Origin of the sequence: Actinoallomurus vinaceus, from assembly GCF_039542055.1 — a bacterium.
Classification (GTDB): Bacteria; Actinomycetota; Actinomycetes; order Streptosporangiales; family Streptosporangiaceae; genus Actinoallomurus; species Actinoallomurus vinaceus.
The window spans coordinates 844420-900734 of the sequence record NZ_BAABHK010000002.1 but is presented as its reverse complement, the minus strand read 5'-3'; the positions used below and the strand labels follow the sequence as shown (position 1 = coordinate 900734).

Sequence of the window (56315 nt, the reverse complement as noted above, 5' to 3'; positions counted from 1 at the left end):
GAGCAGGTCCGCGCGGAGATGGTCCAGCCCGACGACGTCGCCCGGGCCGTCCTGCTGGCCGCGTCGCTGCCGCCGCGCACGGTGATCGAAGAGCTGGTCATCGCGCCGACGAAGCTGCGGGACACGTCGGAGGACATCGAGATCAGCCGCTGGACCGGTGCGCCGGAAGAAGATCTGCCGAACGGATCTTGACGCTACGCGATGACCGGCCGGCGCGTCGGCTATCTCGCCGGACCGCCGGGACTGGCGGCGCTGTAGCGACGACTGGGGACTGGGGAGAAGAAGCGGGCAATGCGCAGCGACACCGAACGCAATCGCAGACAGCTCATCCGGGCGGCGGCAGAGTTGTTCGCGTCCTCACCGGGCCCGGTGAAGATGTCGGACATAGCCAAGGCGGCCGAGGTGTCAACGGCCACCGCTTACCGGCAGTTCGCGTCCATGGAGGAGATTCTCGACGCGTTCCGCCTCGACGTCGGCCGCAAGCTGCAGGATTTCAGCAAGGAACAGACCACGCACGGCATGGCCAAGGTCGAGGCGGTCTCGCGGCACTGGGTGTCGCTCGTACTCGAACACGGCGGTGCGATGGTCGGGCAGCGGTCCCGCCGCGGATACCTCGACCGGTTGTGGGACGGCACCGAGTACCTCATTCCCCAGGCCGACGCGGTCCGGGGGCCGCTCAGCGAGACCGCGCAGGAACTCGGACTGCCGGATCTGGGCGACGAGTCGGTGTTCCTGTGGAACCTGCTGTTCGACCCGCGCGAAATCCTCGATCTGGTCAACACGGTCGGCCTCACCGAGCAGGAGGTCGGCACCCAACTCGTGTCCGCGCTGCGCGGCGCCCTCATCGGCTGGGCCGAGACGCGCGGCCTCGAGGGCGGGAAGAAGCGGAGCAGGGAATGAACCAGCGCGTGCTCAGCACTCGCGCGACCCTGCCCGGCCGCGGGCTGGAACGGCTGGCGGCACAGGCCGACCTGGTCCGCTGGCCCGGCACGGGCCGGCCCGAACCGGCCGAACTGCACCGGCTGGCGGCCGGCGCCGGCGCGATCGTGTGCCTCGGCAACGAGCGGGTGGACGCGGCGCCGCTGGACGCGGCCGGTCCGGACCTGCGGGTGGTCGGCCTCGCGAGCATGGGCTTCGACGGCGTGGACCAGCAGGCGGCGCGGGACCGGGGCGTCGTGGTGACCCACACGCCGGGCGTGCTCGCCGAGACCACCGCGGACCTCGCCTTCGCCTGATCCTCGCCGCCCGGCGCCGGCTCGGTGCCGCCCGCGACTCGCTGCACGCGGGCGAATGGGGTCTTTTCCGGATGGGCGACCATCTCGGGCTCGACGTCCACGATGCGACCCTCGGCCTCGTCGGCTGTGAGTCACACCTTTCCGCTGGCCGAGGCGAGGGCCGCGTTCGAGCCGGCCGGACTGGTCATCACTCGCTGTGCAGTACCTCCGCGATGGTCAGCCGTGCGGCCGCCCCTGCCGGGACGAGCGCCCCGAGCGCGGCGATGACGACACCGGCGAGAGCGAGCAGCCCTAGCATCGGCGTACTCCAGACGTCGATGATGGAACCGGGGAGGTCGAACCGGGCCGCGCGCCCTGTGATCGGAATGATCAACCGGTGCGCGGCGACCCCGAGTGGCACGCCGAGAACCCCGCCGATCGCCCCCAGCGCGGCCATGGACGTCACCACCATCGCCGTCACCTGACGGGGCGTCATCCCGATGGACTTGAGCATGCCCAGATCCCGGCGCCGCTCGCGGGTGTTGAGGACGACGGTGTTGACGACCCCCAGCACCGACACCGCGCCCAGCATCAACGTGATGAGCGAGGAAAAGCTGATGATGACCAACGCGGTGGTGGAGGCGCTGGGCGGCTGTCCCCGGGACAGGCCCGGATCTGCCGCCAGGGCCTTGGCGAGGTAGGCATTGGCGTCGGTGCCGGGCGCGAGTTGGACGTCGTAACTCCGGGCCGCGGCCCGCGGCGAGAGCCGCTCGAGCGTCGTCCAGTCGGCGAAGGAGTCACCCGGGCCGGCCAGGACCTCACCGACGATCGTCAGATGGGTCTGCCGGCCGCCCAGCGCCAGGGTGAGACCGTCCCCTACCGCGAGACCGCTTTGGTACAGCTGTCCCGACGACAGCACGATCTCGCCCGGCCCGCGGTACCAGCGTCCGTCAACGACCTTGAACCCGAAGTTCGAGGTGCTACCCCGGTAGAAGACGGTGTCGATGCGCCGCGCGGAACCCGCGATGGCGAGGGCGGCATGTGTCTCGGCGGTCACGTTGACCGCGCCCGGCAGCGAGCGCAGCCGCGCCTGCGTCCCCGCGTCACCGAGCTTCGTCGCGGCCCGGCCCGTCTCGGGACCCGTCCGGCCTCCCGCCAGCAGCACGGCCTGGATGCCCGCGCTGTTGTGGCCGGGGTCGTCGTTCTGGAGCCTGGTCAACGAGGCCGAAACGCCGATCGCGAACGTCACGCTGGCGACGCCGAGCACCACGGTCACCATCGTCAGGGCGCTGCGGGCCGGCCGTGCGAACGGCAGGCCGAGGCCGAGGCTGACCGAGCGCGGCAGCCGCGTGCCGCTGAGCCGGCGCTGGACGCGCAGACCGCGCCCGGCCTGCTGCCTGCTGCCCGCGCTGATCGCCTCCACGGCGGACACCCGGTGCGCGCGGAGCGCCGGAACGAGCGCGGCCAGCCCGGCCAGGACGGGCACCCCCAGCAGACAGGCGGCGTCCACCCAGGGGCTCACTCTCGCGGGAAGGATGACACCCGCCGAGATGAACGACTCGAAGGCCTTCTTCAGCAGCGGCTTGGCGAGGAGGTCGCCGAGGGCGGTGCCGACCACGCAGCCGAGGATCGCCGGGACGCACACCATCAGCAGGTAGACCGCGACCACCTGGTTCGGGGTGAACCCCATGGCCTTGAGCACTCCGATGTGCCGGAACCCGGCCACCACCGCGCCGCTGACCACATTGATGATGATCACGATGGCAACGGTGAGCCCGAGGACACCGAAGACCAGCAGGAAGGGAACGAGGGTACCGGGCCCGGAGTCGACCCGGTCCTTGACGCTGAGGTACGACGTCGAGTTGAGCAGCGCTCCCCGCGGCAGGCCGTCGGTGACGGGGGCGAGGTCGGTACGGATCTCGGCGCTCGTCGCGGCAGAGGTGAAGCGGTAGTCCATCTGGGTGCCGGTCGGGTGCAGGGCCGCGATCTGGCTGGGCGCGACCCAGGCGTCGGCGGTGCGGGTGATGCTGGAGGCCATGCCGACGACGGTGAGCGTCGGGCCGGACGAGATCGCGATCTTCGCGCCGACGGACGAGTTCCCCGCAAGAGGGGGCGCTTCCAGGACGATCTGGCCAGGGCGGGTGGCCCAGTGGCCCGCCCAGAGGTTCAGCCGGTCCACCGGACCGGCCGGATCGGCCCGGCCGACCACGGTGATGCGATTGCCGGCCCTGACGATGTCGGCGGTGGCCGGGACGTTGAGAACGGCCTGGCCGAAGGGGCCCGCAAAGGCCTCGACACCGGCGCTGTGGGCGGTTCGGGCGAGTTGAGCGTCGGTGACCTTGCCGGCGTCGAAGGCCGCGGTGACGTGCGCGCCACTCTGCCTGCTGAAGGCCTGGTCGAAGGGGCCCGAGGAGACGGCCAGCAGCCCCAGCGCGACCACCAGGGTCGCGGTCGAGAGCAGGACGGTGACACCGATCACGAGCGTCTGGAGTCTGCGCCGCCGCACCGCGGCACGGGCAGCGCGCCACACCGCGCTCATGCGGTGCGCTCCAGGCTGCTCTGGCGGGCTATCCGGCCGTCCGTGACCTCGACCAGACGGGTGGCGCACCGGGTCGCCAGCCGTGGGTCGTGGGTGACCATCAGCAGCGTTTGCCCGATCTGGTTCAGGTCGAGCAGCAGGTCCATCACCTGCTCGCCCGAGCGGCTGTCCAGCGCGCCGGTGGGCTCGTCCGCGAGCAGCAGCGCGGGCCGGTTCATCAGGGCCCGGGCGACCGCGACCCGTTGCCGCTCGCCGCCGCTCAGCGCCGCCGGATAGGTGTTCCTCCGGTCGGCGATCCCGAGTTCGTCGAGCAGCTCAAGCGCTCGCTTGCGCGCGTGCCGGGCCGGTGTGCCGGTCAGCTGCGCTGCCAGCGCCACGTTGTCCAGCGCCGGCAGATCGTCGAGGAGGTTGAAGAACTGGAAGATCATCCCGATGTGATGCCGCCGGAACAGCGCCAGCCCTGTCTCTCTCAGGGCCCCGAGATCCTCGCCGTGCACGACCACGGAGCCGGCGGTGGGCCGGTCGAGACCTGCGACCATGTTCAGCAGCGTCGACTTGCCGCACCCCGACGGCCCCATCACCGCGACCGCTTCCCCGGCCCGGATCTCCAGCGACACCCCGTCCAGCGCGGTGGTGTCGCCGAACTCCTTGCGCACGCCGTCCAGCCGCACGACGACCTGTCTCGTGCCGTTGTCTTGTTCCGTGTCGTCTTCGCTCGTCATGGCAGGAAGCTAAGCGCGGCCACAAGCGCTGATCGTCAGACCCCGGAGGTAACCTCCCGGCCGGGTCATACCGGGGATGTACGCGGCTGGACCTGGGGCATGACGCGGACCACGGCGAGCGCTGCGAGGATTGTCCGGTGTGGAGTTCCTGGACGGCCTGGCTGGCAGCCGCTCTGGCGGCGGCGTGCGCTGCCGCCGGGTGGCTGGCCATGGCGCTCGTCCGGGCCCGGCGCCTGCACCGCAAGGCCCTGGAGGAGCGCGGATGGCTCCTCGAACGGGAGCGGGAGAGCGCCGCCCGGGCCGCCGTCGACGCCGAGCACGCGCGGATCGCTCGAGAGCTGCACGACATCGTCAGCCACAACGTGAGCGTCATGGTGATCCAGGCCGCAGCCGCCCGGGACGTGCTGGGCGCCATGCCCGACGCGGCCGCGGCGGCGCTGCTCGCCGTCGAGACCGCCGGCCGCGACACGATGACGGAGCTGCGGCACTTGCTCGGTCTGCTCGCGCCCTCACAAAGCGGCGAGGACGAGGAAGACGAGATGGACCTGTCGCCGCAGCCCAGCCTCAGCCGCCTCAGCCCGCTGATCGACCGGATCGCGTTCGCCGGGCTACCCGTGGAGGTACGGATCTCGGGGGAACCCCGGCCGCTTCCCGCCGGGATCGACGCGACGGCCTACCGGATTGTTCAGGAGGCGCTGACCAATGCGCTCAAACACGGCGACGGGATCAAGGCCGAGGTGAGCGTGCGCTACGCGAACCACTACCTGCGCGTGGAGGTGCTCAACAGCGGACCCAGCGTGCTCACCGGCGGCACACCGTCGGCGAACAAGCCCGGGACCGGCGACGGGAAGACCGGAGCCGGGCGCGGGCTGCTCGGGCTCAAGGAGCGAGTGGCCGTCTACGGCGGGGACCTGGACGCCAGGCGGCGCCTCGGCGGTGGATACCGGGTCCGCGCACGCATCCCGTTGGACCGGCCATGACCGGCGCCGAGCCCGCGCCGCGCGTCCTCATCGCCGACGATCAGGCCCTGGTGCGCACCGGCTTCCGGCTGATCCTCACCTCCCGCGGCATCGACGTGGTCGGCGAAGCGTCCGACGGTGCCGAGGCCGTGACCGCGGCCCGCGAACTGAAGCCGGACGTGGTGCTCATGGACATCCGCATGCCGACCATGGACGGCCTGCGCGCAACGCGATGGATCCTTGATCAGGCCCCGCACTGCCGGGTGCTCATCCTCACCACCTTCGATCTCGACCGCTACGTCTACGACGCCCTTGCCGCCGGAGCCAGCGGCTTCCTCCTCAAGGACGTCACCCCCGCCCACCTGGCCGCCTCCGTCCGCCTCGTCAACACCGGCGACGCCCTCCTCGCACCGTCGATCACCCGCCGCCTCGTCGAACGCTTCGCGCACGGCGCCCCCAGCGAACGCGATCACGGGCACACCCGCCGGCCACCCGCGATCCACCGCGACCTCGCCCCGCTGACCCCCAGAGAACGACAGATCCTCACCCTCGTGGGGCGCGGGCTGTCCAACACCGAAATCGTCCGCGAGCTGACCATCAGCGAAGCCACCGTCAAAACCCACGTAACCCGCATCTTCGCCAAACTCGCCCTGCGTGACCGCGCCCAAGCCGTCGTCCTCGCCTACGAAACCGGACTCGTCGCACCAGGCGAATCCGGCGAATAGGCAGGGCGTCCCACAGTCCCGGATCCGCCTGCCCGGCCCGATCGCGCCCGTGGAGGTGCACGAAATCATCCCCGCAGCGCAGATCGGCATATAACGGCGGACGGCCCCCCGAATCTCCCGGGGGGCCATCGCAGGTGTCAGCCCTCGAGGATCTTGTTGTACCGGTAGGGCTTGTCATGGTTGTAGGAGATCCGGTGGGTGCGGTGATGAGTGCCGCCGTCGCCCGCCTGCTCGTAGACCCAGTAGACGGTGTGCGCGGAGTTCGCCCACTTCTCGAAGAGCATCACGTGGCCGGCGTCGCCGATGCTGCCCCGGCCCAGGAAGCCGATGGCGTCACCCGCCTTGAGGTCCTTCCAGGCGATGGGGTGCACGACCGGTCCGGGAGTGCCGTACCCGCCGCGCAGCATGCTGTCCGTGTTGTGGTTGAGCGGGCGGCCACTGCTCGTCCGCAGGTTCCAGGCCATGGAGACGTACCCGGAGCAGTCCGTCCGCCAGCCGTTGAGGTAGCGGGTCTGGCTGTAGGGCACCGGCCGCCCGTGGTTCGCCGTGAGCCAGGTCTTGGCGCGGGCGATGCGCTAAGCGGCTAACGCTCTATGTATTCTCTTACGAACGCTTCAGTGCGCGCGCGACGGATGCCAATATTGTGGTCGTCAATATCCATCCTGCAATAACAAGTGTGACGGCCAATAGTTTAGATATGCCCGTCGGATCCCATGCTTTACCGTAGCCGAGGTCGACCACTGGGACCAGTAGATCAAGGGTGTACAGGAAAGGATTCCACGAAAGGTGACCGGAGGCTTGGACAGGGCAGATGCTGGGCCAAGCATGTCCGAACCTGTTACACGCGCCAGCACCCCATTCGTACCAAGCGGATGAGCTGAGCCACAGGGCGAGGAAGATAGCCGCTGCGCGGGCCGGTCGGTAACCAAATCCAAGCACTAGGTCTTGGATCTTCCCCATTATTCTGAAGAGCGGACCTCGGCTGTCGTAGGCTCGCTTGAGCGCCTCGCGTCTGACTCGCCGCGCTTCGTCAATGTGGCCAGTGCGATTGTAGAAGTCGGCTAGTTGCTCGTAGGGCTGAGGTGAATAGATCGGCGTTGCCCTCTCCAGCCAAAGCAGTCTTGCCTTTATTGACAAGTGAGACTTTAGCTCTTGGTAACTGAGGCCGTCTATGCTAATCTCGCCGTTCTCGGGCCACGATGTCTCCGTATCAGCAAGTATGCCGACGCTTGCCCCTGACAGGTTGATCTCGGCGATCGGCTTTGATTTGAGATCTAGATAGATTCGGTCGGCTTTCACTCCGGCACCGCTAAGTGCCGACGAATCATCCGCGCTGAGAGTGACGTCCGTAAGTAGGAGAGAACGGCCGATGCTGGACTTGTTGAGGACAAGGGATCTCGTAAACTCTGTGCCCCGGAGGTCGAAGTCTCCTCCTATTGATGCTGCGGTGGCGCGTAGGGAGATTCCTCTCCAGTGTTCCCCGCGGCGCCGGTCGATTGGAGAGCCCAATGAAGAACTTCTTCTAGCAGTTCCGTGGAGGCTGGCATCCGCGATCCTGAGATCACTTGCCCCATGAACGGCCGTGAAGTCAACGAGGCCAATGACTTCTGACCTATCCCCTATGATGTCGCCATTTATGCTAGCGCCTGCTGCATCCAGTGCCACATCATCAACATTTTTAATAGTCGCCTCATCGAATTCGAAACTGACTCCGATAGAAGCGTCAGCTAGGGTAACGCGACCTTCGCTCGTGAAGTTCTTATTAAGTACAAGGCTACCTGTTACCTTAGTTCGCCTTATGTCGAGAGAGCGATATTTATGCTGCTTTATGGCGGATCCACTCAGAATGAGAGAGCCAGATATTTCTGCGTCGGAAAAGTCCACCTCACCTGTGACATCCATCTTGCGGCCTATCAAATTGCCGGAAACTGAGATTCCATCTGCTTCTATGGCTGTGCCCTCTTTAACTGCAACCGTGGAGTTTGAAAGATTGAGTACGCACCCAATTTCTGATCCGTGAAGACGGACTATTCCTTTGTATGTGCCGTTGGCGAGCAGGAGCGATCCGTCAACGACAAGATGATCGGCGCGAAGTGCAATATCACCACATTTTGTGATCGTGCAATCAGATAGGTTGGCTTGGCAACCTATCTGTGCGTGGTGCATGTAGATTGCTCCTTCGGAGATTGTCTCACCTCCCATGACTCCCAATGCTATCTGTGAATGGTCCAGGTCGAGACTTGTGGACATGGGATTGGCCAGGTGTGAGTTATGGAGAAAAAGTTGTCCCGATATGCGCACACCTTCCAGATTTACTTTTCCAGTACTTTTAAAATCATCCGAGAGATATACGCTGCCATCGATGACGCTTTGCTGTGCGTCGAGCGCAATCTTGTCTTTTCCGACGATTCGGGTCTTCCGGAAAGATGCGTTCCCACCTATCTTGCTCCCAACGATCCCTACTGTTCCTTCGATGTTGGCTTCTTGAATAAACAGGCCCCGTCCCAATACGGTGCCGCAGAGGCATATTCCATGCCTTGCTTTTGTGTCCTTCATCCTAAGTTCGTTAAACACTGTCTCTTGACTGATCTCGGCGCTCTCGAGATCGATTGTTCCCGAGACTGTGCAACCATCCATAAAAAGTGGACCGCTGCAGCGGATTCGTTGGGCTGTCAGACCGGGCAGGCGACATCCTACTAGGCCGATGAACTTAGTTGTCGCATCGTTAAAAAAGGGTTGTGCCTCGAAGTAGCATCCTGTAAACAGGAATGGTGCTGCGTTGCCGCAGCCGACGTCAAGTACGCCGGTTATCCTGGCCCCTGTTAGACGTAGACGTTCGGCGTTGCCGACATCCACGGTCGGCTTATCTAGCAGAATTTGTGCAATCACCTCTGAACGAATAGTGCGTTCACTTCCCCAGAGCATGCCATTTTCGGGATCATTTTGAGTGGAACTGGGGCTACTCAGATCTAGCTCTGCGCCAGAGCAAAACGCGTTCCAGAGGGCAACTTCTGCATCGCTCCACGAGGTATCGGGGCCAGCTTTGGGTGTGGCCCGCGGCTGATGAGCGCTTTCGGGGGACGTGGCGGAGCTGCTCGTCATAGGCGAGATCGTACATTGTGAGACTGTCTGTGGGGATGGCGCTCCAGAGATGATTTTTGGATTGCTCTTAATTATGATTTCGGTCAGCTGATCGGAATGTATCTTGGATGGCCGTTGTCTCAAACCTGGTCTCATTGGGTGCCGTGTGAGCCGGAGTGCGACAGCGTTCGCGGAGGTACATCACTCGCCTCCTGAGCTGCTCCTACATACCTCGACGGACGTTGCCGAACTACCGGTACCGGAACTCGTAATGAGTAGGTCGTCGGTTCGATTCCGACAGGCGGCTCATCTTTTGACCTGGGCGTCTCTCTCGGAGAGGCGCCCAGCGTCGTTCTGGTTCATTCTTGGTCTCATTCACCGCTGACGATTGCGCCGCCTGGACACCGCGCAGTAGGACAGCGGGACTTCGAGACAGGCCCTAGCGCTGCCGGCTCCCGTTCCGGTTGCGCTCGGGCGTCCATGCAGTCGCCGTCGTGGCGGATTGGGCCCGAAGGACTTGCAGCCGGGCGGGCGAGCAGCGCCGGAACCGGACCTGAAGTCTATGCGTCATATTCGATATCCATTCATACGGGCGGAGGTCGCAGGATGGACATCGGTATCTCCAGTTCGTTCGTCTTAGGCGTCATCTCTTTCATCAGTGCGGCCGTCGCCGTCGTGTCCGTCGTGATCAGCCACCGGCAAAGTCGTGAACAGGCCCGCCAGACCAGGGTCGACGCCGACAGCCTCGAGCTGAACAGCGCAGCCTTCAACCTCGACGTGGACGGTCAGTTCACCGAAGGCCTCCGCCAGGTGCTGAACCACTTCGTCGAACGACCCGAGCTGCGGCAGTACTTCACTGACGGGGTGAGCTGCTCGCCGGACGGCCCGATCGCGGTACGCGTCGGGGCCATCGCCGAGATGCTCGGTGACGTTCTGGAGGTGGGTCTGAAGATCAGCCAGCGGACGATGTCGGCCGACGAGCAGATGATCAGAAGCGGCTACTGCCGCGACGTCCTGGAGACCTGCCCCATTCTGACGCGTCTGGTCGCCGAGCATCCCAGGTGGTGGCCCGCGATCACCGCGTTGTGTGACGCCCGGTCACAGGTCGATCAAGCGAGGTCGTAGTGTCGGCTGAGTGAGACTGGCCGTGCGGGTCACGCGCGACGCCAGGGCGTTACACCATCGGGTCGTCGGTTCGATTCTGAAGCACGTCACTTCGTCAGCGCGTCACGTCAGGCGCCTGGTGCCTCGATCTGGACCGGGGTGTGCAGGACGCGGTCGTGGCCGACGGGGCGACCCCGGCCGGTGAGGCGGAATCCGCCGCGAAGGCGGATGCCGGCACTCGAGGCCCCGACCATGACGGTGATCTCGCCAGGCTCGATGACGCGCCGCATGTCCAGGCCGGTGAAGGACGTGCGGTCGGCGTGCAGGCGGAAGGTGACGCGGGCCCGCTCACCCGGTGCCAGCTCGACGCGTGCGAAGCCGGCCAGCTGGAGCAGGGGACGGGTGACCTGGGCGACCGGGTCGCCGAGGTAGAGCTGGACCACTTCCGCTCCGCGCCGGTCGCCGGTGTTGCGCAGAGTGCAGGCGATCTCGACTTCGCCGTCCGCGGCGATCTCGTCGGAGCTCAGCTCCAGGTCGGTGTAGGCGAACGTGGTGTACGACAGGCCGTGTCCGAAGGGGAAGGCGGGCGTGGGGTCGAGGTTGCTGACGCCCTCGCTGTTGCCGCCGAGCGGCGGGTGGAGGTACGTGCCGGGCTGGCCGCCGGGCGACGCGGGGATCTGGACGGGCAGCCTGCCCGAGGGGTTGATCCGCCCGCTGAGCACTCCGGCGAGGGCGGCGCCGCCCTCCTCGCCGGGGAAGAACGCCTGGACGGCGGCGACGACGCGGTCGGTGTACGGGCCCAGAGCGTACGGCCGGCCGGAGATGACGACCAGGATGACCGGGGTGCCGGTGGCGAGGAGCGCCTCGACGAGTTCGTCCTGGACGCCGGGCAGGGACAGGTCGGGCGCGTCGCAGCCCTCGCCGGAGGTGCCGCGGCCGAACAGGCCCGCGCGGTCGCCGACGACGGCGACGCACACCTCGGCCTCACGGGCGGCCGCCACCGCTGCGGCGATGCCGGCGCGGTCCTCGTCCTTCACCGGGCACCCCGGCTCGTAGCGTACGTCGGCGGCGGGCAGCTCGGCCGTCAGCGAGGTCAGGAGCGATGGCGCCTGGACACCGGGCCCGTCCTCGGCGAGCTCAGGGTGGTGCGGCAGGACATGATTGGGGAAGGCGTAGCAGCCGAAAAGGGCGTACGGGTCGTCGGCGCAGGGACCGATGACGGCGATCGACCTGGTGTCGGCCGTGAGGGGGAGCGCGTCGTCCCGGTTCGCCAGCAGGGTGATGCTCTGTTCGGCGAGGCGGCGGGCGATCTCCCGGTTCCCGGCGGGGTCCAGGTCGATGGGCCCGTCCGGCGTCGACGGCATCGGGTCTCCGTCGAGGAGCCCGAGCTCGGCCTTCTGGCGCAGCACGCGGCGCACCGCACGGTCGACCAGGTCCTCGGGGACCTCGCCGTCGCGTACGAGCTCGGCGAGCGGCTCGCCGAAGCAGAGGGTGTCGGGCAGTTCGACGTCGATCCCGGCCAGTAGCGCATGGGCCCCGGCCTGTCCCGGTGTCTCGGCGATGCGGTGCATGGTCTGCAGGAAGGCGACGGACCAGTAGTCGGAGACGACGGTGCCCTCGAAGCCCCACTCGTCGCGCAGTAGGTCGGTCAGGAGCGAGGCGTCGGCGCCGGCCGGGACGCCGTCGACGTCGGCGTAGGAGTTCATGACGGAGCGGGCGCCGCCGTCCCGCAGCGCCATCTCGAAGGGCGGCAGGATGACGTCGGCGAACTCCCGGCGTCCCATCGATACGGGGGCGTGGTTGCGGGCGGCGCGGGACGCGGAGTATCCGGCGAAGTGCTTGAGGGTCGCGATGACGCCGGCGCTCTCCAGCCCGCGTACGTAGGCGGTGCCGACCGTGCCGACCAGGTACGGGTCCTCGCCGAGGGTCTCCTCCACGCGGCCCCAACGGTAGTCGCGCACGACGTCCAGGACGGGGGACAGGCCCTGGTGGACGCCGACCCGGCGCATGTCGCGGCCGATGGCCCGCGCCATCCGCTCCACGAGGTCGGGGTCGAAGGTGGCGGCCCAGGCGATGGCGGCCGGATAGACCGTGGCGCGGTAGGTGGTGAACCCGGTGAGGCACTCCTCGTGGGCGATGGCCGGGATGCCCAGGCGCGTGTCCTCGATCAGTGAACGCTGGAGCTCCCGCAGCCGCCGTACGCCATCGGCCGCCTCGACGGGCCGGGTCCCGAACGGGCGGGTGAGGTGGCCGAGCCCGTTCTTGCCGGCCTGAGCGTAGTCCTCGGCGTGCCGGGCGAAGACGTCCTGCATGGGGGCGACGTTGCCGCTGATCCGCTCGACCCCGACCCAGGCGCTGCCCAGCTGGGCGAGTTTCTCCTCCAGGGTCATCTCCGCCAGGAGGGCTTCGACCCGCTCGTCGCGGGGGCGGGACGGATCGTTCCAGACAGTGCTCATCAAGCGGGTTCCTTGCGATGCGGTGAACAGGGGATTCAGACGCCGGGCGGCGAAGCGGTGGACTCGCGGACCACGAGCTGGGTCGCCAGCTCGACGCGGTGACTGGTGATGCTCTTCCCGGCGGCGAGCTGAAGCAGGGTCTGCAGGGCCGCCCGGCCGATCGCGGCGAACGGCTGGCGCACGGTGGTCAGCGGCGGGGCGGAGGTGCTGGCGGCGTCGTTGTCGTCGAACCCGACGACGCTCACGTCCTGCGGCACGCGCATGCCCCGGATCCGGGCGGCCTCGATGACGCCGAAGGCCTGGGCGTCGTTGGCGGCGAACACCGCCGTGGGCGGTTCGGGCAGGGCGAACAGCTCCTGGGCCGCGAGGTGGCCGGACTTGAAGGTGAAGTCGCCCGGCCGGATCAGCACGGGATCGGGCGTGATCCCCGCACTGCCGAGGGCGGCGCGGTAGCCGTGGACGCGCGCCTTGCTGCACACCGCGTCCGAGGGTCCCTCGATCATGGCGATGCGCCGGTGGCCCAGGCTCAGCAGGTGTTCGGTCGCGGTCATCCCGCCGGCGAAGTTGGTGGCGCCGATGCTGGGCACGGACTCGTCCGGCACGTTCATCGGGTCGATGAGCACCACGGGGACGTCGGCCTTGTCGAAGTGCGCCCGCTGCTGCGGCGTGAACTCGGAGGTCACGAGGATCATCCCGAGGCGCCCGGCGGCGGCGACCCTGCGCACCCACGCGGCTCCCAGCGGATCGTCCGGGACGACTCCCACGACGACGTCGACCTCGGCCTCCTCGGCGGCCCGCACCACCCCGTTGGTGATCACCAGGTTGTTCGGGTTGTGCAGGGCGTCGAAGGTCAGGTTGATCGCGGGTACGGACGGCGCCTGCGCACCGCCGCCGCCCGGCGTGCGGGCGATGTAGCCGTGCTCCACCAGGAGGCGTTCGACCCGCGCACGTGTGGCGGCGCCGATGTCGGGGCGTCCGTTCACCACCTTGGACACGGTGGCGACGGAGACGCCGGCCTCCTCGGCGATCGCGGTGAGAGTCGCCCGCGCGGGGCGATCAGAAGCCCTCGGCATCAGAATCCTTTCGCTGAGGTGCGTAGAACTTAACGCAAGCTTTCGTAACAGTCTAGAGGCGTTACTGCTGAATATCTTGCTGGCAGGGGTTGACCGTCCAGGATCGGGTGCCTAATTTGTCGGCCAAGCAAACCACAGGTTACGAAAATTTTCGTAGCTTGTCGATCAAGGGAGCTGAGGATGGCCCCGCGAAACACTCACCGTGCGTTCTTCTCGACCGGTGCGGCGGCGCTGGCACTGACGCTGACGGCCTGCGGCAGCAGCGGCCGTACCGTCGCGGGCGGGCCCGGTGGCGGCACCCTGGTGTGGGCCCTCACCGGCGGCACCGAGACGACGCTGACGTCCTCCCAGCAGGCGTGGAACAAGGCGAACCCGAAGAACGCCGTCAACGTCCAGTTCTTCCAGAACGATCCGTACAAGCAGAAACTGCGCACCGCCATCGGCGCCGGCAACGGCCCGGCGATCTTCGAGAACTTCGGCGGCGGCACCCTCAAGGACTACGTGGACGCCGGCAAGGTCGCCGACCTCACCCCGGAACTCGACAAGGACGCCGCGTGGAAGGGCAGGTTCTTCCCCTCGGTGCTCAAGGTCGCCGAGGTGAACGGGAAGAACTACGCCATCCCGATCAACGGCGTCCAGCCGGTCGTGCTCTTCTACAACAAGGACCTGTTCGCCAAGGTCGGCGCCCAGCCTCCGAAGACCTGGGACGACCTGCTGGCCCTGGTACACCGGTTCAAGGCGGCCGGCATCGCCCCGCTGTCCATGGGCGGCGCGTCGAAGTGGCCCGACCTGATGTGGCTCGAATACCTCACCGACCGCGTCGGCGGCCCGCAGGTCTTCGCGAACATCGCGGCGCGAAAGCCCGGCGCCTGGTCCGATCCGGCCGTGCTCAAGGCCGCGACCATGATCAGGCAACTGGTCGACGCCGGCGGTTTCGCCAAGGGCTTCCAGTCCGTCAACGCCGACACGAACCAGGCCGAGGCGCAGCTGTTCACCGGCAAGGCCGCGATGGACCTCATGGGCAGCTGGGCATACCCGGTCATCTTGACCAACGCCCCGTCCTTCGTGAAGTCCGGCAAGCTCGGCTGGGCGCCGTTCCCCACCGTCGCCGGCGGCAAGGGCGCCCCGGCCGACCTCGTCGGCAACCCCGCCAACTTCTTCGCCGTGTCCGCCCAGGCGAGCGCCGGAGCCAGGACCACCGCGGTGAACTACCTGAAGAAGGGCGTGCTGAACGACGCGTACATCGGTGACCTGATCAAGGCGGGGGAGGTGCCCCCGGTCAACGGCCTCGAAGGCAGGCTCGCCTCCGCTCCCAACAGCGGCTGGCTCACCTACGTCTACGGCATGACGAAGAGCGCCGGGAGCTTCCAGCTCTCCTGGGACCAGGCGCTCAGCTCGGCCATGGGGGACACGCTGCTCACCAACCTCGACCGGTTGTTCGGGGGACAGCTGAGCCCGGCGCAGTTCTGCGCCGCGATGGACAAGGCGGCCGAGTGATGAGCCTCATCGCCAAGGCGCCAGGTGCGGGAGGCCGTCGCGGGCCGTCCTTCGCGATGGCCGCGCCCGCGCTCGCCCTTTTCGCGCTCTTCGCGCTCGCTCCGATGGCGATCGTGGTCTACCTCGGCCTCACGAAGTGGGACGGTCTGGCCACGCCGGCCTGGGCCGGGGCGGCCAACTGGCGGACCGCCCTCACCAGCGGCGTTACGCGGCACGCCGTGTGGCTGACGCTCAAGTTCATGGCCATCTCCTGGCTGGTGCAGACTCCCGTCAGCCTGCTGCTCGGCGTCTTCGTCGCCGGGCGGCAGCGCTACCGGGCCGTCCTGGCGGTGCTCTACTTCATTCCGTTGCTGATCTCCTCGGCCGCCGTCGCGATCATCTTCAAGAACCTCCTCGACCCGAACTTCGGGCTGGGTGCCGCGCTGCACCTGTCGTGGCTCAGCCGGGACTGGCTCGGCGACCCGGACCTCGCCTTCGCGACGATCGTCTTCGTCATCGCCTGGCAGTTCGTGCCGTTCCACACGCTGCTCTATCAGGCGGGTGTGCGGCAGATCCCGGCGTCCCTGTACGAGGCGTCCGCGATCGACGGCGCCGGCCGCGTGGCCCAGTTCCGGTACGTCACGCTGCCCCAGCTGCGGTACACGATCGTCACCTCCTCGACGCTGATGCTGGTCGGCTCGCTCACCTACTTCGACCTGGTGTTCGTCATGACGGGAGGCGGTCCCGGCTACGCCACCCGCCTGCTGCCCCTGGACATGTACATCACCGGATTCCAGAGCACCCAGATGGGCCTCGCGAGTGTCGTGTCGGTGATCCTGGTCGCCGCGGGCCTCGTACTCTCCCTCGGCATCGTCCGCTTCTCGGGGTTCTCCCGCATGCGCAGCCGGCAGGCGGGTGCGTGATGGCCGCTTCTTCCGTGATGCGCGAAACCTCCGCCGCCCCCGCGGCCATGCCTCGCCGCTCGCCGTCCCGGCGCCGGGTGCGCCGGCCCAACCTCCTCGGCGCACTCGGCGGGATCGTCTGGCTCGCGATCGTGATCGTGCCGGTCTACTGGGCCGTCATCGCCAGCCTGCGTCCGCAGGAGGGGTTCTTCACCGCCGACCCGCTCCTCCCGCCCGCGCACCCCACCCTGGCCAATTACCGGCTGGTCCTGGACAACGACTTCGCCCACTACTTCCTCAACAGCGTCATCGTGACCGGCGCGACGACACTGCTCACCCTCGCGGTCTCGTTCATGGCGGCGTACGCCATCGTCCGCGGCGACCGCCGCTCACTGCGCCTGACGTTCAACCTCTTCCTGCTGGGGCTGGCCATCCCGCTGCAGGCGACGATCATCCCGGTGTACTACCTGATCGCCAAGGCGCGGATGTACGACACCCTGCCGGCGATCATCCTCCCGTCCGCCGCGTTCGCCATCCCGCTGACAGTGATCATCCTGGTCAACTTCCTGCGGGACATCCCCGACGAACTGTTCGAGTCGATGCGCGTCGACGGGGCGGGCGACTGGCGGATGCTGTGGAGCCTGGCGCTGCCGCTGGCGAGGCCGGCCATCATCACGGTCGCGATCTACGACGCGCTCAACGTCTGGAACGGCTTCCTCTTCCCGCTGATCCTCACTCAGAGCCCGGACAAGCGCGTCCTTCCCCTGGCGCTGTGGACCTTCCAGGGCCAGTTCACCGTGAACGTGCCCGCCGTACTGGCCGCCGTCCTGCTGTCGACGCTGCCCGTCCTCGCGCTGTACGTCGTCGGTCGCCGCCAGCTGATCGGCGGCCTCACCGCCGGCTTCGGTAAATAGGCGGCGCCGGTGGGGTGATGTGCGGAGGCTGCGAGCCTGGAGTATGTTCAGTGCTGTAATACTAGACGCGGGCCTCATCGTGACCATCGGTGTGGTCGAAGCTGGCGAGGATCTTCTCGCACAGCATGCGCAACTGGTTCCGCTCGTGGGGTGCCAAGGGGTCGAGCACGTGATCGTGAATGGTGCGGGTGTACTCCGGCCGTGCTTCGTTCATCGCCTGAAGACCCTGTTCGGTAAGGGTGGCGGTGCTGCCGCGGCCGTCGGTGGGGTCGCTGTCACGGATGACCCAGCCCGCCTGCTCGAGACGGGTGACGGCGTAGGTGATCCGGCTGGGCTTGCTGCGGGTGGCGGCGGCCAACTCGCTCATCCGCAGCCGTTGACCTGGGGCGAGTCTGAGCTGCACCAGCAGCTCGAAGTAGCTGGGCGGCATGCCGGCGCGGTGCTGCACCCGCTGCTCCAGAGCGTCGCGCACCCGCTCACCGGCATAGGAGAACGCCTCCCACGCCCCGCGCTGGCCGTCGAGACAGGGCGCGGCCGCCGGAGGTGCGTCACCCGCGTCGCCGTCGGACGCCGAGGTCTCGGCCCAGGCGGCCAGCGCCTCCATCGCCGGGCGCAGCCCTTCGCCGTGCGGTGTCAGGGCGTAGATCGGGCCCTCGGGGCCGGAGGCGTGCGCGACCAGTCCTGCCCGCTGGAGCTCGGTCAGCCGCTCGGTGAGGACGCGGTGCGACAGGCCGGGCAGGGAGGCGGCCAGCAGGCCGAACCGGGCCGGCCCCTGCAACAGCAGATCGATGATCTGACCGGTCCACCGCTTGCCCAGGAGCACGAACACCGCTCCGGTCCGCGGGGCGACAGGCGAGAGGGCAGTCGTAGGGCGTGGCATGGCGCCAGCGTACGTCCACGCCGTGCAGTTGTAAAAAGTAACTTGAAGGCTTCTGGGCACGACGTGGTCCGCCGTGCCCAGGAGCCAGACCACGGGAAGGGATCTCATGCTGTTCACCAAGGCCGAAGTCGAGTACCTGACAGGCCAGCGACTCGGGCGGCTGGCCACCGCGCAGCCCGACGGCACGCTGCAGGTCAGCCCGGTCGGGTTCCGCTACAACAGCCGTACGGACACGATCGACATCGCCGGGCACGGGATGGCGCGTAGCCGGAAGTTCCGCAACGTCGCCGACAACGGCCGGGTCGCCTTCGTGGTGGACGACGTCGTCTCGGTCGACCCATGGCGGCCGCGGTTCCTGGAGATCCGCGGGCACGCCGAGGCGATCGCCGAACCCGCCGATTCCGCCTACGACGCCGCCCCCACGGGATTCGACGGAGCGATCATCCGGATTCATCCCAAGCGCCTCATCAGCTTCGGCCTCGACGACCCGAACCTCGACGTACGGCCGGGTTCGATCAACGCCCGCAACGTCGCATGAGACCCGCGGCCTCCGCGCCGCCTCGTCATCGATCAGACGGGCGCCGACGGCGTATTCGTGCGTCAGGTTCTCAGGGCGCCGGACCCCCGCCACATCGTCGAGTTGTCCACCGTCGGCGTCGACGAACCGGCCGCGGTCAACGGGCACTGGTGACCGGCAGCACCTCGGCCGTACTCAAGAATAAAGATCAACGGAGCGGTTAGAACCCGGTCATGGCCGTACGCCGAACGAGCGCGCAGTGGAGCGCGCGGTTCATGGTCGCGCTCCGCCTGCTGATCCAGTCGGGGTTGTTGGTCGCGGTCATCGGCGTCGTCGGCCACTTCGCCGGCCTGGTCCTGGTGACCAGCACGGTGGGTCCCACCGCGTACCTGATGCTGGCCCATCCTGACCACGTCACCGCGCGAGTACGCAACGCCGTCGCCGGCCATGGGGTCGCGATCGGGAGCGGGCTGGCATGCGCGGCGGCCTTCGGGCTGTGGGAGCACCCACCGATGACCCGGCTGGGAAACACCACGCTGAACCAGGCGGGAGCGACGGCGCCGGCCACCGCCGTCACCCTGGCGGCGCTGACCGTCATGGGCAGCCACCACGCCCCGTCCGCGGCCACTGCGGTGCTGGTCAGCAGCGGAAGCGCCGCGCCCGGCCGCCCCCTGTACGGCTTGGTCGCCGGCCTCGTCCTGGTAATGATTCTCGCGCCCGCTCTCGTCCGGCTCCCGGGTGCCCGCAGGCAGACCATCGAGTTGGAGGGCTGAGAAGGGAGGAGCGATCCATCATCTCGGTGCCGTGCCATACCGATGTCGGGCCGGCATGTCATCAGACGGGGGCGAGGCATGAAGCAGACTCAGACGATTCCGTATGCCGTCGCACGCCAATTCCTCACCGTCCCCAAGCCGCCATCCCTGAGCTTCCGTGATGCGGCGGCGCTTCCGATGTGCTTCCTGTCCGCTTTCGCGGGTCTTTACCAGGCCGTCCAGGCCGGTGACACGGTCTATATCCCGGGCGGTGGGGGCGGCGTCGGGCATCTCGCCGTGCAGATGGCGGCGCGTGCCCTGGGGGCCGGACTGGTCATCAGCAGCGGCGGCACGCCGCAATCGATGGCGCTGGCCCGGCAGTCCGGCGCCCATCACATCTTCAATTACAAGCGTGACGACATCGCCGCCGAAATCGCGAAGCTGACCAGCGGGCAGGGCGTTGACCTCGTCTTCGACGCCACCTACAACGAGCAGGGCTTTGTCGAGACCGCGAAGACCGTCCGGCGGCGCGGCAGCTGGATCGTGCTCGGCGTCGGTCCCGGAAAGACGACACGCTTGGTCGAAACGCACAGCCCGGTGGATGCCATCCTGGCCGAGCGGGGCGCCGAGCACGTCAACGTCAATCTGCTGCGCTACTTCTCCGAACCCGCCACGCTCGACAGCGAGGCGCATGCCTTTCTCCAGCGCGGGATGGCTCTGGCGATGGAGTGGGCGACGCAGGGACTTGTGGTCCCGCACGTCAGCCAGACCATCGACAGCACCGTCGAGGCGATCAATACGGGACTGCAGTCGCTGAAGGCGGGCCGTGGCGCACCGGGCAAGGTAGCGGTGATCGTGGACCGCGACCTGGCCGCGGAGAAGTGACGGGCGGTCGCCTGCGTCGGAAATCGCCAGGGTGGGAGTCGCCGTGACGAGGACCGGACGGGCGTGCGGCGGCGGTCGACAAGCAGCCCCGCGTACAGCGACAGCAGCAGGACCGGCGCGTATCTGACAGCGGTGGTCGGTCCGAGGACGACGCCGGAGTGCGTCAGGCGCAGCACGAGCAGCGCCTGAGCGACCGTCTCCACCCAGGTACCGATCAGGCTGAGCGCCTGCCCGGAAACGTAGCGGCGGAATCACCGCGGTCCGCCGGCACAGCTTGGACCGGGCGACCGGCCTTGCGGTACGTCGCTTGGCGGCCGAGGCGGGCGGGCTCCGCCCGGAGCGGACGCGCAAAGCCGGAATGACCGCTTCCGGAACTTTAGCACTATTTGTCAATTTCATCAGCGCTACTCAGCCTTTGATCTATTCATGACATAACTAAAGCTATCGGCCCTCATTGGAGGGTATTCCGGTCTTGTCGCTTCTGGCTTGCTTCGCATTTTCGGTGACAGCTTCCGACAGCAGGGATGACGAATTGAGGGGGACGATGGACAGTCATGCGGTCTTGGAAGTCATCCGCGCACCCGCCTCCCCGGCGCGCTGGAAACGGCCGGTCGGCGAGTCGCGGATGTCGCCCTTGCTCGGGCCGGCGTTCGTCGCGGCGATCGCGTACGTGGATCCCGGCAACGTCGCCACCAACTTCGCGGCGGGAGCCACGACCGGGTACATGCTCTTGTGGGTGGTCGTGGCGGCCAGCCTCGTCGCGATCCTGGTCCAGTTCCAGGCCGCCAAGCTCGGGATCGCGACCGGTAAGAGCCTGCCGGCGTTGTGTCGCGAGCGGTTCACCCGCAGCGGGAACCTTCTGCTGTGGGCCCAAGCCGAGATCGTGGTCCTCGCGACCGATGTGGCGGAGTTCACCGGTGCGGCCATCGGCATGGGGCTGCTGTTCGGCATGCCGGTGGCCCTGTCCGCAGCGGTGACGGCCGTGGTGTCCCTCCTGCTGCTGGAGCTGCGGCGGCGTGGCCGGACCCGCCCGTTCGAGCTGATGAGCACCGCGGCGCTGATACTCGTCGGCGCCGGCATCGGGTACGACATCGTCTGTGTGGGGCATCAGTCCGCGTCCGGGTTCGCCGGCGGGCTGGCACCGGACTTCGCTGGTGCGCATTCGCTGATCCTGGCGATGGGCATCGTGGGAGCCACTGTCATGCCGCACGCCATCTACCTGCACTCGGGAATCGTCCAGGGACGCGGATGGACACCGGAGGCGGCCAGACGCAGGCCGTCGGTCGTACGCCGGGCCCTGCGGACGGACTGCCTGCTCGGCCTGGGCGCGGCCACCCTCGTCAACACCTCGATGATCGCCTTCGGCGTCGGTCTCGCGGCGGCCACGGGCGGCGCGTGGACCGGCGACCTCGTCGGCGCGCACGCGGAGCTGACCAGCCGGATCGGCGGTGCCGCCGCGCTCGCGTTCGCCGTCGCGCTCTTGTCGTCGGGCGTTTCCTCGTGCGGTGTCGGGACCCTCGCCGGCGACATCGTCATGCGCGGTTTCCTGGGCCGACGGCTGCCGCTGCACCTGCGCCGCCTGGTGACGATGGCGCCGGCCGTGCTCGTCCTGGTCCTCGGCGTACCAGTGACCAAGCTGCTGATCCTCAGCCAGGTCATCATCTCCCTCGGCGTGCCCGTCGCGCTCTTTCTGCTCATCGGTTTCTGCCGTGACCGGCAGCTCATGGGCCCGCTGGTCAACACCCCTTTGACCACACGGCTCGCAGGCTGCGCGGGCGCCGTGGTCGCCGCGCTCGGCTGCTGCCTGCCACTCACACTGCTGTGACGATGTCGAACGGGACAACAACGACCGAAAGGGATGGACTTCTATGGTGACCGAACGCATTCGCGACGGAATTCCTCAGCCGCAACGTGACGGCAAGGGCGGCATCGACACCGGTCCACGCAATATCGAACTCGACCGGCAGAACCCCGACCTGATCACTCCTCCGGAGACCGACAGTGGAACGCTGCCGAACATGAAGTTCTCGTTCTCCATGGCGCACACCCGCATCGAGGAGGGCGGCTGGACCCGGGAGGTCACTCAGCGCGAGCTGCCGGTGGCGACCACGCTGGCCGGCGTCGACATGAAGCTGAACCCGGGCGCCTACCGTGAACTGCACTGGCACAAACAGTCCGAGTGGGGCTACGTCCTGGAGGGCAGCTGCCGGATCGGCGCGGTCGACCAGGAGGGCCGTAACTTCCTCGAGGACGTGCAACAAGGTGACCTGTGGTTCTTCCCCAAGGGGGTCCCGCACCACATCCAGGCCCTGGACGAGGGCGTGGAGTTCCTGCTCGTCTTCGACGACGGTGGGTTCTCCGAGAACTCCACGTTCATGATCAGCGACTTCTTCGCGCACACGCCGAAGAACGTGCTGGCCAAGAACTTCGGCTGGCAGCTCGAGCAACTGGACCACCTGCCGGAGAGGGAGAAGTACATCTTCCCAGGGCAGGTCCCGCCCCCGTTGGCAGCCGATCGGGTGTTCAGCCCGACCGGGGATGTGCCACGCACGTTCAAGCACAGGCTGCACACCCAACGACCCATGGAGTTCGACGGCGGCACCGTCCGCATCGCCGACCACTCGAACTTCGCCGCGACGACCATCGCCGCCGCACTGGTCGAGATCGAACCCGGCGGCCTACGCGAGCTGCACTGGCACCCCACCGACGACGAGTGGCAGTACTACATCTCCGGCTTCGGACGGATGGGCGTGTTCGCCAGCTCCGGACTGAACCGAACCTTCGACTTCCAGGCCGGCGACGTCGGCTACGTCCCCTTCGCCTACGGCCACTACATCGAAAACCTCGGAAACGAGCCACTGAAGTTCCTGGAGATGTTCCGCAACCCGCTGTTCGAGGACATCTCGGCCGCCCAATGGATGGCCAACACACCACCACAGGTCAGCGCCGACACCCTCAACCTCCCACGATCGATGATCGAATCACTACCGAAGGACAAACGCCCCGTCGTGGCCCAACGCGGCGATCCGACCCGGCCGCATACGCGGCCGGGTCGGATCGCCGTCAGGAGATGATCTCCCACGCAGAAGCTGCCCGAGCAGGACGGCTTGTCCATCGCGCTTGCCCGAACGACAGGAGATCGCGTATATCAGCAGTCCACCTGCGCAGTTGAGTCGTCCAGTGACGTACGTCACGGATGTGCGGGGGATGAACCTCTGCGAGTTACTTGTTCGGACAGGCAATGGCGCGATGAGCGCTAGGCCGGCGTCGCCGCGCCGAGCGGCGACCTCAGAACAAGGAACGTGATCATGGCAACGGCATTCGACTCCTTCGAGCTGAGTGGCAAGCGTCTGGCCAACCGGATCGTGATGGCTCCGATGACCCGCAGTCGCGCGTACGGTCCCGGTGCCGGCGCGACCGAGCTGATGGCGACCTACTACGCGCAGCGGGCGAGCGCCGGTCTGATCGTCACCGAGGGCACCCAGCCGTCGGTGGTCGGCCAGGGCTACCCCGACACCCCGGGGCTGCACTCCGCCGAGCAGGTCGCGGCGTGGCGGAAGGTGACCGACGCGGTCCACGCCGAGGGCGGTGTGATCTTCGCGCAGCTGATGCACGCCGGCCGGATCGGCCACCCCGACCTGCTGCCCGAGGGCCTGCACCCGGTCGGGCCGTCCGCGGTCGCCGCTCAAGGGCAGGTCTACACGCATGCGGGCCCCCAGGACTTCCCGACGCCGAAGGAGATGACCGAGGCCGAGATCACCCAGACCATCGACGACTTCGCCGCCGCGGCGCGCAACGCGATCGACGCCGGATTCGACGGCGTTGAACTCCACGGCGCCAACGGCTACCTGATCCAGCAGTTCCTCGCCCCCAACGCCAACCGCCGCACCGACGCCTGGGGCGGCTCGGTCGACGGCCGGATCCGCTTCGCCGTCGAGGTGGCGGCCGCGGTGGCCGAGGCCATCGGCGGCCAGAAGGTGGGCCTGCGCATCTCGCCGGGCAACCCCTTCAACGACATCGCCGAGGACGACCTCGAGGAGACCTACGGCACCCTCGTGTCGCGGCTCGCCCCGCTGGGCCTGGCCTACCTGCACGTGGTGGAGAACGCGGACCGCGACCTGACCCGCCGCCTGCGCAAGGATTGGCCCGGCGCGTTCATCCTCAACCCGTTCACCCACCCCGCACCCACCGGACGGGAAGCGCTGGACCTGGTGGAGGACGGGACCGCCGACATGATCGCCTTCGGCGCGCTGTTCCTGGCCAATCCCGACCTCCCCGCCCGCCTCGCGGCCGGCGGCCCGTACAACACCCCCGACCCCGCCGCCTTCTTCGGCGGCGACCACCGCGGCTACACCGACTACCCCACCCTCACCTGACGGACGATCGGCAGAGCGCCCGGCCGGGGCCCGGCCGGGCGCTCTCACACCACCGCCATCTAGGCGTCTTGGTCCGCAGGTCGAGACGGAAGTACGGGATTCGGCGGCCCGACATTCGTTCGTACCTTGCGCTCCGGGGCCAGAGGGCGAGCGACTCCTGCCTCTCCCGCTCGTACGCCTCGCCGGTCAGCTCATGGGCGATCACCGGATGCCTACGCCGTCGCATCCAGACCGCCGCGACCGGGTTCGCCCGCAGGTTGGCGACCCAGTCGACCCGGGTCATCCCGGCGGCACCACCGCCGACGTACAGCCTTCCTTCGGCGCCGCGCCGGTACACGACCGGCGTGTGGCGTAGGCGACCGGTCGTGCGGCCCGTGGTCTCGAGCACGAGCACGTGCGTACGGCCGATCAGCGCGATCCAGCTGAAGCCGAGTCGGCGAAGCGAGGCGGTCTCCAGCCGGTTGGACAAACGCAAGAGCCATCGCAGGCGGTCCGCTGGGCTGGTCGTCGACTTGGGGTGCCGGGCCATGCCGTACAAGTGTCGCCTCCTGGCTGCGGTGCGAGATCACGGGTCGACTGGTCGCGTACGAGCCGGTCTCCGGTTTCCTCCGGGGTCTCTGGGTCAGGCGGGCCGGGGCCGCAGGCGGATGATGGGCAGTTCTCGGTCGGTCTTCTCCTGGTAGGAGGCGAATCGCGGGGCGGCGGTGATGATCTGTTGCCATGCTTCGTCGCGTTCGGGCCCTGCGAGTTGTTCGGGGGTGACGGGGACGGTGCGGCCGTCGGCCTCGATGGTGACCTTGTCGGGGTGGGCGGCGAGGTTGTAGTACCAGCCGGGGTTGCCGGAGGCGCCCATGGCGGAGGCGACGATGAGGTAGCTGCCGTCGGGGCCGGGGAACCAGCCGACCGGATTGGTGCGTTCGGCTCCGCTCTTGGCGCCCACCGTCTTCAGGATGAGGGCGTTGAACCCCATCATCTGGCCACTGCCCTTGCGGATCCGCCGAGCGGCGATCTTGTTGAACAGCCGGAACAGCGCCCCAGAGGGCTGGCGGGTGCCACGGGTGCCCTTGCGGGTGTTGAAGCTCATCTACTCTCCGTCCCTTGATGCCTGTTCGGACAACAATAAGGGGTCGCGATCGGGAGCCTGGAATCGAACGAGCAGGTTTCCGTGGCTGCCCGAGTTTTAGCTGCCCGGCTGAGCATCGAGGTGCGGAGGTGTCATCATTGCCACACCCAGGCGGGTCGGGTCAGGTGAGGGTGGGGGTGGTCGGTGGTCACCGCCGTAGGAGGAGGCGTGGTCGGGAATGTCATGATCGCGTGCGGCGGTAGACTCGTACCTGTTCGATCAGCTATCACTGTCGGGGGTGGCAGGGTGGATCGGCCGAATGAGCCCGGCGACACGGCGGAGGTGGCGTGTGCGCCGCTCCCGCTCTCGGTCCAGGCGGGGCCGATGAACCACGCGATCGTCCGGGTCGCCCGCCTGCACCGCATGCTCGCCGCCCAGCTCCTGCGCCGCGTCGGCCTGCACCCCGCCCAAGAGCTGGTGATGATGCAGCTGTGGGACTACGGTCCGCAACGCCAGGTCGACCTCGTCCGGATGCTCGGCTCCGACGCCGCCACGATGACCCGTACCGTCAAGCGCCTGGAGCACGCCGGGTTCGTACGCCGCAAGCCCAGCCCCACCGACAAACGTGCCACCATCATCGAGGCCACCCCCGCCAGCCAGGCCGTCCGGCGCCAGATCGAGGACATCTGGGCCGAGCTCGAAACCGCCACCGCCGCCGGCCTCACCCCCGACCAGCAGGCCGAAGCCCTCAAAGCCCTCCAGCAGATAGAGAACAGCCTCGCCCGCGCCGCTTTCAGCGGGCCCCACCAGGATTGCCGACCTGACGGGCCCTGACCGGCGGCGCATCGTGCGGATCCCCCGCACCGGCCCGGCCGGGCCGGCACGGCCGGGAATTGTCGCAGTCGGTCCATTCGGAACGAATCGGTTCGATGATTCGGTGGCGGTGGATCACGGTCGAGCATCCGCGCACAGCTCGCAGGGCGGCATGCGCTCCCATGCCGCCCCGCGGTCCCGCCCCGGTGGCCCGTTGCGACGCCTGACCCGGTATCCGGCTGCCACGAGCCGGGTCCTGGCCACAGACGTCTCGAGCGGGTCGACTTCACGCTGGCCTCAGCCGGTGGCGTAGGGGCGGACCTCTCCGCTCGCCGAGTCCGGCGTCCGGGTCGCGGTGAGCGTCTCGTGGAGGCGGAGCCACGCGGAGTCCGGGGCGTGGGCCTCCGTCAGCGCCTCGCGGACCGCGCCGGCCACCGGTGGTACGTCGAGCACGTGCGGCCGGGCGAGCGGCGCGTCCTCGTGGAGGCGCCGGCGAATGTGGTCGTGCAGGAGTGCCTGGCCGTTCTGGAGCGTTCCGCCGCCGAGCACCACCGGTGTGGGGGTGCGCAGCAGGTCGAGCCGGCGCAGCAGCGCGGTCACCATCGTGACGATCTCGTCGCCGAGACGTGTCACGATCCCGCGTGCCACCGCGTCGCCGTCGTCGGCGGCGGCGAACACCAGCGGTGCGAGGGTGAGCAGCTCCATGGCGGAGATCTTCCCGGCGGTGACGGTCAGGGCGACGGCCTCCACGGTCGGCAGCCCGAAACGGCCCGGAAGGACCTCCCGGAGCGCGGTCGCGGGGCCGCGCCCGTCACCGGCGCGGACCGCCGCGCCCAGGGCCGCCCGTGCGACGCCCATGCCGCCGCCCCAGTCGCCGGTGATGTCGCCGAGCGAAAGGAAGCGCGCCGACTCTCCGTTCGGGTGGACTCCGACGGCGTTGATGCCGGCGCCGGACACCACGGCCACGCCCCAGCCCTCCGGCGCACCGGCCCGCAGGATGGCGAGCGTGTCGTTCCGGACGAGGACCCGCTCGGCCACGTCCAGTTGGGACAGCTGCCGCAGCGCCTCCTGCTCGTCGTCCGGAACGTCCACGTTGGCCAGGAAGTACGCGCCGACCGTGACGGGAGTGGTCTCCGGCAGACCGGCCTCGGACAGTCCCCGGCGCGTCAGCTCGGCGAGCTGTCCACCGGTGACCGCCATGCCGTCGGTGTGCGGGCGCGTGCCGGTCCCGCGAACCCAGGCCAGCAGCCGCCCGTCGGTGTCCGCGAGCACCAGGTCGGTCTTGGAGTTCCCGCCGTCGACGCCGACCACCAGGTCAGCCATTGACCGACTCCTCGCCGAAGAACCGGGGCAGGTGCGAACGGTTGGCCTCCAGGATCGCGTCCGACATCGGCGCCGCGAGGTCCCACTGACGGACCAGCGGGTTGGCGAGCAGCGCCCGCCGGGCCACCGACCGGTCGCCGGTCAGCGCGGCCTCGATCGTGAGCGTCTCGTACGCCGTGACGGCCTGGACCAGTCCGAGCATCTCGGGCGGCAGCGGTGGCACCGCGACCGGGCGCGGGCCGGCGGTGTCGACGTGCGCCGGCACCTCGACGACGGCCTCATCCGGCAGGCCCTCCAGCACGCCGTCGTTGCGCACGTCCACGTAGTGGTGCGCGCCGTCGCCGGTGAGCAGGCTGGTCACCAGGGCCGCCGCGGCCTCGCTGTAGTACGCGCCGCCGCGGCGTTCGAGGATCTCGGGCTTGTGGTCCAGATCCGGGTCCTCGTAGAGGGCGAGCAGCTCCCGCTCGATGGCCTGGACCTGCTCGGCCCGGTGCGAGCCCGTCCGCTGCCGGTCCAGCTCGTGGTCGGTGCAGTAGAAGTAGTGCAGGTAGTAGGACGGGATCGCGTTCAGGTCGCGCAACAGCCCGGCGGGCAGGCGCACCTCCTCGGCGATCTCGGCGAGCGTGTCGCCGGACAGCAGCCCGGGCAGCCGCTCCTCGCCGTCCACGGTGATCGAGCGGACCCACGACAGATGGTTGAGACCGGCGTGGCCGAGCCGGACCCGGTCCGCGTCGACGCCGAACCGGTCCGCCATGCTCCGCTGGAACTTGATCGCCACGTTGCACAGGCCGACCGCCCGGTGCCCGGCGTCCAGCAGCGCCCTGGTCACGATGCCGACCGGGTTGGTGAAGTCGACGATCCACGCGTCGGGCTTCGCCAGGCGGCGTACCTCTGCCGCGATGTCGAGCACGAGCGGCACCGTGCGCAGCGCCTTGGCGAAGCCGCCCGGGCCGGTGGTCTCCTGGCCGATCAGGCCGAACTTGTTCGGCAGCGTCTCGTCCGTCAACCTGGCCGCCTGGCCGCCCACGCGCAGCTGGATCAGCACCGCGGCCGCCCCGTCCAGCGCCTGGGCGAGGTCGGTCGTGGTGGTCAGCCGGCCGGGGAACGCGTGCCGGGCGAGGATCCGCCCCGCCAGGCCGCCGACGACGCGGAGCCGCTCGGGATCGACGTCGTGCAGGACCAGCTCGTCGACCGGAAGCACGCCGGCGCGCCGGGCGAAGCCCTCCACGAGTTCGGGCGTGTACGTGCTGCCACCGCCGACAACGGTGATCTTCACTCTTACTCCAAAAAGGTTCGCTAAGGACGGTCCGCCGACGACGCGGCGGCCGTCAGCCCTTGATGCCGGTCAGCGCGATGCCCTCGACGAACACCTTCTGCGCCAGGAAGAACAGCACCAGGACGGGCAGCAGGAACATCAGCGACGCGGCCATCTGCAGCTGGTAGGCGTTCTGGTGCCCGCTCTTGGCGAGCTGGGTGAGGGCCACGGCGAGGGTCTGGCCGCCCTGGCTGTTACCGGTGTAGAGCAGCGGGTTGTAGAAGTCGTTCCAGGCGTACAGGAACGAGAAGAGCCCCACGGCGGCGATCGCCGGCTTGGTCATGGGGATCATCACGCGCAGGAGGATGCGCAGCTCGCCCGCGCCGTCGACCCGCGCCGCCTCGGTCAACTCGCCGGGGATCGTGCGGAAGAACTGGCGCAGCAGGAAGATGCTGAACGCGTCGCCGAAGAACGACGGGACGATCAGCGGCTTGAGCGTGCCCACCCACCCGATGTGCGAGTAGAAGACGTACAGCGGCAGGCTGGTCACCTGCGCGGGCAGCATCATCGCCGCCAGCACCACCAGGAAGAACGCCTCCCGGCCCCGCCAGCGCAGCCGGGCCAGCGCGTACGCCACGGGCACCGACGAGACGATCGTGCCGATCGTGGACAGTCCGGCGTACAGCACCGTGTTGAGCAGGTCGCGGCCGAACGGCATGGCGGTGAAGACCCGCCGGAAGTTGCCGAAGTCCCAGGGCGACGGCCACAGCGACCCGGTGCCCGCCTGGTGCTGCGTCATGAACGCCGTCAGCACGCTGATCATCAACGGCAGCAGGAAACAGAGCGCGACCGCGACGGCCGGCGCGTGCTCGGCCAGGCCGTACAGCAGGCGACGCCCGAGCGGCGACCGGTTGCGTCCGAGCGCATGCCGGCGCCCGGTCATGCCAGCGGCGGTCACCGGTCACCGCCCGAGTAGTGCACGAAGCGGCGGGAGGCGCGGATGAACACCACGGTCGCGGCGAAGATGGCCAGGAAGAGCAGCCACGCCATCGCCGACGCGTACCCCGTCTTGAAGTACGAGAAGCCCTGCTGGTAGAGCTCCGTGGAGTAGAAGAGCAGCGATCTGGCGGGGTAACCGATCAGCTCGTTGCTGGACGCCTCGACGTTCGCCGAGCCGGACACGACGAACGCCTCGGTGAAGTACTGGAACGCGTAGATCATCCCGGTGAGCAGCGAGAAGTAGATCACCGGGGAGATCGCCGGCAGCGTGATGCTGCGGAACTTCCGGAACGGGCCCGCGCCGTCCAGGTCGGCCGCCTCGTACAGTTCGCGCGGCACGTCCAGCATGGCGGCCGAGAAGATCACCATCGTGTTGCCGGCCGCCCAGAGCGCCATCAGCACCAGGCTCGGCTTGGACCAGGCGGGGTCGGAGAACCATCCGGGCTCGCCGATGCCGAACAGGCCCAGCAGCTTGTTGAGCGGCCCGACCGGGTTGAGCAGCACGATGAACGAAAGTGCGGCGGCCACCGGCGGCACCATGTGGGGCAGGAAGAAGACCGTGCGGTAGACGTTGCGGCCGCGCTTCACCCGGGTGATCAGCCAGGCGGTGAGCATGGCCCAGGCGGTGCGTAGCGGCACCATGATCACGACCATCCACACGGTGTTGCGCACCGCGATCCAGAAGTTGTCGGACTGGGTGAACAGGGTCCGGTAGTTGTTCAGCCCGACGAACCGCACGGGCCGGTACGAGCCGGCCTGGAAGTTGGTCAGTGAGTAGTACAGCGTCGCGGCCACCGGATACAGCACGAAGGTCGCGAGGCCGATCACGAACGGCGACAGGAAGGCCAGCACGACCCACCAGCGGGTCTTGCTCGGGTGGCGGCGGCGCTCACCCCGGGCGGGGCGCCGCGGCGCCCCGCTCACGGTGCCGGCGCTACGGGCGACGGTGGTCGTCATCCCTAGTTCCCCGCCTGCGCGTTCGAGTTGTCGATCTTCTTGGCGATCCCGGCGAGACCAGAGGGCAGGTTCGCCACCTTGCCCTGCTCGTACTGGAGCAGGAACTCCCTCCACGTGTCCATGTCCTCCTCACCCGCCGGGGTGAGCGTCTTGTAGTACGAGCCGGGGTTCTTGAACATGTCGACGAGCGGCTTCCAGTGCGGGTCGTTCGCCTTGTCCCAGCTCTGCAGCGACGCGAACGTGCTCGGGATGTTCGACACCGTGTCGGCCAGGGTGTTCAGGAACGTCGTGTCGGTGGTGAGCTGCTGCAGGGCGAAGAAGCCCTCCTGCTTGTGCTTGGAACCGGCGGGCAGGTACGCGACGGTCCCGAGGGTGTCGCCCGCGCCGTACGTGCCCGACGCCGAGTCCAGCATCGGCATCGGCGCGATCCCGTAGTCGATGCCCTTCTTCGCCGCGTCGATCTCGCCGATGTGCCACTCGCCGTCGAACTCCATCGCCGCCGCGCCGGTCAGGAAGGGGTTGTTCGTGTCGTCGGCGTGCGGCTGGTACCGGCCGACGAACTTCTGCACGTTCCCCGGACCGTACGAGTCACCGAGGCTCTTGTCCCACTGCAGCAGCTGCTGCCACTTCGGATCGGTGCCGAACGTCGCCTTCCCGTCGGCGCCGTAGAACTTCGTGCCGCTCTGCACGCCGGTGTAGATGTACCGGTTGGCGTTGTAGTCGGACCGGGAGACGAACCCGTACGTCTTGATGGAGCCGTCACCGTTCTTCACGGTGAGCTTCTTCGCGTCGGCGGCCAGCTCCGAGAGCGTCTTCGGCGGCGTGGTGATGCCGGCCGCCGCGAACATCTTCTTGTTGTAGTACAGCCCGAACGCGTCGGTGAGCAGGGGCAGCGCGCACTGCTTGCCCTGGTACTTCGTGTACACCAGGGTCGCGGCCGGGAAGGTCGCGGTGGTGTTCACCTTCGCCGACGACAGGTACGGGCCGAGGTCGGCGACCGTGCCGTTGGCGCAGAACTTGCCGACGTTGTCCGGCGCCGACGCGACGAAGACATCCGGCGGGTCACCGGCGGCGACCGCCTTGGCGAACGCCGCGTCGTCCTTGTTGGGCACGAACTTCACGGTCAGCCACGGGTACTTCGCGTGCAGGCGGTTCAGGGCCGCGGTGAACGCCGCCACCTCGTTGGGCAGGTGGTTGAACGTCCACACGCTGATGGTGGTCGGCGCGTGCGAGGCACCCGCCGAGATCGCGGTGGTCGGCTCCGACGACGCGGGCCCGGCGGATGTGCAGCCGGCGAGCAGCAGCGCGGCAGCCGTGCCCGCCACGGCCCCGGTGATAAGTTTGAACACTGATCGTCCTTCCTCGGTGATGGCATCGCTGGGTGGCGGATCGGTCATCGCTCCGGGGCGCGGCAACGCCCGGGGCGTCTCTGGCGGCGGCGCTGTCCGGCAAGACGGCGTCGCCGCAGTACCTCAGGAAAGCGGCAGGCGAGCCTCCACCGGGGTGCTCGGTGCGGTCGCGGCCGCATAGGTCGACTCGCGCGCCAGGTCCGACGCCATCGTCGTGGCGCCGATCAGCACCGCGCCCGGCCCGAGGTCGGAGGCGACGATCCGGGGCCGGAAGGTGCTGAAGTCCGCGAGATGCCGGGTGACCGGTGCGAGCAGCAGGTCCCCGTTGCCGCCGATGGCGCCGCCCAGCACGATCAGGGCCGGATCGATGAGGGGCACCACGCAGGCCACCACGTAGGCGATGCTCCGTGCGGTGTCGTCGACGATCCGCGCCGCGGCAGGGTCTCCCTCGCGGGCCAGTTCGAAGACCGACCGCGGACTGCCGTCGCCGGGCAGCCCCAGGCGGCGCGCCTCGGCGCTGATGTACCGCGCGCCCAGGTGCTCCTGCACGAGGTCCCGGCGCTGCCCGGGCGGCGCGACCATCCGGTCGCTGGGCAGGTAGCCCGCCTCTCCCGCGACACCGGTCGCCCCCCGCCGGACGCGGCCGTCGACCACCATGCCAAGACCGAGGCCGACTCCCAGGCTGACCAGGACGAAGTCGTCGGTCTCGGTGCCGTGTCCCTGCCTGCGCTCGGCCAGCGCCGCGAGGTTGACGTCATTCTCCAGGACCAGCGGAACCGGGATGGCGCGGACGAGCGCCTCGCCGAGGCCGCGTCCCGCGTCGGGCAGGCCCGTGGTGTACGACAGACCACGCCCGTCGGGCCCGACGACGGCCGGCACGCCCATCACGATCTGGGCGACGGCCTCCAGCGAGATGCCCATCTGCGCGGCCAGGTCCTCGCACATCGCCGCGACCCGCTCGATGAGCGCGTCCCGATCGGACGGGGACTCCTGTTCGGCCCTCGCCCGTACGCTCCCGGTGACGTCGGCGATCGCGGCACGGATCTTCTTGTGCCCGATGTCCACGCCGATCGCGAACGCGCAGTCGGCGTTGACCTCGTACAACGCGGGCGCGGGCCCCTTACGGCCCGTGTCCGGGCCCACTTCGCTGATCACGCCGCGTTCGAGCAGCAGGCTCACCGCGGCGGCCACGGTCGGCCGGGACAGGTCGATCCGGCCCGCCAGGTCGGTCGTGGTGATCGGGTGACCGGCCCGGTGGATCGCCTCGAGCACCGCACGCCCGTTGAGCAGACGCAGCAGGCGTTGCGGTCCTGCCGGATACCGGTTGGTCACCTGGACACCCCTGTCTCAACTGGGCGGACTTGTTAGAAAGAAAGTTGTTTACTTATACGCTCCCAGGCGTCCGCGAATCAACCCCCGGACGGCGGTCGGCCCGGGACCAGAAGGTCCCGGGCCGATTGGACGGAGCTGTCAGCGGGTCGGCAGGGCGATCCGGCCGGTGGTGCGGACCGAGCCGTCGGCGTTCCGCGGCGCGGCGTCCCAGAAGTCGCACTGGTGCTGCGTGCGGTACTCGGCCACCGAGATGCGGGTGCTGTGCCCGCCCGGTCGCAGGTCGAGCAGGGTCTGCGACCGCAGCGTGGGCCAGTACGCCAGGGGCTGCCGAGGCGCGGGGGCGCCGCGCCGGACGAACGCCCCCCAGTAGTGACTCATGTCGTCGGCGAGCCGGTGCTGGGCGGCGGTGAAGTACGGGGTGATCGGCGTGCCGTTGTCGAAGCTCGGGAACAGGTACGGCAGGTCGCCCGCGTGCGGCGCCCCCCACTCGTAGCCGGCGGGCCGGCCGGGCGTCAGCCCGGGGAACCCGCGGTCGTCGAACTGGTAGAGGTAGGTGCGGGTACGGGCGGACAGCCGGCCGGCGAGGCTCAGGTTCGGGCATCCGCCGATCCCGCCGACCAGGCCCGCGTCGGTCAGGATCGCCGCGACGGCGTAGACGGGTGCGTACGGACCGGTGTACGCGCTGACCGGGTAGTGCCGCAGCACCTCATCGGCCCGTGTCCCGAACGTCCCGCGGACCCAGGCCTCGTACTGCTCGGCCGTGGTCCCGACGAATCCGAGGGCGAAGGTCCGGCCCTCGTCCCGGGTGGCCCCGGTGATGACGGGAACGTGGGCGAAGCGGCCGGCGGCCACCGCGTCCGCCGGGGGGACGGGCAGCACGTCGCCGCCGGAGACGAGCGTGAGGTTCGTGGTGGCGCTCGCGTCCAGCAGTTCCGCGGCCGGCTTGGCCCGCAGGCAGGCCACCATGGTGGCCGGGTCCGTGCAGCCGACCGAGCGTGCGAACGCGGTGCCGCTCGTACGGGCCTGGTCCAGCGGCGTCGTTCCGCAGCCGCCGCTCTGCAGGATGGCGCCCCGGAACAGCCCGGCCGATCCCGGGGCGGTCAGGTGCGCGCACACCGAGATCGCGCCGGCGGACTCGCCGCCGACGGTCACCGCGTCCGGATCGCCGCCGAACGCGGCGGCGTTCGCCCGGGTCCAGCGCAGCGCCGCCTGCTGGTCGAGCAGCGCGTAGTCGCCGCTGAGGCCGGGCAGGGTGAGCAGGCCGAAGACGTTCAGCCGGTAGTTGGCGGTGACCACGATGACGTCGTTGTCGGCGGCGATCTTCGCACCGTCGTACTGCTGGGCGCCGCCGTTCTGCAGCCCGCCGCCGTAGATGTAGAACAGCACGGGCAGCCGTCCGTGCCGGCGCGCTCCGCTGGGCCGGAAGACGTTGGCGTAGAGGCAGTCCTCGGCGTCCGACCGTGGGCCGTTGCCGCTGGGCAGCTGGGCGCAGGCGGGGCCGTACGCGGTCGCCGGGCGCACGTCATGCCACCGCGGTGCCGGGGCGGGAGGGGCCAGGCGGCGGTCCCCGACCGGCGGTGCGGCGAAGGGGATGCCGAGGAACTTGTCGACCCCCTCGACCGTGGTGCCCCGGACCACGCCCTTGTCCGTGCGGACGATCGGATCCGCGCGGCTCGCGGCGGTGGCCTGGGGAGTCGCCGTGGGCAGGGCCGACAGGACGGCCATGGCGACCCCGATGACGGCGGTGCGAAGCGGACCTGATCGGATCATGTGCCTACCTGCCTCTCAGCCCTGCGCCTTTTCGCGCGTCAGGCGACATTAATCGGCCCGGCGGCGATCGATTCGCCCTCTCGCCGGTGACACCGTTGATCTGCCACGGAGCCTAAACATCAAGGCCAAGGCGGTCAATGACAGTAAATGGCGGCAGTTAACGTCCAGTCGTTTCCAAAATGATTATTGTCAACGACTGGACGTAATTCACCGTTGATAACCTATAATTCCGTCCATGACGGACGCTTTCGGAAGGCGCCAGGGGCGGACGGCGGCGCAGTTCATCCTGGAAGAGCTTCGCGGCGAGCCCTTCCTCACCCGCGCGGAGCTGATCGACCGGACCGGGCTGTCCCGGTCCTCGGTGTCCGGCGCGGTGGGCGAGTTGTCGTCCGCCGGGCTGGTGGCCGAGCGCACCGCCGGGTCCGGGCCGGGGGAGCGCCGGCGCGGCCGGCCGGTCGGCGGGCTGTCCCTCACCGCGCGGGCCGGCCTGGTCGCGGCCGTCGACTTCGGGCACAGCCACCTGTCCGTCGCCGTCGCCGATCTGTCCCTGCGGGTCCGGACCGAGCGGACGATCGCGTTCGACGTGGCCGGGTGCAAGGACGCCGCCCTGCGGGCGGCCGAGGAACAGATCCGATCGGCGCTCGCGCAGGCGGCGGGCCCGGGGGAGCTGTGCGCCATCGGCATGGGGGTGCCCGCCCCCGTCCTGGCCACCGACCAGAGCGTCGTGAGCAGCTCCATCCTGCCCGGCTGGGGCGGCACCCGCCCGGCAGCGGAGCTCGGCGAGCGGCTGGGGCTGCCGGTGACCATCGACAACGACGCCAACCTCGGAGCGCTGGCGGAGACGCGCCTCGGCGCGGCCCGCGACGTGCAGGACGTCCTCTATCTCAAGGTCTCCTCCGGAATCGGTGCCGGCCTGGTCCTCGCCGGGCGCGTCCACCGGGGCCTCCACGGCACGGCCGGGGAGCTGGGCCACGTACCGGTCGGTGACGAGCGTGGCGCCGGCCGGGCCTGCCGATGCGGCGGTCAGCGCTGTCTCGAGACGGTGGCGTCGGCGACCGCGGTCCTGGAGGCGCTGCGGCCCTCGTTCGGCGAGCTCGACCTCGCCCGGCTGATCGAGCTGGCGGAGGAGCACCCGGTCGCCCGGCGCGCCCTCACCGACGCGGGCCGGGCGATCGGCACGGTCATCGGCGACCTGGCCAACACCCTCAACCCGGCGGCCATCGTGCTCGGCGGGTCACTGGCGGCCGCCGCGGGGCCGGTCCTCGCCGGGATCCGCGAGTCGCTCGACCGGCGTACCCAACCCGCGGCCGGTGACGCGGTGCGTCTGCTGGCGGGCGAGCTGGGCGAGCGTGCGAGCGGCATGGGAGCCCTCATCCAGGCCGCGCGGGTCGCCGTCCCGGCCCTTCCCGCGGTGCGGGTGGTCCTCGTATGAGCCCGGTGGGCGGATCCGGCCACGACGAGTGGCTGCTGGCCCTGATCCCGCAGGACACGGGCGTGACGACGGCGGACCTCCTCCGGCTCAGCGGCCTGAGCCGGCCGACCCTGACGGACCTCCTCGCCCGGCTCCGCGCGGAGGGAGCGGTGCTGAGCGAGCCCGCCGTACCGTCCGGGCGCCGGGGACGGCCCGCGCAGCGCTGGCGCCGGCCGCCTCCCCGGGGGATGTTCGCCGCGATCGCGCTGACCCGCGACGACGTCCGGGTCCGGGTCGCCGACGGTTCCGACCAGGCGGTCGCCGAGCGCGAGCGACCGATGAACGTGACCCTCGACGTCCGCGGTGCGCTCGACTGCGGTCTCCGGCTGCTGCACGAGTCTCTGGCCGAGCTCGATCGCTACGAGGACTCCCTGACCGCCCTGGTGCTGGGCCTGCCCTGCCCCGTCGGCGGCGACGGGGACCCGCAGGCTCGCGGGATGATGCCGGGCTGGGTCGGCGTCCGTCCGGGGGAGTGGCTGCGGCACCGGCTGCCCGGCGTCCGGATCACGGTCGAGAACGACGCGAACCTCGCCGCCTTCGGCGAGCTCACCGAGGGGGCCGGCCGGGGCCGCAGCGACCTGATCTACATCAAGCTTGCGGCCGGCCTCGGCGCGGCGCTGGTTGTTGGCGGACGGCTGTACCGCGGCGCGACCGGGCTCGCGGGCGAGCTCGGCCACGTCCAGATCAACGAGATGGGCCACCCGTGCGTCTGCGGCGCCCGCGGCTGTCTCGCCATGGAGCAGTACGTCGCCGCGTCGCACGCGACGGGCAGGCCGGGACCGTCGGCCATCCTGGATCTGTTCCGGCGCTGCGATGCCGGGGACGCCGCCGCCGGGCGGGTCCTCGGCCACATCGGCGGCCTGCTCGGCGAGCAACTCGGCGTCCTTGCCGACATGCTCGACCCGGAGTGTGTCGTGATCAGCACGGACGACGTTCCGCCGCATCCGGCGGTGCTCGCCGGGATCCGGGGTGGGATACGCCGTACCGCGCTGCCGGTCGTGAGCGACCTGCCGGTGATCGCCTCGACGCTCGGCGTACGGGCCGAGGCGATTGGCGGGATCGCGCTGGCACGAGCCGCGAGCCACCGCCACACCGACTGACGTCAGCCCTTCACGGCGCCGGCGGTCAGCCCCTGGATGAGGAAGCGCTGCACGTACGCGAAGAGCACGATGACCGGAACGACGGCGATCAGGCCTCCGGCGGCCAGCGCGCCGAAGTCGGTCCCGAAGTCGCCCAGGAGATAGCTCAGGCCCACCGGCACGGTGAACTTGTCCTGCGAGCTGATGAACATGATGGCGAACAGGAAGTTGTTCCACGCGCTGATGAACGCGAACGACCCGACGGCGACGATCCCCGGCTTGAGCAGGGGCAGCACGACCGCGCAGAACGCCCGGATCCGGCCGCACCCGTCGACCTGTGCCGCCGCCTCCAGCTCCACCGGCACGTTGCGGATGAAGCCGGCCATGAGGACGAGGGACAGCGGCAGGTGGAAGACCGTGTCGGCGACGACCAGGCTCCACAGGCTGTCCGTGAGCCGCAGGGTGTTGAAGATCCGGAAGAGCGGGATGAGCATCATCGCGCCCGGGATGAACTGCGTGCAGAGCATCGTGACCAGGAAGAGCTTCTTGCCTTTGAAATCGAGGCGGGCGAGCGCGTACCCGCCGAGCAGGCCGACCACGGTGGACACGACGAGGCTGGTGACCGCGACGATGATGCTGTTGCGGAAGTAGACGCCGAACCCCGAGCCCTCCCAGACGGTCCGGAAGTGCTCCAGCGTGACCGGCCACGGCACCAGGGACGTCGAACCCGCCGGCCGGAAGGCGAACAGCACCATCCAGTACAGCGGCACGAGCGTGAAGAGCAGGAACAGGCCCAGCGGCAGCCACAGCGCGAGGCGGTCCCCCACGGAACGCCGCCGCCTCCGGGCCGTGGCGGCGGCGGTCGTCCGCCGGCGCGGGGGAGATGTCACCGGGCCCTGCCGGACGTCGCCGCGGGTGGCGAGGCTCACTTGCCCTCCTCGAAGTTCGTCTTGCTGATGCGCAGGTAGACCAGGGACGCGAAGGTCAGCACCAGGAACGCCGCGACGGTGAGCGCGGACCCGTACCCGAAGTTCTGGCCGTGGATGGCGGTCTGGGCCACGTAGAGCGGCAGCGTGGTGGTCGAGTTCGCCGGACCGCCGGCGGTCATGGTGTACAGCAGGTCGACGTTGTTGAACTCCCAGACCGCCCGCAGCAGCGTGGCGACGACGACGGCCTTGCGGATGTGCGACCAGGTCACCGCCCGGAACTTCTGGAGCACTCCGGCGCCGTCGACGTCCGCGGCCTCGTACAGCTCGGTCGGCACCGACTGGAGGTCGGCGAGGATGAGGATGGCGAAGAAGGGGATGCCCTTCCACAGTTCGGCGATGACCAGGGCCCAGAAACTGGTGCCCGGGTCCGAGAGCAGCGACGTCCCGTACTCACCGATGCCCATGGACGCCAGGTAGTGGCCGACCCCGGTGGTGGGGTTGTAGAGCAGGAGCCAGATCGTCGTGGTCAGGATGCCGGACACCGCCCACGGGCTGAAGGCGAGGGCCCGGGCCATTCCGCGGGCGACGAAGGTGCGGTTCAGCACCAGCGCCAGCGCCAGGCCGAGGGCGAACTGCAGCCCCACCTCGACGACCACCCACTGACCGGTGAAGCGCAGGCTCCGCCAGAACAGGCCGTCGGAGAGCATCTTCCGGTAGTTGTCGAGGCCGGCGAAGCCGTCGTCGAGGGGGCGGGTGAGGTTGTGGTGCTGCAGGCTCTCCCAGAAGACGCTGAGGACCGGATAGAGGAGGAAGACCGCGACCAGCACGACCGCCGGTGCGATCAGCAGATAGGGATGGGCGGCGGGCGGCCCGAACAACCGGGCGCCCGCGGTCCTCTTACGGCGGATCGGTCCGGCCGTCGCGCTCATCCGTGCTCCTTGCCGTACTTGCTCTTGGCCTTCGTGAGGGAGGCCGCGGCGGCGGTGAGGAAGTCGCGGGACGACAGGCCGCCCTGCAGGACCTTCTGCCACTGCGGGAGCAGGTCGGTGGTGGTGATGGTGGAGAACTCCGGCAGGTAGTACGGCTGCTCCAGCGTCACGGCGCCCGGCGCGGAGGAGGCGTCCATGGCCGCCTTGAGGGCCTTGTTCTCGGTCACCCATTTCTCCTGGGCGACCGCCTTGTTGCCGGGGAGGTAGCCGGACTTCTGGGCCCAGAAGCTGTTGCCCTCCTGCTCCATGGTGTAGGCGAGGAACTTCCACGCCGCGTCCTGGTGCTTGCTCGCCTTGAACATCGCGAACCCGGTGGTCATCCAGCCGGTCAGCACCTGGTGGCCCGTGGCGGGGAAGGGCGCGACGACGCCGACCTTGTCGGCCCCCAGGGCGGCGACGTGGTTGGGGTAGGAGCCGACGCTGTGGCTGAGCATGCCGGCGCCGCCCTTGCCGAACTGGGCCACCATGGCCTTGAAGTCGGCGGTGAGGTCGCTGCGCGCGGTCTGCTTGCCGAACAGGGCGACGTAGGCCTCACAGGCGCTGATGACCGCCGGGTCGTCGAGCGTGCAGGTGCCGTCCGCGCGGTAGAACGTGGACACGCCCGCGCGGGGATAGACCATCTCCACCAGCTGGGCGAAGAAGCCGTTGCCGCCGCGCAGCGTGTAGCCGAAGCGGCCCGCGGACGCGTTCGTGAGGCGCCGGGCGGCCGCGTCGAAGTCCGCCCAGGTGGCCGGCGGCTTCAGGTTCGCCTGCTTGAACCAGTCGGCCCGGTAGTAGATGACGTCCGCGAGGCTGGTGGCCGGCGTCAGGTAGAGCTTGCCGTCGGGGGCGGCGGCCCGGGAGGACTTGAGCATCTGCGGGGAGATCTGCTGCTCGAGGCCGGCCGCCTTCAGGCGATCGTCAAGGGGAGCGAGGGCCTTCTGCGCCACGAGGGCGGCGATGTCGGACGCCTTCGGCGTGAGCAGGTCCGGGGTCGAGCGGGTGGCGATCGCGGTGTTGATCTTCTGCATGTACTGGTCGGTGGGCAGCCCCAGGTAGTTGATGCGGATGCCGGGGTTCTTGGCCTCGAACATCGAGATCAGCTTCCTGAGGTTGGCGGTGCGCTCCGGGCGCGTGTCGGTGTCCCACAGGTGCAGAGTGACGGTGCCGCCGGAACCACCCGAGCCGCCGCAGGCGCTCAGCGTCGATCCGAGGCCCGCCGCGACGCCGATTCCCGCCGCCGTTCGGAGGAAGCCGCGCCGGGGAAGACCGGTGGTACTGAGGGCCACGGCCTGGTTGTGCTGCCGCTTCATCGCTGCTCTCCCTCTCGTTGACCGCGGACTGCGCGTCTCGCGATGACGTTCCGCAACCGTATGGCATACGATATGACGGCACAACATATACGAAATATGAGACACCTGGTAGGGTCAAACTCGACGCCCCGGGATCAGCGCGTCAGGGGTGCGGCAGCCCCCCGCTCCTCGTACGACCGGCATCGCGTGCCGGCCGGTGCGATGATCCATTCGGTGGCCGCCACGGAGACGCCGTCGGGGCGTCGGTCGAAGCGAAGGAGTGTGGGTGAGCGAGACAGCATTGGGCGCGATCAAGCCGTCTTCGAGGACCGGCCTGGTTCTCGAGGCGCTGCGTCGCGGCATCCTGAGCGGCGAACTGCCGGCCGGCCGTCCGCTGGTGGAGGCGGAGCTCGCCGCCCGCTTCGGCGTCTCCAAGACCCCGGTGCGAGAGGCGCTCAAGACCCTCAGTGGTGCTGGCCTGGTCACCATGAGCGACTACAGCGGGGCGGCGGTGCGTACGGTCGATGAGCGCCTCACCCGTAACGTGTTCGACGCACGGTGCCTGATCGAGCCGGTCGCGGTGCAGCGGAGCGTCGAGGCTGGGCTGCAGAAGGGCGGCCGGCTCGCCCGGGAGGCCCTGGAGGCCGCCGACAACGCTCAGGACGAGGTGGCGCGCAGCCTGGCGAACCGCGACTTCCACCGCGCGCTGTACACGGACTGCGACAACGACGTCCTGGTCGGGATGCTGGACCAGCTGCGCGAGCAGACCGCCCTGATCTCGGTCAACGCCTGGGCGCAGCGTCCCTCCTGGGAGGACGAGGCGCGCGAGCACCGGGAGATCCTCGAGGCGGCTTCGAGCGGGCAGGCGGAAGAGGCGGCCCGGCTCGTGCTGCAGCACATCAGCGCGTTCCGGGAGCGGGCGATCCGCCAGATCAAGGAGGTCGGTCGTGAAGTTCGGTGAGCTCTCGCAGGCGCTGCGCGACGTGGTCGCCATCCCGGTGACGCCGTACGCCGACGGAGTGCCCGATGTCGAGCTGTACAAGGTGTTGCTGCGACGTCTGGTCGACGCCGGCGTGGGCGTGCTCACCCCGAACGGCAACACCGGCGAGTTCTACGCCTTGAGCGCCGACGAACGGCTCCGGCTCCTCACCGCCGCGGCGGAGGCCGTGAACGGTGAGGCGCACCTGCTCGCCGGGGTCGGCCACGACGTCGCCACCGCCGTCGAGGAGGCCCGCCACGCGGCCGCCTGCGGCATCCGGATGGTCATGGTTCACCAGCCCGTCCACCCGTACGTCTCGGCCGAGGGCTGGCTCGACTACCACCGGGCGATCGCCGACGCGCTGCCCGACATGGGCCTGGTCCTCTACGTGCGGAACGTCTGGGTGGACGCCGACCTGCTGACGCGGCTGGGTGACCTGTGCCCCAACGTGATCGCCCTGAAGTACGCGGTGGCGGACGTGAATCGGTTCGCGCAGCTGCGCATGGAGGTGGGCGCCGACCGGTTCGTCTGGATCGCCGGGCTCGCCGAGCCGTACGCCCTGTCCTATGCCGTTCACGGCGCCGAGGGCTTCACCTCCGGACTGGTGAACGTCAACCCCGCCTTCTCACTGCGCCTCCGGGACGCGCTCCGCGAGGGGAACTACGCCCAGGCGGAGCGGATGCTCCAGGAGATCGCGCAGTTCGAGCACCTGCGGGCGGTCGACCGGGGCGCCAACAACGTCAGCGTCGTGAAGGAGGCCATGCACCAGCTCGGCCTGTGCGACCGCTCGGTCCGGCCCCCCAGCACGGTCCTGCCCGAGCGGGAACGACAGGTGGTCGCCCGGATCATCGCCGACTGGACCCGGACCGACGATCTCCTGCCCCTGCCGTCGGCGGGCCGCGCGGTGGCCTCATGAAGATCAGCGGTCTCCGCTCGTTCGTCCAGCGCGTCGGGGAACGGCCCCGGGTCCTGCTGCGCGTCGACACCGACGAGGGCGTCAGCGGGTGGGGCGAGGCGTACAACCACGGTCCCGACCTGGCGCTCGTCCCGTTGCTGGACTATCTCGGCGGGCAGATCCGTGGTGAGGATCCCCGGCGCGTGGAGTACCTGTCGCAACTCCTGATCCGCACCGCGCGGTTCCCGCAGGGGGCGCTCGGGCTGGCGGCGATCGCCGCCATCGACCACGCGCTGTGGGACATCACCGCGAAGGCGCTCGGCGTCCCGGTCTACCAGGTGCTCGGCGGCGCCGTACGGGACCGGGTGCGCGTCTACTGCGGCTTGTACTCCGCGCCCGACCCCGATGACTGCCGGCGGCGGACCGTCGAACTGCACGAGCGGTACGGCTTCACCGCATTCAAGCTCAGCCCGTTCCGAAGCGACCTGCACGCCGAACGGTGGGGCCTCGTCGTCGCCGAGGCGGCCGAATGGGCGCAGGAGGTCAGGCGGAGCTGCCCCCGGGAGTTCGACTTCGCCTTCGACGCCCACGCCAAGATCTTCGAGCCCTACCAGGCGGTCCAGCTGGGCAACGCGCTGGCGCCGATGGACCCGCTGTTCCTCGAGGAGCCGATCCGCCCCGAGCACTTCGCCTCCTGGGGACGTCTGCGCGGCGAGCTCCAGGTCCCCCTCGCGACCGGCGAGAGCCTGTACTCCCCGCACGAGTTCCTCCAGCTGCTCACCCACGGCGGCGCGGACATCGTCCAGCCCGACATCTGCGTGGTGGGCGGGGTCTCCCAGATGCGGCGCATCGCGACCATCGCCGAGACCTTCAACGTCATGCTGGCGCCCCACAACCCGATGGGCCCGCTGGCCACCGCCCACAACGTCCACTTCGCCGCGGCCTGCAGCAACTTCTCGATCCTCGAGTACAAACCCGAGACGACGAGCTGGTGCCCCGACCCGTACGTCCCGGTCGACGGGCACCTCGAACTGCGGCCCGACCGTCCCGGCTGGGGGGTCACCATCGACGAGGCGGCCCTGGCAGAGGACGACTACGTGCACTGGGAACGCCGGGTGCCGACCCGCCCGGACGGCTCCCTGGCGTTCTGTTGACGCCGACCGCTTTTCGCACGCGACCGGCCCGGCACGACTGAGGCCGAGAACGTTCCTGCGACGCGACGTCGTGCCGGGCCGGTCCGGCGGTCAGGCGATCTGTTCGGCGGCGGCGCGGCCGGCCCGGCGTCCGGACAGCAGGCAGCCGCCGAGGAAGGTCCCTTCCAGGGCGTTGTAGCCGTGCATCCCGCCGCCGCCGAAACCGGCGACCTCGCCCGCGGCGTACAGTCCCTCGATCGGCTGCCCGTCGGCGCCCAGGACCCGGGAGTCCAGGTCGGTCTGGATGCCGCCGAGCGTCTTGCGGGTGAGGATGTGCAGCTTGACCCCGATCAGCGGCCCGGCAGCGGGGTCGAGGATCCGGTGCGGCGTGGCGGTGCGGCCGAGCCGGTCGCCGAGGTAGCGCCGCGAGTTGCGGATGCCCTGGATCTGGGCGTCCTTGCTGTAGGAGTTGGCGATCTGGGAGTCCCGCGCCTGGATCTGGCGGCGCAGCACGGCCGTGTCCAGGAGCGGTTCGTCGGTGAGCGCGTTCATCTTGGCGACGAGGTCGTCCAGGGTGTCGGCGACGACGAAGTCCGCGCCGTGCCGCTTGAACGCGTCCACCGGCCCGGGCGCGCCCTTGCTCAGCAGCCGCTCGCGCATGAACGCCTTACGGTCGCCGCTGGTGATGTCGGGGTTCTGCTCCGAGCCCGACAGGGCGAACTCCTTCTCCAAGATCTTCTGGGTGAGGATGAACCAGGAATGGTCGTAGGCGGCGATGTCCTCGGTGGTCCGCAGGTGCCGCAGGGTGCTGAGCGTGTCGTACCCGGGCAGGCAGGGGTCCGGCAGCCGCCGGCCGAGGGCGTCGAACCACAGCGACGACGGGCCGGGCAGGATGCGGATGCCGTGGCCGGGCCAGATCGGATCCCAGTTCTGGATGCCCTCGGTGTAGTGCCACATGCGGTCGCGGTTGACCAGCCGCGCGCCGGCGGCCTCGGTGATGTCGAGCATGCGCCCGTCGACGTGGGCCGGCACCCCCGTGACCATCCGTTCGGGCGCGCGGCCCAGCCGCTCCGGCCAGTAGCGGCGCACCAGGTCATGGTTCGCGCCGATCCCACCCGCCGTGACGATGACGGCCTGGGCGGTGAGCTCGAACTCCCCGGCCACCTCACGGTTGGAGGTCACGCCGCGCGGCGCGGAGTCGTCGGCCAGCAGGACGCCGCGCACCCCCGTCACGGCGCCCGCCTCGACGATGAGCTCGTCGACCCGGTGCCGGTGGCGGAAGGTCAGCGTTCCGGCGGCGGCCGCTCGATGGGCGCTCTGCGCGAACGGCGCCACCACGCCCGTGCCGGTGCCCCAGGCGATGTGGAAGCGCGGCACCGAGTTGCCGTGCCCGTCCGCCCGCAGATCACCGCGCTCGGCCCAGCCGACCGTCGGCAGCAGTTGGATGCCGTGGCTCGCCAGCCACGAACGCTTCTCCCCGGCGGCGAACTCGACGTACGAACGTGCCCAGCGAACCGCCCAGGAGTCCTCGTCCTCGACACGGTCGAACTGGGCGCTGCCCTGCCAGTCGTTCCAGGCCAGCTCCAGGGAGTCCTTCACCCTCATGCGCCGCTGCTCCGGCGAGTCGACCAGGAACAGCCCGCCGAACGACCAGAACGCCTGGCCGCCGAGGTTGGCGGCGTTCTCCTGATCGAGCAGAGCGACCTTCCTGCCACGGGAGGTGAGCTCGTGGGCCGCCACGAGACCGGCCAGGCCGGCTCCGACGACGATGACGTCGAAATCCATGGGGCTCCTCGCTAGCCGCCGTCCTGCGGCGGCGGGGGACTCGGTACGGCGATATCAGTGCATCATCTATCACAGCACTCACCGCACCGAGCCCAGGACCGCCTTCCGGCCGATCTCATGCCGGCCGTGCGGACCACCCGTCGCCCGGCCGACCACGGCGGCCGTACGCCCGCGTCCGCAGGTCGACGATCAGTCCCGCGTCATCGCGACCCTCGAACCGTGACGGTCGCGTGCAGAGGCAGGTCGCGCGAGGAGTCGCCCGCGTAGAGGGTGTACCGGCCCGGGACCGTGGTCCAGCGGCCCGCCGCGGTGTCCCAGACGGAGAAGGAGCGGGCGTCGAGCCCGATCGTCACGTGCCGGGTCTGGCCGGGCCGCAGCGTGACCTTCGCGAATCCGGCGAGCCGGCGCGGTGGCTCGCCGGCGGACGCGGGCGACGCGAGGTAGAGCTGAACGACGTCGGCGCCGGCACGCGTGCCGGTGTTGGTGACGTCGACGGTCGCGACCCGGCCCTGCGGGGACACGCTCAGGTGACCGACGGCGAAGGTCGTGTACGACAGGCCGTAGCCGAACGGGAACCGCGGTGTCACGCCGTGCGCGTCGTACCAGCGGTAGCCGACGTCGAGTCCCTCGGAGTAGGTCGCGGTGCCGTTCACGCCCGGGTACTGCTGCGGCGTGTTCGCCGCCGTCTCGTTCTCGGCCTTCGGGAAGGTCATGGGCAGTTTGCCCGACGGGTCCGCGTCGCCGAACAGGAGGTCGGCGACGGCGTTGCCGTCCTCCTCGCCCGGGTACCACGCCTCGAGGACGGCGGGGACCTGGTCGAGCCACGGCATCAGCACCGGACCGCCGGTCTTCAGGACCACGACCGTCCGCGGGTTGGCCGCGGCGACGGCGGACACGAGCTTGTCCTGGCCGTCGGGCAGCGACAGGTTCGGCCGGTCGCCGCCCTCCTTGTCCTTGTTGCCGACCATGACGACGGCGACGTCGGCGGCCTTGGCGAGCGCCGCGGCGGCCGCCGGGTCGGTGCCGTCGGCGTACGTCACGGCCACGCCCTTGCTCTTGATCCCGTCGACCGGGGAGACCGTGTAGAGCGGCGTCACGGCCGAGCTTCCGCCGCCGCCGGTGTGCGCCGCGCCCGCGTACGGTCCGATCACCGCGACGGAGCGCACCCCGCGCAGCGGCAGCCGGCCGCCGCTGTTCTTGAGCAGGACCGCGCTCTGCTCGGCGATCGACCGGGCGACCGCGCCGTCCCGCTGTGCCGGGATCGGCGTGGGCGTGCGCGGATGCTCGAAGAGCCCGAAGCGGAACATCTGCGCGAACCGGCGTACGAGCATGCGGTCGACGACCGACTCGTCGAGCTGCCCGCCGAGGACGGCGGCCTTGGTCGCGTCGCCGTAGTTGACGTGCTTCATGTCCAGGTCCAGCCCGGCCAGCGCCGACGCGACCGTGCTGTGGTTCGCGGTGTAGTCGGACTGGACGAAGCCGTCGAAGCCCCATTCGCCGCGGAGCACGTCCTTCAGCTGGTGGGTGTTCTCGCAGCCGAACTGCCCGTTGACGCTCGGGTAGGCGCACATGACCGCGCCGGCCCGGCCCCGCGTCACCGCGGCCTCGAACGCGGGCAGGTAGATCTCCCGCAGCGCGCGCTCGTCGATGACCTCGTTGATCGTCTTGCGGTCCGTCTCCTGGTTGTTGGCCGCGTAGTGCTTGATCTCGGCGATGACGCCCTGGGCCTGGATGCCGCGGACCTCCGGGACCACCATGCGCGCGGCGAGGTAGGGATCCTCGCCGAGGTACTCGAAGTTGCGGCCGTTGCGCGGCACGCGCGTGATGTTCAGACCGGGCGCCTCGATGAGCCCCTCTCCGCGGTCCGCGACCTCCTGGCCGGCCACCCGGCCGAAGGCCGCTGCCACCTGCGGATCCCACGACGCGGACATCCCGAGCGCCGCGGGCAGCGCGGTCGCCGGCTGAGCCGTGCTGCTGTCGCCCGGCCCGGCGCCCGCCGGCCCATTGGTGATCTTCAGGGCCGGGATGCCGAGCCGCTCGATGCCCGCCACCTCGCGTGGATGGTCCGGCACGTCGAGCATGTGGATCTCGAGGACCTTCTCGTCGAGCGTCATCCGTGCCACCAGCAGTTCGGCCCGCTTCTGCGGCGACAGGGAACGGTCCATCCACGGCCGGGCAGGCGCCGCGCGGGACGGCACAGCCGTGACGCCGAGGAGGAGGGCGGACGTCGCCAGGGCGAAAAGGGTCTTGCGCACGAGGCCTCCTACGGCCGGTCTCGGTCAAGAGAGGTGTACCGCGCATGCGAATCAAGGTCAATAGATACATCCGATGTATAAGCCCGTTTCGGGCCTCCGACCTCGGGGAAGGTGTGGCTGTCGAGGCTAAAGAACGGATGTCTGTTCGAGAGCGGCCGCCTCACCCGGCCCAGGTCCCGGGTAGCGCCCGGAGCCAGGGGTACCGGGCTGAGCGATCACGCGCGGCGGTCGGCGGCGAGGAAGGACGTCAGCAGGGGGAGCAGGGCGTCGGGGCGGTCCAGCGGGATGATGTGGCCGCAGTCGTCGATGAGATGGCCGGTGAGGTCGTCGGTGATGGGACGCAGCTGCCGTTCGAGGGCGCGCCCCACGGGGTGCGCGCCGATCGCCATCGTGGGCACGGTGAGCCGCCCGGTCTCGACGGCGTCCTGGATCTGCCGCGCGCTTGCGGGCAACGCCCGGTAGTAGGAGAAGGCGCAGCGCAGGGCGTCGCGCCCGGTGTAGGCGCCGACGAAGGCGTCGCGGACCTCCGGCACCAGGCCGCGGCCCCGCGTGCCGGCGGTGAGGAACCAGTCGATGTACTCCGCCTCGTGTCCGGCCAGGACCGTCTCGGCGAGATCCGGGACCGAGTGGAAGCCGAACCACCACGGAGGACCGTCGGCGAGGAAGCCCTCGGCGCCGGGCAGCCGGCCCAGCAACGACTCCATCAGGACGAGCCGTCGGACGCGGTCGGGTCGCCGCATGGCGAACAGGAACGCCGGAGGGGTGCCCGCGTCGATGCCGACGACCGCCGCCGAGGGTTCGCCGAGGGCGGTGAGGAACTCTTCGGCGTCGGTGGCGAGGGTCCCGGCGTCGTAGCCGTCGGCCGCTCTCGTGCTGGCTCCGAATCCCCGGAGGTCGGGGGCGATGACGCGGTGATGAAGGGCGAGGCCGGGGATGAGCTCGGTCCACAGCCGCCAGGTGTGCGGGAATCCGTGCAGCAGGAGGACGGCGGGCCCGTCTCCGGCGATCGCCACGTTGATGTCGATGCCATTGGCCGCGACCCGGTGCAGGGAGATCTCGGCGGCGGAGTCGCGGAAGGACGGGACAGGGGCTGCTGCATGCATGAAGCCTCCGGAGAGCCGGTAACCATTGGTGACATGGAGAGATTAGGTAACCTGCTCTTCATGGCCAAGAAGGCACTTTCGCGACAGGTGGTGAGCTGCCGGTGACCTCCTCCCCGGCCCGTACGGCGAAGGGGGCGCGCGGCGATCTGTTCGATCCCGAGTGCCCGACCCGTCGGCTGCTGGACCGCATCGGTACGAAATGGACGTCGATGGCGGTCAAGGTCCTCGCGGAGGCGTCCCCGGATGAGGTGCGCTTCGCCGAGCTTCGGCGGCGGATGCCCGGGATTTCGCAGAAGATGCTGTCCGCGACCTTGCAGAGTCTGGCCCGCGATGGCCTGGTCGCCCGCAGAGTGGAGCCGACCGTGCCGCCGCGCGTGCACTACCGGCTCACCGACCTGGGCCTGTCGCTCGAAGTCGCGCTCGCCGCCGTCAGGTCCTGGGCCGAGGAGCACATGGCCGAGATCGACAGCGCCAACGCGATCGACGACGCCCGCGCCGAGGGCGCCGTGCGCCCGAGGGCCGCCCGGCCGGTTCGGGGTACGTAGGGAGGAGACCGCTGATAGGAGGGGGACCGATGCGATTTCCGCTACGGCTACGGCTGCGGCACGTCCCGGGCCGGCTGGCTACCGGCGTGTTCATCCTCGACTCGGGCCTGGGCAAGCGGGGAGCGGATCAGCAGACCGCCGAGACGCTGCACGGTATGGCCGCGAACGCCTATCCGTTCCTGGGCGCCGTCGATCCCAAGACGTTCGTCCGGCTGCTGTCCGCCGGTGAGATGACGCTGGGCACCATGTTGCTGCTCCCGGTCGTGCCCACGGCCGTGGCCGGGGGCGCCCTGGCCGCCTTCTCCGCGGGCCTGGTCGGGCTGTACGCCAGGACGCCGGGGATGCGCCGGGACGGCAGTGTGTTCCCGACCGCGCAGGGGATCGTCCTGGCCAAGGACGTCTGGCTGTTCGGCCTCGGCCTCGGCTTGCTCATCGACGGCCTCACCGAGCGCGGGTGAGTGCCCGCGGCCGCCTATGATGCGTCGGTACGGGCGGAGCAACGCCCGGGATGCGGTGAATCGTTCGCGGTGGTCATGGTCAAGGGGTTCGTGCGGTGGTCAGAGGACGTGTCGTAAGGTTCGACGAGGTACGGGGATACGGGTTCGTGGCCCCCGATGACGGTGGGGAGGACGTCTTCGTTCACGCGAACGACCTCCTGGACGACAAGTACGCATTCTCCCCGGGGACGAGCGTCGAGTTCGAGGTCGCGGAGGGCGAGCGGGGCCCGAAGGGATACGACGTCCGCCTCGTTGCGGGCGCCTCCGACGGCTCCCGCCGGGGCCCGGCGAAGGCCACCCGTGCCCCTCGTCCGCGTGACGACGACGGGACGTGCGAGATCCTGACGACGGAGGACTTCCGGAACGAGCTCACCGAGGCCTTCCTCGCGGCGGTCCCGGAGCTGACCGCGGCGCAGATCCTGCTCCTCCGAGACCGGGTGATCAAGCTCGCCGCCTCGCACGACTGGATCGAGGACTGACGCCCTGGTCCGGGTGGCCCGCAGGGTGACGCGGACCTGGGAAGTCAGATGCCGGGTGCGACTCGGTGAATGGCTGCATTCCACCTAGCCGGACGTAATTGTCAATCGGAAAGGCCGATGAGAGCCCGGCTACTTCCGGTGTGCCGGAAAGCCGAATGGCCATCCGGCCGACGCGGCCGCCGTTAGGGTCGGACATGTCGGTGACGCCGATCGTTCAGGAGTCGTGAGCGTATGCCCACCGAGCTTGACGATCTTCTTCGGGGACAGACGCCGATCGTGCTCGCCGCGCTGTTGCGCACCCGGGGCGGGTTCGACATGTGCGAGGACGCCGTCCAAGAGGCCCTGATGGCGGCGGCCGTGCAGTGGCCCGCCGAAGGCGTGCCCGACAACCCGACGGGATGGCTGACCCGGGTCGCCTGGCGGCGGTGGACCGAGATGTGGCGCAACGAGACGGCCAGGCGGCGACGCGAGGGTGCCGCGGCGGCGCTGACCCCGGCGGATCCCGAGCCCGCGTCCACGGTGGACGACTCCCTGACCTTGATGTTCCTGTGCTGTCATCCGGCGCTGACCAGGCCGTCGCAGGTCGCCTTGACGCTGCGCGCCTGCGGTGGGCTGACCACTGCGGAGATCGCTCGTGGGCTGCTGGTCCCGGAGGCGACCGTGGGGCAGCGGATCAGCCGCGCCAAGCAGCGGATCAAGGTCACCGGTGCGGAGTTCCGCATGCCGTCGCCGGAGGAGCGGCCACAGCGGGTGGCCGCGGTCAGGGACGTGCTCTACCTGATCTTCAACGAGGGGTACACCGCCAGTTCGGGCGCCTCGCTGAACCGCGTGGAGCTGACGACGGAGGCGATCCGGTTGACCAGACAGCTGCGGGAGCGGCTGCCCGAGGACGGGGAGGCCGCAGGGTTGCTCGCGCTGATGCTGCTCACCGACGCCCGCCGCCCCGCCCGGACCGGGCCGGACGGCGAGCTGATCCCGCTGGCCGAACAGGACCGTAGCCGATGGGACTCCCGCACCATCGCCGAGGGCATCGGCCTGATCAGCGAGACGCTCGCCGACGGGCCGCTCGGCCCGTTCCAGCTTCAGGCGGCGATCGCGGCCGTGCACGACGAGGCGGCGAGCGCCGAGGAGACCGACTGGCCGCAGATCCTGGGCCTCTACGATCTTCTCCAGATGGTCGCCTCCGGTCCGATGGTGACCCTGAACCGCATCGTCGCCTTCGCCATGGTGTACGGACCGCGGGCCGGGCTGGCAGCGCTGGAGGCCGCCATGACCGACGCCACCCTGGCCTCGCACCACCGGGCGCTGGCCGTACGGGCGCATCTGCTCGACGAGTCGGGGGAGACCCAGGCCGCCCGCGAACACTACGGGCAGGCCGCGTGCCGCACCCTCAACGTCGCCGAGCGGCGCTACCTCATCTCCAGGGCCGCGAGGCTCCCCGAGACCAGCGGATGACCGGTGGGTCCTCCTGCTACGTCCCGTCGAGCGAGTTGACGGGCCGTACCTCGACGAGACCGAGTGACGCCTCGGGGATCCGAGCGGCCAGCTCCACCGCCCGCTCCCGCCCCTTGACGTCGACGAGGTAGATGCCGGCCAGGTGCTCCTTGGCCTCGGCGAAGGGGCCGTCGGCGGTCGTCGTCCTCCCGTCCTGAACGGTGACCCGGACGCCCTGGGAGGGGTCGGCCAGCGCCTCGTTCGCGACCAGTTCGCCCGACTTCACCAGGTCCTCGTGGAAGGCGGCGTACGCCCGCATGCCTTCGGCGCGCTGGTCCTCCGACATCGCTCCCCAGGTCTCCAGAGCCTCCTTGTTGTGGTGGATCATGATCAGGTACTTCATCGCTGCCTCCACGGATCGGGACGTCGCCGTCGTCAGAATGTCGAAACAGCCGCCACGGTTTCGACACACTCTCAGCGAGTGTTCGACGGCGAACTGCCATGACGGTGGGAGGGCGGATGGGATCGCGAGAACGGCTGACGCACGTCAACGGCGCCGACCAGTGCCTGCAGACCTTCGGGGACCAAGGCGCTCCGGCGGTGCTGCTGATCGCCGGAGCGGCCCACTCGATGGACTGGTGGGACACGCGCCTCTGCGGGGTCCTGGCCGAGGGCGGCCGGTTCGTGATCCGGTACGACTACCGGGACACCGGGCGCTCGGCGAGCTACGCGCCGGGCGCGCCGAAGTACGACTTCGACGATCTCGTGGACGACGCGCTGGGCCTCCTGGACGCGCTCGGCCTGTCCACGGCCCACGTCGTCGGCGCATCGCTGGGCGGCGGGATCGCGCAGCGGCTCGCCCTCGCGCACGCCGGCCGACTGCTGTCGCTGACCCTGCTGTCCACCAGCCCGGGGATCCGCCCGAACGCCCCGTTCCGCGACGGCCTGCCGCCGCCGTCGGACGACCTGATGGAGCGACTCTTCGCGGCACGGAAGGAGCCGGACTGGGAGGACCGGGCCGCGGTGATCGACTGGATCGTGGAGGAACAGTCGGCGCTGGCCGGCGCCCGCCGTCTGGAGGAGGCGTATCTCCGGCGGCTCCTCGCCAGAGTCCTCGACCGTACGGGCGACATCGCCGCCTGCATGACCAACCACCGCCACATCGAGCCCGGCGCCGCCTACGCGTCGCGGGTCGGCGACATCTCCCTGCCCACGCTGGTCGTCCACGGGACCGATGATCCGCTGCTGCCGTTCGAGCACGCCGTCGCGCTGGCGGATGAGATCTCCGCGGCGGAGCTGCTTCCGCTGCGGGACGTCGGGCACCAGATGCCGCCGCCCGACACGTGGGACACCCTGGTCGCCGCCCTGCTGTCGCACACCGGCGGCTCATGAGTCACAGATCGGGCCCGGTGAACGCCAGGACCGACCGCACCTCCACGCCGCGCGACCCGCCCGCCGACGATCAGCCGGAGCCGGGACAACCAGAAGGCGTCGGCGAAATGCGCGGAACGCTGCATCGGCGCGGGGCGTATTCATCGCTATGGCAGGAATATGCCAGCACCAACAGCTTGCTGCCTTCTCTCGCTCTTGGCCGACGTCCGTGCGAAAGCTGAGAATGAGAACATCGGAACATCGAGGGAAGGGGAAAGGAAATGAGCGACGAGGGATTCGCCTCCGGTGGAACCACGTGGGATTGATGGAGAATTCCGCCCGCGCGTTCCGCCGGGTGCCGTGAAGACCTATGTTCTGATCCCCGGAGCGTGGTCCGGGGGGTGGATCTGGCAACCGGTCGTCGCGGGGCTGCGCGGGCAGGGCCACGCGGTCTATCCGATGACGCTGTCGGGCCTGGGCGGACGCGACGCCGACGTCTCCGGCATCGGGCTGAACACCCACGTCGAGGACGTGCTGTCCGTACTGCTGGACAACGCGCTACGGGACGTCGTCCTGGTCGCTCACGGAACCTCGGGGGTCATCGCGGGAATCGTCGCCGATCGGGCCCCCGAACTGGTCGCCCACACCGTCTACGTGGAAGGCTTCCTGCCGCATCATGGCAGGAGCGTGCTGCAGGCCTTCGGGTCGCTCTACCCGGACGAGCTGCGCACCATCGCCGAGAACCACGGGCGCTGGCCCGCGCCGGACGCCACGGTGATCGGTGACGGTCAGGGGCTGACGGCGGAGCAGGCGGAGTGGCTCGCAAGCCGGATGACCGACCATCCCGGACGCTCGCTCACCGAACCGGTGAGGCTGACCAGTCCCCTGGAATCGCGGCCGGCGGTCTACGTGGTCTGCTCGATGGAGCACTTCGGCGGCAGGCTGGCCGATGATGTGGAGGGTATGCGGTCGGTGCCCGGGTGGACGTTCGGCTACCTCGCGACCGGGCTGTGGCCGATGCTCTCGGCGCCGGAGGAACTGGTCAGGCTGCTGGATGAGGTACCGGTGAAGCACGCTCTTCTCAGATCCACCCCTCTTCCTTCGCGCGCAGCGCCGCTTGGAAACGGTTGACCGCCCCGAGCCTCGCCATCAGCTCGGCGACGTAGCGACGGTAGGTCCGCAGTGAGACACCGAGCTCACGGGCTGCGATCTCGTCCTTGTCGAACATGGCGAGGGCGTCCAGGACCCGGCGTTCGAATGGCGACAACGCCGAGCACGGCGCCTCGGCGGCAGACGGTTTGATGAACTCCTCGAAGTCGGCGGCGTCCTCCCAGAGGCCGTCGAAGTAGGTGACGAGCTGGGAGACCAGCCCCTCCTCCCGGACCAGCAATGCGCCCTGCGCGCTGTCCCTGGGGTTGACCGGCACGACCGCCACGTCCCGGTCGAAGACGATCATCCGGTCCATCTGGGCTTCGGTGATGCGCACCTGGCCGCCCAGCCTGCGGATGTCGCACAGGTAGTCGACCATCAGAGCGTCGCCCAGCGCCTCAGGATGGTAGATCGACTTGATCATGGTGCCCCGGCGCAGGGAGCGGCCGTCCAGCACGCGACCGACCTGAATGGCGCTCGCCGACAGGGGCCTGCCGGGGTGCAGGCACAGTGTCTCCTTGTGGGAGAAGAACGCCAGGTCGTCGATGCGGCGGCGCACCTGCAGCAGCCCGGAGACGCGTTCGATGTCGAGCTGGGCGCTCTCCAGGCTCTCCCCATGGCGCTGGTCCTCCTCGAGGAGGGCGATCACGTCCCGGGCCGCCAGCACCTGACGGATCTCCATGTTGAGCTTTTCCACGCGTTGCTCGATGAGCCGCTCCAGGCCGGCGCGGGGATCCGTGGCCGAGAGCCGGTGCCCGTCCCGGACCTCGAGCAGTGCCAGTCGGCCGAGTGTTTCGATGGCGCTTTCCAGCGTTTTCTGATCCAGCCCGAGCCGACGCCTTATCACGTCCGATCCGCACCCCGGCCGCTTGAGCGTGCAGCGGTACACCGCCAACGCGTCGGCCGAGACTCCGATGGTGGAGATGTCCACGGCGTCCCCTTCCGGCCCAGGCACATTCTTTGTCTCCCAGCATGCGCGCGGGCCGTCCCCGGCGCGTCTTCCAGATTGCCGAACCGCCTCTTCCCGCCCGCGCCCGATGGGGAGGGACGGCCGCCGAGCCGGGGACACGGCGCCCGTCCTGATTCCGCTATTGACAGCGGGTCGTCAAGGAGTAAAAATCCCTGCAAATAGTAAACTTTACTATTAGATGACTCGGCTGTGATCCGGAGACCGTCATGGCGGCTCGCGCCCCGCCCGGCAAGCCCTGAGCAACGAACGTCCCCGCAATGGCCGCTCGAGCGGCCGATCCCCACGTGATTCGGAGCTCACACATGAACACCAGGCTCGTCGCCGCTGCCACCGGCGTCGCCCTCACCCCCGCCCTCGTCGTGGCCCTGGCCGGCACGGCCAGCGCGCACGGCTACATCAACTCCCCGCCCAGCCGCCAGGCCCAGTGCGCACAGGGCATCGTCCAGTGCGGCGACATCAAGTACGAGCCGCAGAGCGTCGAAGGTCCCAAGGGACTGCGCAGCTGCAGCGGCGGTAACGCTCGGTTCGCCGAGCTCGACGACGAC

Annotated in this window: 52 protein-coding genes (2 of these 52 only partly in view); 28 read left to right on the top strand and 24 right to left on the bottom strand. The window is 69.5% G+C overall.

The genetic code is table 11. The annotated features are described in order from the left end of the window. The 3 genes from ABEA24_RS09940 to ABEA24_RS09930 all read left to right on the top strand — a co-directional run. Positions 1-192 carry the 3' portion of an SDR family oxidoreductase gene (locus tag ABEA24_RS09940; RefSeq protein ID WP_345430407.1) on the top strand. Its footprint begins 879 nt before the window's first position, so the window shows 192 of its 1071 coding nt (coding positions 880-1071); its start codon lies beyond the left edge, outside the window; it ends in the stop codon at positions 190-192. 99 nt (positions 193-291) lie between these two features. Next, positions 292-900 carry a TetR/AcrR family transcriptional regulator gene (locus tag ABEA24_RS09935; protein WP_345430406.1) on the top strand — a complete coding sequence of 203 codons (609 nt, stop codon included), beginning with the start codon at positions 292-294 and terminating at the stop codon, positions 898-900. Next, positions 897-1235, top strand: coding sequence for a Rossmann-fold NAD(P)-binding domain-containing protein (locus ABEA24_RS09930; RefSeq protein ID WP_345430405.1), 339 nt, complete (start codon positions 897-899; stop codon positions 1233-1235). The genes ABEA24_RS09935 and ABEA24_RS09930 overlap by 4 nt, the downstream gene beginning before the upstream one ends. Positions 1236-1422: 187 nt before the next feature. Here the strand turns inward: ABEA24_RS09930 and ABEA24_RS09925 are convergent, their stop codons facing one another. Both ABEA24_RS09925 and ABEA24_RS09920 read right to left on the bottom strand, forming a co-directional pair. Continuing rightward, positions 1423-3753: an ABC transporter permease gene (locus ABEA24_RS09925; RefSeq protein ID WP_345430404.1), complete on the bottom strand. Its 2331-nt coding sequence runs from the start codon at positions 3751-3753 to the stop codon at positions 1423-1425. Next, positions 3750-4475, bottom strand: coding sequence for an ABC transporter ATP-binding protein (locus ABEA24_RS09920; protein WP_345430403.1), 726 nt, complete (start codon positions 4473-4475; stop codon positions 3750-3752). Before ABEA24_RS09920 ends, ABEA24_RS09925 begins: the two co-directional genes overlap by 4 nt. A gap of 137 nt (positions 4476-4612) precedes the next feature. On the opposite strand from ABEA24_RS09920, the gene ABEA24_RS09915 reads away from it, so the two are divergent. Further along, positions 4613-5455 (top strand): sensor histidine kinase, encoded by an 843-nt coding sequence (locus tag ABEA24_RS09915; protein ID WP_345430402.1) that lies wholly within the window; start codon positions 4613-4615, stop codon positions 5453-5455. Beyond that, positions 5452-6159 (top strand): response regulator, encoded by a 708-nt coding sequence (locus ABEA24_RS09910; RefSeq protein WP_345430401.1) that lies wholly within the window; start codon positions 5452-5454, stop codon positions 6157-6159. Before ABEA24_RS09915 ends, ABEA24_RS09910 begins: the two co-directional genes overlap by 4 nt. 137 nt (positions 6160-6296) lie before the next feature. On the opposite strand, the gene ABEA24_RS09905 is transcribed toward ABEA24_RS09910, so the two are convergent. Together ABEA24_RS09905 and ABEA24_RS09900 are read right to left on the bottom strand one after the other, a co-directional pair. Further along, entirely contained in the window at positions 6297-6686 is a 390-nt protein-coding gene (locus ABEA24_RS09905; protein WP_345430400.1) for an NlpC/P60 family protein, read from the bottom strand. A 76-nt stretch (positions 6687-6762) separates the two neighbouring features. After that, a complete protein-coding gene (locus ABEA24_RS09900; protein WP_345430399.1) occupies positions 6763-9261 on the bottom strand; it encodes a hypothetical protein in 2499 nt (832 codons plus the stop codon). 585 nt (positions 9262-9846) lie between these two features. Here ABEA24_RS09900 and ABEA24_RS09895 point away from each other — a divergent pair. After that, positions 9847-10365, top strand: a complete 519-nt coding sequence (locus ABEA24_RS09895) for a hypothetical protein (protein WP_345430398.1) — start codon at positions 9847-9849, stop codon at positions 10363-10365. A 107-nt stretch (positions 10366-10472) separates the two neighbouring features. Here ABEA24_RS09895 and ABEA24_RS09890 read toward each other — a convergent pair whose 3' ends face one another. Together ABEA24_RS09890 and ABEA24_RS09885 are read right to left on the bottom strand one after the other, a co-directional pair. Next, the gene (locus ABEA24_RS09890; protein WP_345430397.1) at positions 10473-12800 is read right to left on the bottom strand and encodes a beta-xylosidase/alpha-l-arabinosidase; all 2328 of its coding nucleotides are present in this window, start codon (positions 12798-12800) and stop codon (positions 10473-10475) included. A gap of 35 nt (positions 12801-12835) precedes the next feature. Continuing rightward, the gene (locus tag ABEA24_RS09885) at positions 12836-13873 is read right to left on the bottom strand and encodes a LacI family DNA-binding transcriptional regulator (protein ID WP_345430396.1); all 1038 of its coding nucleotides are present in this window, start codon (positions 13871-13873) and stop codon (positions 12836-12838) included. Positions 13874-14053: 180 nt separating this feature from the next. On the opposite strand from ABEA24_RS09885, the gene ABEA24_RS09880 reads away from it, so the two are divergent. Genes ABEA24_RS09880 through ABEA24_RS09870 form a run of 3 tightly spaced genes read left to right on the top strand, consistent with a single transcriptional unit; the run spans position 14054 to position 17165 of the window. Continuing rightward, entirely contained in the window at positions 14054-15370 is a 1317-nt protein-coding gene (locus tag ABEA24_RS09880; RefSeq protein ID WP_345430395.1) for an extracellular solute-binding protein, read from the top strand. Beyond that, positions 15370-16272: a carbohydrate ABC transporter permease gene (locus ABEA24_RS09875; RefSeq protein ID WP_345430394.1), complete on the top strand. Its 903-nt coding sequence runs from the start codon at positions 15370-15372 to the stop codon at positions 16270-16272. The genes ABEA24_RS09880 and ABEA24_RS09875 overlap by 1 nt, the downstream gene beginning before the upstream one ends. Before the next feature lie 17 nt (positions 16273-16289). Further along, entirely contained in the window at positions 16290-17165 is an 876-nt protein-coding gene (locus tag ABEA24_RS09870; RefSeq protein ID WP_345430392.1) for a carbohydrate ABC transporter permease, read from the top strand. Positions 17166-17226: 61 nt separating this feature from the next. On the opposite strand, the gene ABEA24_RS09865 is transcribed toward ABEA24_RS09870, so the two are convergent. Then, the gene (locus ABEA24_RS09865; protein WP_345430391.1) at positions 17227-18045 is read right to left on the bottom strand and encodes a winged helix-turn-helix transcriptional regulator; all 819 of its coding nucleotides are present in this window, start codon (positions 18043-18045) and stop codon (positions 17227-17229) included. A gap of 106 nt (positions 18046-18151) precedes the next feature. Here ABEA24_RS09865 and ABEA24_RS09860 point away from each other — a divergent pair, with 106 nt between their 5' ends. From ABEA24_RS09860 to ABEA24_RS09835, 6 genes are all read left to right on the top strand, one after another. Then, entirely contained in the window at positions 18152-18583 is a 432-nt protein-coding gene (locus ABEA24_RS09860) for a PPOX class F420-dependent oxidoreductase (protein ID WP_345430389.1), read from the top strand. A 212-nt stretch (positions 18584-18795) separates the two neighbouring features. Next, complete coding sequence (locus tag ABEA24_RS09855) at positions 18796-19335, top strand: HPP family protein (RefSeq protein WP_345430388.1); 540 nt, start codon at positions 18796-18798, stop codon at positions 19333-19335. 78 nt (positions 19336-19413) lie between these two features. Next, complete coding sequence (locus ABEA24_RS09850; protein WP_345430387.1) at positions 19414-20199, top strand: zinc-binding dehydrogenase; 786 nt, start codon at positions 19414-19416, stop codon at positions 20197-20199. Between the two features lie 544 nt (positions 20200-20743). After that, positions 20744-22024 carry an Nramp family divalent metal transporter gene (locus tag ABEA24_RS09845; protein ID WP_345430386.1) on the top strand — a complete coding sequence of 427 codons (1281 nt, stop codon included), beginning with the start codon at positions 20744-20746 and terminating at the stop codon, positions 22022-22024. A 46-nt stretch (positions 22025-22070) separates the two neighbouring features. Further along, a complete protein-coding gene (locus ABEA24_RS09840; RefSeq protein WP_345430385.1) occupies positions 22071-23273 on the top strand; it encodes an oxalate decarboxylase family bicupin in 1203 nt (400 codons plus the stop codon). A gap of 234 nt (positions 23274-23507) precedes the next feature. Continuing rightward, on the top strand, positions 23508-24575 hold the full coding sequence (locus tag ABEA24_RS09835; RefSeq protein ID WP_345430384.1) for an alkene reductase: 1068 nt from the start codon (positions 23508-23510) through the stop codon (positions 24573-24575). On the opposite strand, the gene ABEA24_RS09830 is transcribed toward ABEA24_RS09835, so the two are convergent. Both ABEA24_RS09830 and ABEA24_RS09825 read right to left on the bottom strand, forming a co-directional pair. Next, on the bottom strand, positions 24568-25104 hold the full coding sequence (locus ABEA24_RS09830) for a nitroreductase/quinone reductase family protein (RefSeq protein WP_345430383.1): 537 nt from the start codon (positions 25102-25104) through the stop codon (positions 24568-24570). The two genes, ABEA24_RS09835 and ABEA24_RS09830, sit on opposite strands and share 8 nt — an antisense overlap. A gap of 93 nt (positions 25105-25197) precedes the next feature. Further along, complete coding sequence (locus tag ABEA24_RS09825) at positions 25198-25659, bottom strand: nitroreductase family deazaflavin-dependent oxidoreductase (RefSeq protein WP_345430382.1); 462 nt, start codon at positions 25657-25659, stop codon at positions 25198-25200. Between the two features lie 285 nt (positions 25660-25944). Here ABEA24_RS09825 and ABEA24_RS09820 point away from each other — a divergent pair, with 285 nt between their 5' ends. Continuing rightward, positions 25945-26472, top strand: a complete 528-nt coding sequence (locus tag ABEA24_RS09820) for a MarR family winged helix-turn-helix transcriptional regulator (RefSeq protein WP_345430381.1) — start codon at positions 25945-25947, stop codon at positions 26470-26472. Positions 26473-26748: 276 nt separating this feature from the next. Here ABEA24_RS09820 and ABEA24_RS09815 read toward each other — a convergent pair whose 3' ends face one another. From ABEA24_RS09815 to ABEA24_RS09785, 7 genes are all read right to left on the bottom strand, one after another. Beyond that, positions 26749-27774, bottom strand: coding sequence for an N-acetylglucosamine kinase (locus tag ABEA24_RS09815; protein ID WP_345430380.1), 1026 nt, complete (start codon positions 27772-27774; stop codon positions 26749-26751). Then, the gene (locus tag ABEA24_RS09810; RefSeq protein ID WP_345430379.1) at positions 27767-29050 is read right to left on the bottom strand and encodes a 6-phospho-beta-glucosidase; all 1284 of its coding nucleotides are present in this window, start codon (positions 29048-29050) and stop codon (positions 27767-27769) included. The genes ABEA24_RS09815 and ABEA24_RS09810 overlap by 8 nt, the downstream gene beginning before the upstream one ends. Before the next feature lie 52 nt (positions 29051-29102). Further along, on the bottom strand, positions 29103-29987 hold the full coding sequence (locus ABEA24_RS09805; protein WP_345430378.1) for a carbohydrate ABC transporter permease: 885 nt from the start codon (positions 29985-29987) through the stop codon (positions 29103-29105). Beyond that, positions 29984-30985: a carbohydrate ABC transporter permease gene (locus ABEA24_RS09800; protein WP_345430377.1), complete on the bottom strand. Its 1002-nt coding sequence runs from the start codon at positions 30983-30985 to the stop codon at positions 29984-29986. Before ABEA24_RS09800 ends, ABEA24_RS09805 begins: the two co-directional genes overlap by 4 nt. 2 nt (positions 30986-30987) lie before the next feature. Beyond that, positions 30988-32334, bottom strand: coding sequence for an ABC transporter substrate-binding protein (locus tag ABEA24_RS09795; protein WP_345430376.1), 1347 nt, complete (start codon positions 32332-32334; stop codon positions 30988-30990). A gap of 123 nt (positions 32335-32457) precedes the next feature. Further along, the gene (locus ABEA24_RS09790; RefSeq protein WP_345430375.1) at positions 32458-33666 is read right to left on the bottom strand and encodes an ROK family transcriptional regulator; all 1209 of its coding nucleotides are present in this window, start codon (positions 33664-33666) and stop codon (positions 32458-32460) included. A gap of 138 nt (positions 33667-33804) precedes the next feature. After that, entirely contained in the window at positions 33805-35436 is a 1632-nt protein-coding gene (locus ABEA24_RS09785) for a carboxylesterase/lipase family protein (protein WP_345430374.1), read from the bottom strand. A gap of 235 nt (positions 35437-35671) precedes the next feature. On the opposite strand from ABEA24_RS09785, the gene ABEA24_RS09780 reads away from it, so the two are divergent. Further along, positions 35672-36868 carry an ROK family transcriptional regulator gene (locus tag ABEA24_RS09780; RefSeq protein ID WP_345430373.1) on the top strand — a complete coding sequence of 399 codons (1197 nt, stop codon included), beginning with the start codon at positions 35672-35674 and terminating at the stop codon, positions 36866-36868. Then, the gene (locus ABEA24_RS09775; RefSeq protein ID WP_345430372.1) at positions 36865-38007 is read left to right on the top strand and encodes an ROK family protein; all 1143 of its coding nucleotides are present in this window, start codon (positions 36865-36867) and stop codon (positions 38005-38007) included. The genes ABEA24_RS09780 and ABEA24_RS09775 overlap by 4 nt, the downstream gene beginning before the upstream one ends. 2 nt (positions 38008-38009) lie before the next feature. Here the strand turns inward: ABEA24_RS09775 and ABEA24_RS09770 are convergent, their stop codons facing one another. From ABEA24_RS09770 to ABEA24_RS09760, 3 genes are read right to left on the bottom strand one after another with little or no spacing between them, the layout of a single operon-like run. Further along, positions 38010-38915: a carbohydrate ABC transporter permease gene (locus ABEA24_RS09770; protein WP_345430371.1), complete on the bottom strand. Its 906-nt coding sequence runs from the start codon at positions 38913-38915 to the stop codon at positions 38010-38012. Next, entirely contained in the window at positions 38912-39844 is a 933-nt protein-coding gene (locus tag ABEA24_RS09765) for a carbohydrate ABC transporter permease (RefSeq protein WP_345430370.1), read from the bottom strand. Before ABEA24_RS09765 ends, ABEA24_RS09770 begins: the two co-directional genes overlap by 4 nt. Continuing rightward, positions 39841-41196 (bottom strand): ABC transporter substrate-binding protein, encoded by a 1356-nt coding sequence (locus ABEA24_RS09760; protein ID WP_345430369.1) that lies wholly within the window; start codon positions 41194-41196, stop codon positions 39841-39843. The genes ABEA24_RS09765 and ABEA24_RS09760 overlap by 4 nt, the downstream gene beginning before the upstream one ends. A gap of 265 nt (positions 41197-41461) precedes the next feature. On the opposite strand from ABEA24_RS09760, the gene ABEA24_RS09755 reads away from it, so the two are divergent. The 3 genes from ABEA24_RS09755 to ABEA24_RS09745 are packed head-to-tail and all read left to right on the top strand — an operon-like array spanning position 41462 to position 44203. After that, positions 41462-42136 (top strand): GntR family transcriptional regulator, encoded by a 675-nt coding sequence (locus tag ABEA24_RS09755; protein ID WP_345430368.1) that lies wholly within the window; start codon positions 41462-41464, stop codon positions 42134-42136. Next, the gene (locus ABEA24_RS09750) at positions 42123-43070 is read left to right on the top strand and encodes a dihydrodipicolinate synthase family protein (RefSeq protein ID WP_345430367.1); all 948 of its coding nucleotides are present in this window, start codon (positions 42123-42125) and stop codon (positions 43068-43070) included. The genes ABEA24_RS09755 and ABEA24_RS09750 overlap by 14 nt, the downstream gene beginning before the upstream one ends. Beyond that, positions 43067-44203: a mandelate racemase/muconate lactonizing enzyme family protein gene (locus tag ABEA24_RS09745; protein WP_345430366.1), complete on the top strand. Its 1137-nt coding sequence runs from the start codon at positions 43067-43069 to the stop codon at positions 44201-44203. Before ABEA24_RS09750 ends, ABEA24_RS09745 begins: the two co-directional genes overlap by 4 nt. A gap of 90 nt (positions 44204-44293) precedes the next feature. Here ABEA24_RS09745 and ABEA24_RS09740 read toward each other — a convergent pair whose 3' ends face one another. The 3 genes from ABEA24_RS09740 to ABEA24_RS09730 form a co-directional block, all read right to left on the bottom strand. Further along, positions 44294-45967: an FAD-binding dehydrogenase gene (locus ABEA24_RS09740; RefSeq protein WP_345430365.1), complete on the bottom strand. Its 1674-nt coding sequence runs from the start codon at positions 45965-45967 to the stop codon at positions 44294-44296. Positions 45968-46167: 200 nt separating this feature from the next. Continuing rightward, on the bottom strand, positions 46168-48222 hold the full coding sequence (locus ABEA24_RS09735) for a beta-glucosidase (RefSeq protein WP_345430364.1): 2055 nt from the start codon (positions 48220-48222) through the stop codon (positions 46168-46170). A 215-nt stretch (positions 48223-48437) separates the two neighbouring features. Then, positions 48438-49325: an alpha/beta fold hydrolase gene (locus ABEA24_RS09730; RefSeq protein ID WP_345430363.1), complete on the bottom strand. Its 888-nt coding sequence runs from the start codon at positions 49323-49325 to the stop codon at positions 48438-48440. 101 nt (positions 49326-49426) lie between these two features. Between ABEA24_RS09730 and ABEA24_RS09725 the strand changes: the two genes are divergently transcribed. The 4 genes from ABEA24_RS09725 (at position 49427) to ABEA24_RS09710 (ending at position 52301) form a co-directional block, all read left to right on the top strand. Then, on the top strand, positions 49427-49870 hold the full coding sequence (locus ABEA24_RS09725) for a winged helix-turn-helix transcriptional regulator (RefSeq protein ID WP_345430362.1): 444 nt from the start codon (positions 49427-49429) through the stop codon (positions 49868-49870). Between the two features lie 29 nt (positions 49871-49899). Then, positions 49900-50328: a hypothetical protein gene (locus tag ABEA24_RS09720; protein WP_345430361.1), complete on the top strand. Its 429-nt coding sequence runs from the start codon at positions 49900-49902 to the stop codon at positions 50326-50328. A gap of 95 nt (positions 50329-50423) precedes the next feature. After that, positions 50424-50846, top strand: coding sequence for a cold-shock protein (locus ABEA24_RS09715; RefSeq protein WP_345430360.1), 423 nt, complete (start codon positions 50424-50426; stop codon positions 50844-50846). 231 nt (positions 50847-51077) lie between these two features. Beyond that, positions 51078-52301 (top strand): RNA polymerase sigma factor, encoded by a 1224-nt coding sequence (locus tag ABEA24_RS09710; RefSeq protein WP_345430359.1) that lies wholly within the window; start codon positions 51078-51080, stop codon positions 52299-52301. 16 nt (positions 52302-52317) lie between these two features. Here the strand turns inward: ABEA24_RS09710 and ABEA24_RS09705 are convergent, their stop codons facing one another. Continuing rightward, a complete protein-coding gene (locus ABEA24_RS09705; protein ID WP_345430358.1) occupies positions 52318-52683 on the bottom strand; it encodes a YciI family protein in 366 nt (121 codons plus the stop codon). Between the two features lie 116 nt (positions 52684-52799). Here ABEA24_RS09705 and ABEA24_RS09700 point away from each other — a divergent pair, with 116 nt between their 5' ends. Both ABEA24_RS09700 and ABEA24_RS09695 read left to right on the top strand, forming a co-directional pair. Beyond that, on the top strand, positions 52800-53672 hold the full coding sequence (locus ABEA24_RS09700) for an alpha/beta fold hydrolase (RefSeq protein WP_345430357.1): 873 nt from the start codon (positions 52800-52802) through the stop codon (positions 53670-53672). Between the two features lie 339 nt (positions 53673-54011). After that, positions 54012-54782, top strand: a complete 771-nt coding sequence (locus ABEA24_RS09695) for an alpha/beta fold hydrolase (RefSeq protein WP_345430356.1) — start codon at positions 54012-54014, stop codon at positions 54780-54782. Here the strand turns inward: ABEA24_RS09695 and ABEA24_RS09690 are convergent. Continuing rightward, positions 54733-55731: a helix-turn-helix transcriptional regulator gene (locus ABEA24_RS09690; protein WP_345430355.1), complete on the bottom strand. Its 999-nt coding sequence runs from the start codon at positions 55729-55731 to the stop codon at positions 54733-54735. The genes ABEA24_RS09695 and ABEA24_RS09690 overlap by 50 nt on opposite strands. A gap of 341 nt (positions 55732-56072) precedes the next feature. On the opposite strand from ABEA24_RS09690, the gene ABEA24_RS09685 reads away from it, so the two are divergent. Beyond that, positions 56073-56315 carry the 5' portion of a lytic polysaccharide monooxygenase auxiliary activity family 9 protein gene (locus ABEA24_RS09685; protein ID WP_345430354.1) on the top strand. The gene runs 267 nt beyond the window's last position, so the window shows 243 of its 510 coding nt (coding positions 1-243); its start codon is at positions 56073-56075; its stop codon lies off the right edge, out of view.

What these genes read in the sequence shown, in the direction of transcription:
- ABEA24_RS09855 (WP_345430388.1), top strand. Translation starts at nt 18,796, where the DNA reads ATGGCCGTACGCCGAACGAGCGCGCAGTGGAGCGCGCGGTTCATGGTC.
- ABEA24_RS09720 (WP_345430361.1), top strand. Translation starts at nt 49,900, where the DNA reads ATGCGATTTCCGCTACGGCTACGGCTGCGGCACGTCCCGGGCCGGCTG.
- ABEA24_RS09745 (WP_345430366.1), top strand. Translation starts at nt 43,067, where the DNA reads ATGAAGATCAGCGGTCTCCGCTCGTTCGTCCAGCGCGTCGGGGAACGG.
- ABEA24_RS09765 (WP_345430370.1), bottom strand. Translation starts at nt 39,844, where the DNA reads ATGAGCGCGACGGCCGGACCGATCCGCCGTAAGAGGACCGCGGGCGCC.
- ABEA24_RS09830 (WP_345430383.1), bottom strand. Translation starts at nt 25,104, where the DNA reads ATGGCCCGGCACCCCAAGTCGACGACCAGCCCAGCGGACCGCCTGCGA.
- ABEA24_RS09705 (WP_345430358.1), bottom strand. Translation starts at nt 52,683, where the DNA reads ATGAAGTACCTGATCATGATCCACCACAACAAGGAGGCTCTGGAGACC.
- ABEA24_RS09740 (WP_345430365.1), bottom strand. Translation starts at nt 45,967, where the DNA reads ATGGATTTCGACGTCATCGTCGTCGGAGCCGGCCTGGCCGGTCTCGTG.
- ABEA24_RS09890 (WP_345430397.1), bottom strand. Translation starts at nt 12,800, where the DNA reads ATGAGCACTGTCTGGAACGATCCGTCCCGCCCCCGCGACGAGCGGGTC.
- ABEA24_RS09895 (WP_345430398.1), top strand. Translation starts at nt 9,847, where the DNA reads ATGGACATCGGTATCTCCAGTTCGTTCGTCTTAGGCGTCATCTCTTTC.
- ABEA24_RS09860 (WP_345430389.1), top strand. Translation starts at nt 18,152, where the DNA reads ATGCTGTTCACCAAGGCCGAAGTCGAGTACCTGACAGGCCAGCGACTC.
- ABEA24_RS09845 (WP_345430386.1), top strand. Translation starts at nt 20,744, where the DNA reads ATGGACAGTCATGCGGTCTTGGAAGTCATCCGCGCACCCGCCTCCCCG.
- ABEA24_RS09920 (WP_345430403.1), bottom strand. Translation starts at nt 4,475, where the DNA reads ATGACGAGCGAAGACGACACGGAACAAGACAACGGCACGAGACAGGTC.
- ABEA24_RS09825 (WP_345430382.1), bottom strand. Translation starts at nt 25,659, where the DNA reads ATGAGCTTCAACACCCGCAAGGGCACCCGTGGCACCCGCCAGCCCTCT.
- ABEA24_RS09775 (WP_345430372.1), top strand. Translation starts at nt 36,865, where the DNA reads ATGAGCCCGGTGGGCGGATCCGGCCACGACGAGTGGCTGCTGGCCCTG.
- ABEA24_RS09870 (WP_345430392.1), top strand. Translation starts at nt 16,290, where the DNA reads ATGCGCGAAACCTCCGCCGCCCCCGCGGCCATGCCTCGCCGCTCGCCG.
- ABEA24_RS09850 (WP_345430387.1), top strand. Translation starts at nt 19,414, where the DNA reads ATGAAGCAGACTCAGACGATTCCGTATGCCGTCGCACGCCAATTCCTC.
- ABEA24_RS09930 (WP_345430405.1), top strand. Translation starts at nt 897, where the DNA reads ATGAACCAGCGCGTGCTCAGCACTCGCGCGACCCTGCCCGGCCGCGGG.
- ABEA24_RS09700 (WP_345430357.1), top strand. Translation starts at nt 52,800, where the DNA reads ATGGGATCGCGAGAACGGCTGACGCACGTCAACGGCGCCGACCAGTGC.
- ABEA24_RS09935 (WP_345430406.1), top strand. Translation starts at nt 292, where the DNA reads ATGCGCAGCGACACCGAACGCAATCGCAGACAGCTCATCCGGGCGGCG.
- ABEA24_RS09865 (WP_345430391.1), bottom strand. Translation starts at nt 18,045, where the DNA reads ATGCCACGCCCTACGACTGCCCTCTCGCCTGTCGCCCCGCGGACCGGA.
- ABEA24_RS09925 (WP_345430404.1), bottom strand. Translation starts at nt 3,753, where the DNA reads ATGAGCGCGGTGTGGCGCGCTGCCCGTGCCGCGGTGCGGCGGCGCAGA.
- ABEA24_RS09785 (WP_345430374.1), bottom strand. Translation starts at nt 35,436, where the DNA reads ATGATCCGATCAGGTCCGCTTCGCACCGCCGTCATCGGGGTCGCCATG.
- ABEA24_RS09710 (WP_345430359.1), top strand. Translation starts at nt 51,078, where the DNA reads ATGCCCACCGAGCTTGACGATCTTCTTCGGGGACAGACGCCGATCGTG.
- ABEA24_RS09835 (WP_345430384.1), top strand. Translation starts at nt 23,508, where the DNA reads ATGGCAACGGCATTCGACTCCTTCGAGCTGAGTGGCAAGCGTCTGGCC.
- ABEA24_RS09800 (WP_345430377.1), bottom strand. Translation starts at nt 30,985, where the DNA reads ATGACGACCACCGTCGCCCGTAGCGCCGGCACCGTGAGCGGGGCGCCG.
- ABEA24_RS09780 (WP_345430373.1), top strand. Translation starts at nt 35,672, where the DNA reads ATGACGGACGCTTTCGGAAGGCGCCAGGGGCGGACGGCGGCGCAGTTC.
- ABEA24_RS09760 (WP_345430369.1), bottom strand. Translation starts at nt 41,196, where the DNA reads ATGAAGCGGCAGCACAACCAGGCCGTGGCCCTCAGTACCACCGGTCTT.
- ABEA24_RS09875 (WP_345430394.1), top strand. Translation starts at nt 15,370, where the DNA reads ATGAGCCTCATCGCCAAGGCGCCAGGTGCGGGAGGCCGTCGCGGGCCG.
- ABEA24_RS09815 (WP_345430380.1), bottom strand. Translation starts at nt 27,774, where the DNA reads ATGGCTGACCTGGTGGTCGGCGTCGACGGCGGGAACTCCAAGACCGAC.
- ABEA24_RS09900 (WP_345430399.1), bottom strand. Translation starts at nt 9,261, where the DNA reads ATGACGAGCAGCTCCGCCACGTCCCCCGAAAGCGCTCATCAGCCGCGG.
- ABEA24_RS09910 (WP_345430401.1), top strand. Translation starts at nt 5,452, where the DNA reads ATGACCGGCGCCGAGCCCGCGCCGCGCGTCCTCATCGCCGACGATCAG.
- ABEA24_RS09880 (WP_345430395.1), top strand. Translation starts at nt 14,054, where the DNA reads ATGGCCCCGCGAAACACTCACCGTGCGTTCTTCTCGACCGGTGCGGCG.
- ABEA24_RS09885 (WP_345430396.1), bottom strand. Translation starts at nt 13,873, where the DNA reads ATGCCGAGGGCTTCTGATCGCCCCGCGCGGGCGACTCTCACCGCGATC.
- ABEA24_RS09730 (WP_345430363.1), bottom strand. Translation starts at nt 49,325, where the DNA reads ATGCATGCAGCAGCCCCTGTCCCGTCCTTCCGCGACTCCGCCGCCGAG.